Origin of the sequence: Trinickia sp., assembly GCF_036503415.1 — a bacterium.
Classification (GTDB): Bacteria; Pseudomonadota; Gammaproteobacteria; order Burkholderiales; family Burkholderiaceae; genus Trinickia.
Window position 1 is genome coordinate 1 of the sequence record NZ_DASXWY010000027.1, and the last position, 57,671, is coordinate 57,671.

Sequence of the window (57,671 nt, forward strand, 5' to 3'; positions counted from 1 at the left end):
CAACGCACCGAAGGCCCTTTGGATCGAACCATCGGTGCCGGTGGCCAAGTTGGTCGGCGCTGCGGTGCAACCGCAGATCGAGGTGCGCCAGGAGGTTGTTTGGGCGTCCGAAGTCAAAACTCCCGGTAGCGTCAATTACGACCTGGCCGTGAAGGTGATCGATTATCACGGGGTGTTGCAGGGATTCTATCACCTGAAATCCGCGATTGCCATTAGCTGACCGGTTTCTCTTGTGTAATCAATATCTCTATGCGGATGCTTTGGGTGAATTGCCGTGCCTGATGGCTGCGCAGAACACGTCGGGGTCAAGATGCCAAATATCGTCGATGTCCTTATTGCGGTTGATTGTGAATCGGTGCTTGCGCAATACGGCGAGAATAATGCGCCGACCAACCCACCGATGATGGAGTACGAACATATTTATATGGTTATTCGTAATGGGAATGATTTGGTATGGAATGGTGCGGACTACAACAAATCGCCATATCTCTATTTGAAGGTGAGCGAAGAGGATGATCTTTCCGCCACCAGTATTCGATGGCGCATGGAATCTATTTCGATGGGAATGGGATATAAAGCGTTTTTGACGAATTTCACTCTTTACGACGGGGTTGATGTCATTACTCAGCCAGAGTGCCGCGAGATCCGGACAAAATCGTTTTTGCCGGATAAATCGAACCCTGACCAGCTGATCGCGCAAGAAGTAGTCGACCCTTTTTGGGAGTCTACCGTGCTCAGGCCGGGCTATGTGGCGTATTTCTTTTATCTGGCGATCGTCGATCACATGGGCAAGATTCGTGGGTATTACCGAAACGATCCCGCTGTTGTTGCACAGTAACCATCGTAATGATCTTTCGAGAGCTCGTCATATAGCTGGAAAGTGAACTTTCGTTTTTAGCGAGACTGTTCGAAGTTAACTTTTATCATCTTTGTAGGAGGGATCATGAGCGCACTGACTCATCCTTACCCCGGGAGCCCACCGGGCGATATTATTGTACTAGTGGCCGGCGATGTCTCGATGGCGCCCGTCGTCGACGCACTTGGCGACGTTGCAGTGGGTGCGATTTCGAAAGGCGTTCAAGCTTTCCCGTTGGACGTCAGCATGTCCATCTTCAGCGTGGGTACCGACGCTTTTCCGGGGAAACTCCCGAGTCCGACACTCAAAAATTACCTGGTTAATCCGCCTCCGATGGGGGTTGGGGCACCGGCGGGGCAGGTGAAAGAACATGATCCCGTGACCCCGCCGCCTGACTACAATTACGACATGGAGAACGCAATCATAGACGCATGCGCGCTTTTCGACTGGCGCAATGGCACAAAGCAGGCGATTCTCTTGTTGGCCAACGAGTGGCCGAATGGCGGCGGGCAAGCGGCAGGAACCAGCATTCTTGCCGACGTCAAAACAGCGGCGCGGTATAAGGATAAGAATCCGGTGCTTGTTTTTACGGGGTTAACGCCGCCACCCACTAATAAGACCTTGAGTAAAGATGTGGCGACCGAATATCGGAATTTGGCGTTGAGCGGCGGCACCTACACGGATCTGACTGTGCCGTCGTCGCTCGACACTCGGATTTCGGATGTTATCCAAAGAATGATTGGTGCACTTGCTATGGCTTGGAAGTCACACTGAATTAAGTTTTGCATGTCCGAACAGGCGATTCTGGAAATCGCTCGAAAATTAGTTTTCCCACCGCTTTGATGTATATAGGAGGAGTTATGAGCAGCGTGACTCAGGCTTACCCTGGCAGCCCGCTGGCCGATATCGTCGTGCTCGTTGCCGGCGATGTCTCGATGGCGCCGGTCGCCGACGCACTTGGCGACGTTACGGCGAATGCGATTTCCAACGGCGTTCAAACTTGCCCATTGGACGTCAGGACGGCCATCTTCTGTGTAGGTACCGACGCCTTCCCCACGAAGCTCCCGACGCCGACGCTCAAGAAATATCTGACGGATCCTGCTCCGAATGGGCTCGGAATTCCGGCGGTGCAGCTGAAAGAACATGATCCCGGAACGCCGCCGCCTGACAACAACTACGACATGGAGAACGCGATCCTGGACGCCTGCGCGCTCTTCGATTGGCGCAAGGGCGCAAGCAGGGCGATTCTCCTGTTTGCCAATGAGTGGCCGAATGGCGGCGGCGCAACGGTAGGAACGAGCCTCGCCGATGCGGTGAAAACAGCGGCTGGGACCGACCCGGATCAGCCCGTGCTTATCTATACGTGCTTGACCGCGCCGCCCACTGGTATGACGCTGGCCCCGGGCGTGGCAAGCGAATATACGGCGCTTGCGACGCAAAACGGCGGCACCTTTACCGATCTCAGTTCGGCCAATTCGAATGGAGTGCAGGACGGCATCACGAAGATGTTGCAAACGATAACCTGCGCGCTCGCCCCTGCCACGAGTACCCAAACAGGCGGTACCGGCTCGTGCAGCAGCGTTTGCGACGAGTTTTCCTCGATTCTCTGCACGATCAATTTGCTGGCTTGCGCGCTCAACAAGGCGATGGATGCCTGCTGCCCTGGTGCAGGAGCTAACGCCGGCTGTGATTGCGGGTGTAGCGATAAGAAAAAACCGGGACCGGTTGTGACATCGAGTGCGCTGACTCTGCCACCTATGGCGCTTCCTCAGATGGCACGCCCTGCGCAGCCGCCGACGGCTAACCGAGTGGCCAACACTGTCCAGACGCCGCCCAAAGCCGTGCATGCATAGTCGTTAGCGCGGGCGATTGTTTGACACCGCAACGCCAGAAAATAAGAAGGGCCGGCATTTGCCGGCCCTTCCGATTCTGGTGGGTGGTACAGGGATTGAACCTGTGACCCCTGCCGTGTGAAGGCAGTGCTCTACCGCTGAGCTAACCACCCGAAGAGCCTCGGATTATGGCAGACGCCGCACGGCAGGTAAAGCGCTTTTTAAGCGGCTTGCGCAACGGCGGCATCGCCGTCGTCGCCCGCCGGCTCCCGTCGCCAGACACTTGTCCCCTTGGTCGCCTTTTCGATATCGTCGAGCACAGCCTGGTGCGCCGCGAGTTCCTCGGCCTGCGCCGCCAGGACGGGCAGCACCACCGACTCGAGCACCGCACCGGCGCGCGGTGCGGCGACATCCGCCTGCGCCGGCGCGTCGCCCAACATATCGATGACGAGGCTTTCCTGGCCACGCGTCATCGCGAGATAGACCTCGGCCAGCAGTTCCGAGTCGAGCAACGCGCCGTGCAGCGTGCGGTGCGCATTGCTGATACCGAAGCGATCGCACAGGGCATCGAGCGAATTGCGCTTGCCCGGGAACATCGACTTCGCCTGAACGAGCGTATCGATCACGCTCGCATAGTGTTCCGAGAACGGTGGCAATCCAAGCAACGCGAACTCGGCCTCGAGAAAGGCCAGATCGAATGCCGCGTTGTGGATGACGAGCTCGGCGCCGCGCAGATAGTCGCGCAGTTCATCGACGATTTCGGCGAACTTCGGCTTATCGCTCAAAAACTCGGTGGTCAGCCCGTGAACGGCCAGCGCGCCTGGATCGCTGTCGCGTTCCGGGTTGATATAAAAATGCAGGTTGTTGCCGGTCAGTCGGCGGTTGATCAGTTCGACGCCGCCGATTTCGATGATGCGGTCGCCTGTGCGTGCATTGAGGCCTGTGGTTTCGGTATCGAGGACGATCTGGCGCATAGTCGACAAGGTAGCTTAAAAACGGTTGTTTCGAGGCACGCGCGGCGCAACGGCCACGCACTCAGCCAACGGCGAGCGCGGCGACGCCGCGGTTCGCCAGCGCATCGGCCCGCTCGTTCTCGGGATGCCCGGCATGGCCTTTCACCCAGCGCCACTCGATTTCATGCATAGCCGCCAGTGCGTCGAGCCGCCTCCAGAGGTCGGCGTTTTTCACGGGCGTCCTCGCGGCCGTCATCCAATTCTTTTTCTTCCAGCCGTGAATCCACTCGCTGATGCCTTTTTGCACGTATTGCGAATCGGTATGGATGACGGCCTTGCACGGACGCTTCAAAGCTTCGAGCGCGGCGATGACTGCCATCAGTTCCATGCGGTTGTTCGTCGTGCAGGCCTCGCCGCCGAAGAGTTCCTTCTCTTGCGTGCCGTAGCGCAACAGCGCGCCCCATCCGCCGGGGCCCGGATTGCCCTTGCACGCGCCGTCCGTATAGATTTCGATGAACTCGGGCGTCACGTCATATTCTCGGGTTGTGTGTCTTGTGAGTCGCTGCGGGCGTGAGCCCCGGTGCGAGCACCGGCTTTTTCGTCCTGACGGGGCCGATGAGCCGCATGCCGCGCACGCGCTTGACCGCCGTCACCATGTAGGCAGCACCGAAAATGGGCCACCATCGGTCGCCGGCATCTTCCATGAACGAAAAGCGCGTGAGCCACTTTTCGCCGACGAGGGGCGGACGATAGCAGCCGAAGCGTCCGCGTTCAAGTTCGAAGCCGAGCAACTTGATCCAGTCCTTGATGCGCGTGAATGCGATGAGGTCTTGTGCGGCCGGCACGAAAGGGCGTCCGGTCATTTTGCCCACCGATTGCCGCACGCCCCACAAGCTGAGCGAATTGAAGCCAAGAATGATCAGTTGCCCCTCGGGCATCAGCACGCGCTCGGCCTCGCGCAGCAGGCGGTGCGGATCGCGCGTGAATTCGAGCGTATGGGGCATCACGATCAGATCGACGCTTTGCGCTTCGAACGGCAAATCCAGCAGATCGCACCAGACCGTGGTGCGACCGTCGGGCGCGAAGCGGTCGCTTGCCGCGAGCGGCACATCGGGCGGCAGCGGCGGTATGGGCGATATAGGCGGCGCAAGCGGGTCAGGCGCGGCCGGCGGAAAACGATAGGGCGAGCTTGCGCCGCTGGCAGCGTCCAGCACGAGCGCTCGGCACGGCATACGGTTTTCCCGCAGCGCATCGAGTTGCGGCAGGCCGAGTTGCAGCGCGTGATAACCGAATACGTTGGATACGACGCGGTCGAGCTGCGCCTGCTCCCACGCCAGGACGTAACGGCCGGGCGGAGAGTCGGTCCAGGCGGGCCAGTCTATAATCGGTCGATCAGACATCGTGTGGTGCGTCGCCTATGAATACGCTCGAATACGTGCCGGTGCCGGCCTTTACGGACAACTACATCTGGCTCGTGTCGAACGGGCGCGATGCGGTCGTGGTCGACCCGGGCGAAGCCGCTCCGGTGCGCGCATTTCTCGCGCAACGACGCTTGCGACTGAGCGCTATTTTACTCACGCACCACCATGCCGACCATGTCGGCGGTGTTGCCGATCTTTGCGGTCACGCATCGATCCCCGTCTATGGGCCGGCGGCGGAAGCCATCGCCGAGGTCACGTACCCGCTGTCGGGCGGAGATCGCGTGCGCCTCGAATCGCCCGCGATGGATTTGGCGGTTCTCGACGTGCCCGGCCATACACGCGGGCATATCGCGTACTTCCAGGACGGCCGCGCCGGCGCGGCGCCCCATGTGTTCTGCGGCGATACGCTCTTCGCCTGCGGTTGCGGGCGGCTCTTCGAAGGCACGCCGGCGCAAATGCTTGCCTCGCTCGACGCGCTCGCGGCATTGCCCGGTGAAACGCAAGTGCATTGCGCGCACGAATATACGCTGGCCAATATCCGCTTCGCGCTGGCCTGTGAGCCCGGCAATGCCGAACTGCGGGCGTGGCAGGAGGAGGCGGCGGCACGCCGCGCGCGCGAGGAGCCGACGCTGCCCACCACGATCGCGCACGAGCGCGCCGTGAACCCGTTTCTGCGCGCGCAGCGCGACGAGATTCGCGCCACGCTCGCCGAACAACTCCATGAGACGGTGCCCGATAAGTTGACGTCGTTCACGCTGATGCGCGAGTGGAAAAACCGCTTCCGCTAGGCGTGGCATGGCGCGACACGAGCAGGCCCCTGCGGTGAAAGCGGGTACTCGGCTCGGAAAACGAATCGAAAACGTGCGCCAAGCCTCGGATTTGTCAGCATTTTTTTGGCTTTTCAGTTGACGCGGCCGGCATGCTTTCGTACTATCGCCTGCAAATTTCCAGTTTTGGAAGCCGAGACGTTCATGCGATTCATCCTCAGTGCGCTATTGGTTCTGACGCTCGCCGCCTGCGCGAGCAGCGGACCGACGGCGAACTCCTCCAACGACGCTTCCACTCCGCAAGCCGCTCCCGACTCCCTGCGCACCGCCACCGCGAAACAAACGATCGACGTCGATACCGGCTCCGTCGATCAACTGACGACCGCGGACAGCGACCTGTGGGGCCGCATCCGCCGCGGCTTTCAGCTTCCGGACTTGCAGGGCGACCTGGTCGATATGCAGGTCAATTGGTATGCGCAGCGCCCGGACTACGTCCAGCGCATGACGGAGCGTTCGCAGAAGTACCTCTATTACATCGTCGAAGAGCTCGAGGCGCGGCACATGCCCACGGAGCTCGCGCTGCTGCCGTTCATCGAATCGGCGTACAATCCGCAGGCGCTGTCGGTCGCGAAGGCGGCGGGCATGTGGCAGTTCGTGCCCGGCACCGGGCGCACCTATAACCTCAAGCAGAACATGTGGCAAGACGAGCGCCGCGACGTGCTGGCTTCGACAGGCGCCGCGCTCGACTATCTGTCGCGCCTGCATGACATGTTCGGCGACTGGTACCTCGCGCTGGCCGCCTACAACTGGGGCGAAGGCAACGTGCAGCGTGCGATCGCGCGCAATCAGGCGGCCGGTTTGCCGACGGACTATCAAAGCCTGCGCATGCCGAACGAGACGCGCAACTACGTGCCGAAGCTTCAGGCGGTCAAGAACATCGTGGTCAACCCGCAGATGTATGGGTTGGCGTTGCCGTCGATTCCGAACCACCCCTATTTCGTGTCGGTCACGACGTCGCACGATATCGACGTCGCAACGGCCGCGAAGCTCGCCGACATGTCGCTCGACGAGTTCCGTTCGCTGAACCCGTCGTTCAAGCGGCCGGTGATCCTCGGCGCGACGCAGCCGCAAATCCTGCTGCCGTTCGACAACGCAAGCGCTTTCGAACGCAATCTCAAGTCGTACGGCGGCCAATTGTCGTCCTGGACCACCTATACGGTGACGGAGCGCGCGCGGCCTGCGGCCCTCGCTGAAAAGCTCGGGGTCGACGCCGACACGCTGATGGAGGTCAACAAGATTCCGGCCGGCATGCGCCTGAAGCCCGGTTCGACGCTACTCGTACCGCGTGACGGCGACGACGAGGACATCAGCGCCGACGTTGCCGAAAGCGCGGTGCTCGCGATGGAGCCCGACGTTCCGGACACTCGCAAGATGCTGATCCGCGTGCGTCGCAAGCAATCGCTCGCGGCGGTTGCGGCGCGCTACCAGGTCTCGATCGCGCAACTGAGGGCGTGGAACAAGAGGACCCGGCGCGAAACGCTCATGCCGGGTCAGGTGATCGTGCTGCACGTGCCGGTGGGCAAGACGATGCCGGCGGAGCCGGGGCCGCAGAAAATCGCCACGGAAGTGCCGGCCGATGCGCGCGCCGAGAAGATCGAAGCACGCGCGGCCGAAGTGAAACCGAAAGCGCATTCGAGTCGGAGCGCCGCACGCGGCGGGGCGCGGACAAAGTCCGTGAAGGTTGCGGCCCGTGCCGCCGCCGGCAAAGGCGAAAGCAAGGCTGACGCGCCGGCTCGAAAGAGCGTCGAAACGGCCTCGAAGTCGGCCAGGAAGAGCAGTGCGAAGCCGGTGCAAGGCCGGCAGCAGAGCACGACCGTTGCGTCGTCGCGCGGACAAACCAAGCAGCAGTGAGCGTTTGATACGGCTTGCTACGTCCTTGGTCCGTGCTTGATCCGCGCGTGATCCGCGCGTGATCCGATGTGATACGTTCGCCGTCCTTCGGTACGGCGGACGCCCGCCCATACCACCGCATCCCCGTACGTCCATTGTAGGGAATAGGGCTTTCACGCTATAATTCGAAAGTTTCGCTATTCAACCCGCACCCTAGCGCCTACCTTCCCCATCCCGTTCATCCGCCGCTCAATGCACCGTGGCGTAGTTTGGCAAAAGCCTTCGATTCCGGGCCATCGAGCGTCCGGACGCGCCAGCCAGGCTTCACGCGCAACGAGGAACGTCGAGCGCCGCGCTTGCCGCCGAAACATCGGCGCCGTGGCAGCCTCCGGGCGGATGACAGGTCGGCAACAGGGTGCTCCCCAAGGAGCTTCCCGTGTTGCCGTCTTTTCCTCCCGCTCTGCTTGCACTCGCTGACGGCACGGTCTTTCGCGGTTACGCGATCGGCGCGGCCGGCCATACGATCGGCGAGGTGGTCTTCAACACGGCCATCACCGGTTATCAGGAAATCCTGACCGATCCGAGCTACGCGCGCCAGATCGTGACGCTCACCTATCCCCATATCGGTAACGTCGGGGTCAACGGTGAAGACGTCGAATCGATGAAAGTTCATGCCGCGGGCCTGATCGTGCGCGATCTGCCGGTGCGGGCGTCGAACTTCCGGATGCAGCGCACGCTCGCCGACTATCTGCGCGACGAAGGCGTCGTGGCCATCGCCGGAATCGATACGCGCCGGCTCACCCGCATTTTGCGCGACAAGGGTGCGCAAAACGGCTGCATTCTCGCGGGTACCGACGACGAAGCGCGTGCCGTGGAGCTTGCGCGCTCGTTCCCAGGGCTCGCGGGCATGGACCTCGCCAAGGTCGTTTCCACTGCCAAGCCCTACGAGTGGGCGCAGACCGAATGGCGGCTCGGCAGCGGTTTCGGGGCGCAGCGCTCCCCGCGCTACCGCGTGGTCGCCTTCGATTACGGCGTCAAGCACAACATCTTGCGCATGCTTGCCGAGCGCGGCTGCCAAGTCACGGTGCTGCCCGCGCAATCGAGCGCGGCCGATGCGCTCGGGCTCAATCCGGACGGCGTGTTCCTGTCGAACGGCCCCGGCGACCCGGAGCCTTGCGATTACGCGATCGCCGCGACGAAGGAGTTTATCGACCGCGGCGTTCCGACTTTCGGCATCTGTCTCGGTCATCAGATCATGGGCCTCGCCGTCGGCGCAAAGACGATGAAGATGAAAACGGGCCACCATGGCGCGAATCATCCTGTGAAAGATCTGGGGGACGGCCGGGTCGTCATCACATCGCAGAACCATGGTTTCGCTGTCGATGCGGCGACGCTGCCGCCCAATGCGCGCGTCACGCACATCTCGCTTTTCGACGGCACCTTGCAGGGTTTCGAATTGACGGACAAGCCCGCGTTCTGCTTCCAGGGTCATCCCGAGGCATCGCCGGGTCCGCACGATATCGGCTATCTGTTCGACCGCTTCACCGCGTTGATGGACGCGAAGCGCGGTAGCGCGGCCGCGTGATTCGTGCCGCGGCGCGAGAGCTCGCGCCGCCTTTCGTCAGAGATACCAGAAATACATTAGCGAGAGCGTTATGCCCAAGCGGACAGACATCAAGAGCATTCTCATCATCGGCGCGGGTCCGATCATCATCGGCCAGGCGTGCGAGTTCGATTACTCGGGCGCACAGGCTTGCAAGGCGCTGCGCGAGGAAGGCTACAAGGTCATTCTCGTCAACAGCAACCCGGCCACGATCATGACCGACCCGAACACGGCGGACGTGACCTACATCGAGCCCATCACCTGGGAGGTGGTCGAGCGCATCATCGCGAAAGAGCGTCCCGATGCGATCCTGCCCACGATGGGCGGCCAAACGGCGCTCAACTGCGCGCTCGATCTTTTCCATCACGGTGTGCTGGCCAAGTACGGCGTCGAACTCATCGGCGCATCGCCGGAAGCGATCGACAAGGCGGAGGACCGTCAGAAGTTCAAGGATGCGATGACGAAGATCGGCCTCGGCTCGGCGAAGTCGGGCGTCGCGCATTCGATGGAAGAAGCGCTGAAGGTGCAGGTTGAAATCGCCGTGCAAACGGGCGGCCCCGGCTACCCGGTCGTGATCCGGCCGTCCTTCACGCTCGGCGGCTCGGGCGGCGGTATCGCCTACAACCGCCAGGAATTCGAAGAAATCTGCCGGCGCGGCCTCGACCTTTCGCCGACGCATGAATTGCTCATCGAAGAATCGCTGCTCGGGTGGAAAGAGTACGAGATGGAAGTGGTGCGCGACCGTGCGGACAACTGCATCATCGTCTGCTCGATCGAAAACCTCGATCCGATGGGCATCCATACCGGCGATTCGATCACCGTGGCACCGGCGCAGACGTTGACAGACAAGGAATACCAGCTACTGCGCAACGCGTCGCTGGCGGTTCTGCGTGAAATCGGCGTCGATACGGGTGGCTCGAACGTTCAGTTCGCCATCAATCCGGATGACGGCCGCGTGATCGTCATCGAAATGAATCCGCGCGTGTCGCGTTCGTCGGCGCTCGCTTCGAAGGCTACGGGCTTTCCGATTGCGAAGGTCGCCGCCAAGCTGGCCGTCGGCTATACGCTCGACGAGCTCAAGAACGAAATCACGGGCGGTCAGACGCCCGCATCGTTCGAGCCGACGATCGATTATGTCGTCACGAAGATTCCGCGCTTTGCGTTCGAGAAATTCCGCGAGGCCGATTCGCATCTGACGACGCAGATGAAATCCGTGGGCGAGGTCATGGCGATCGGCCGCACGTTCCAGGAATCGTTCCAGAAGGCGCTGCGCGGACTCGAAGTCGGCGTGGACGGGCTCGACGAGAAATCCACGCACCGCGACGAGATCGTGCGCGAGATCGGCGAGCCCGGTCCGGATCGCATCTGGTACGTGGGCGACGCGTTCCGCCTCGGCATGTCGCTCGACGAGGTGTTCGAAGAGACGTCGATCGATCCGTGGTTCCTCGCGCAAATCGAAGAAATCGTCGCCAGGGAAAAAGCGCTCGCCGGCCGTACGCTCGAGAGCCTCAGCAGGGACGAGCTTCGCTTCCTGAAGCAAAGCGGTTTCTCGGACCGCCGGCTTGCGAAGCTGCTTGCGGCCGCACCGGCCGACGTGCGCCTCCGCCGTATCGAGCTGAACGTGCGTCCGGTCTACAAGCGGGTCGATACGTGCGCCGCTGAATTCGCCACGAAGACGGCCTATATGTACTCGACCTACGAGGAAGAGTGCGAGGCCATGCCGACATCGAACAAGAAGATCATGGTGCTCGGCGGCGGCCCGAACCGCATCGGCCAGGGCATCGAATTCGACTACTGCTGCGTTCACGCCGCGCTCGCCATGCGCGAGGATGGCTATGAAACGATCATGGTCAATTGCAACCCCGAGACCGTGTCGACCGATTACGACACGTCCGATCGCCTTTATTTCGAGCCGCTCACGCTCGAAGACGTCCTCGAGGTCGTCGACAAGGAAAAGCCGCTCGGCGTGATCGTCCAGTATGGCGGTCAGACGCCGCTGAAGCTGGCGCTCGATCTGGAAGCCAACGGCGTGCCGATCATCGGTACGTCGCCTGACATGATCGATGCCGCGGAAGATCGCGAGCGCTTCCAGAAGCTGCTGCAGGACCTGCAGTTGCGTCAGCCGCCGAACCGCACGGCGCGCACCGAAGCGGACGCGCTCACGCTTGCCGACGAGATCGGTTACCCGCTCGTCGTGCGCCCGTCGTATGTGCTCGGTGGGCGCGCGATGGAAATCGTCCATGAGCCGCGCGATCTCGAGCGCTATATGCGCGAGGCCGTGAAGGTGTCCAACGATTCGCCGGTGCTGCTCGACCGTTTCCTGAACGATGCGATCGAATGCGATGTCGATTGCATCTCGGACGGCCAGGCCGTCTTCATCGGCGGCGTGATGGAGCACATCGAACAGGCCGGCGTGCATTCGGGCGATTCGGCCTGTTCGTTGCCGCCTTATTCGCTTTCGAAGGAGACGGTAGCCGAACTCAAGCGCCAGACCGGCGCCATGGCGCGCGCCCTGAACGTCGTGGGCCTGATGAACGTCCAGTTCGCGATTCAGCAGGTGAAGCAGGACGACGGAACGCTGAAGGACGTCATCTACGTGCTGGAAGTCAATCCTCGCGCTTCGCGTACCGTGCCGTACGTCTCCAAGGCGACGGGCCTCCCGCTCGCCAAGATCGCCGCGCGCGCAATGGTCGGACAAACGCTCGCTCAGCAGGGCGTCGAAAAGGAGGTCGAGCCGCCTTACTTCAGCGTGAAGGAAGCCGTCTTCCCGTTCGTCAAATTCCCGACCGTCGATCCGGTCCTGGGGCCGGAGATGCGTTCGACGGGCGAAGTGATGGGTGTCGGCCAGACGTTCGGCGAAGCGCTGTTCAAGTCGCAACTCGCCGCCGGCTCGCGACTGCCGGAGTCGGGCACCGTGCTGATCACGGTGATGGATGCGGACAAGGCGAAAGCGGTCGAAGTGGCCGGCATGCTGCATGAACTCGGCTACCCGATCGTCGCGACGAAAGGCACAGCCGCGGCGATTGCCGCAGCCGGTGTGCCCGTGAAGGTCGTCAACAAGGTGAAGGACGGGCGCCCCCACATCGTCGACATGATCAAAAACGGCGAGATCGCCCTCGTCTTCACGACGGTCGACGAAACGCGCGCCGCAATCGCCGATTCGCGCTCGATTCGCATGAGCGCCCAGGCAAATAAGGTCACGTACTACACGACGATGTCCGGCGCGCGCGCGGCCGTCGAGGGCCTGCGTTACCTGCGCGACTTGGAAGTCTATGATTTACAAGGCCTTCACGCTCGCCTAAACTAGGCTTCTGATTACTAGTCGGGGTCGGCTTCGACCCCAGATGCCGCGGTTAAGCGGCGTCCCCTCCGGTGGCCACAACGCCTGACGGGATGCACTTAACCGCGGTACTTTTTTATAGCCGTCTTTTTTGCTTACTGATCTGTCTATGAGCACTATTCCATTGACAAAACGGGGCGCCAACAAGCTGCGCGACGAACTGCAGCGATTGAAATCCATCGAGCGTCCCTCTGTCATCAACTCGATCGCCGAGGCGCGTGCGCAAGGCGATCTGTCCGAAAACGCCGAATACGATGCGGCAAAGGAAAAGCAGGGATTCATCGAGGGCCGGATTGCGGAGATCGAATCGAAGCTGGCCGCGGCCCAGGTGATCGACCCGTCCGCGCTGGATGCCGACGGCCGCGTGGTGTTCGCGGCCACCGTCGAGCTCGAGGATCTCGGTTCGGGCAACGTCGTGACGTATCAGATCGTCGGCGACGACGAGGCCGATATCGATCACGGTCTGATCTCCGTCAGCTCGCCGATCGCACGCGCGCTGATCGGTAAATCGGAAGGCGACGTCGCTGCGGTGCAGGCGCCCGGCGGCGTGCGCGAGTACGAAATCATCGCCGTGAGCTACGTCTGACAGGCGGCCACGTGTCCCTGGCTCCGCATCGCATTTTCAGATTGCTCGTCGTCGTTTGGGTCGGCTCTTTGCTGACGATCGGCTACGCTGCCGCGCCCACGCTGTTTGCGACGCTGGACCGTGTCGCGGCGGGCGCTGTCGCCGCGCGGCTTTTTCGGATCGAAGCGATGATCGGCGTGTTGTGTGGGATTCTCGCGCTCGCGCTCGGCAACGTACTCGTGCGGCGCGGTTCGCTCGCGTACCGGCCGCTCAGAGGGTTGTTGGCCGGTATGCTGATTTGCGTGCTGGTCGGATATTTCGCGCTGCAGCCGTTCATGGAAGCGATGCGCACCGCGGCACTCGACGCCGGCGTGGATCTGGCGCATTCGGCGTATGCCGCCCGATTCGGGATGCTTCATGGCGTCTCGAGCCTGATTTATCTGATCGAGAGCCTGCTGGGCGTCGTACTCGTCTGGAAGCTGCCCGTCGATACTATCGGCGGTGCGAGCAGCCGAACCTGACATGCCGCTCGAGAGTGGCCCCCGATAATCGGACGGGCCCTGAAGTCCCGGTTACTTCACTGTTTGATGCTGGCGCTTGGCGCTGGTCTGACGTTTCTTCGCACGCTTGACCGTGCCACCCGCGGTGACACGTTCGTTGCCGCGCACGACCACGGTTTGCGGTTTCGGCCTGCGCTTGGGGTTGTCGCTCGGCTTGACGACTGTTACCAGGCGGGGTGCGGCACCGCGCCCGGCTTTTTCGCCGGCGGCTTGCTGCACACTCGGCATGGCGCGGCTGCGCGCTGCGCTAGCGCCGCCGGCACGGCCTGCGGTCTTGGCGCTGGCGGGGCTTTTCGCGGTGGCGGTGCGGCCCGCGGGTTTGGTCACCGCGGCGCGGGCGTTCTCCTGCGGCTTCCAGACCACGAGCAATTTGCCGATGTGCTGGATGGGAGCGGCGCGCAGCGTATCGCAGATCTGTTCGTAGATGGCCGCGCGCGCCTCGCGTTCGTCGCCGAATACGCGAATCTTGATGAGCTCATGCGCGGCGAGGTGGACCTTTATCTCGGCCAGCACGGCATCGGTCAGCCCATCGCCTCCGATCAGCACGACCGGTTTGAGCGCATGAGCCTGGGCGCGCAATTCGGCGCGTTGAGCGGGAGAGACTTTTAGGGCGGGCATGGGGGATCGGCAACTCGACTAGAATGTGGGCGGCTTGCGAATACGCGAGGCAGCTTGCAAATACGTTACGAAGGCGTGAGGAATGTGACAAACCGCGAGCGCGCGGCGGCCGCATCGGCAAAACGCGTATTATCCGCCAAAAGTGCGGCGACGCAGCAACAGTTGTAAACCTTTCGATGGCAAAAAATCGCTTCAATCAGTCGTGGCTGCACGACCATATCAACGATCCTTACGTCAAGCTGGCGCAGCGCGAAGGTTACCGCGCCCGCGCGGCCTACAAACTCAAGGAAATCGACGAGCAGGACAAGCTGATTCGCCCGGGGCAGGTGATCGTCGATCTCGGCTCGGCGCCGGGCAGCTGGAGTCAGTACGTGCGCAACAAGCTCGCGCACGGCGCGCGCCGCGATGAAAGCCGAGAGGGCGGCATCGACGGGACGATCATTGCGCTCGATCTCCTGCCGATGGAGCCCATCGCCGACGTTCATTTCATTCAGGGTGACTTTCGCGAAGAGGCCGTGGCGGCGCAGCTCGAAGAGAAAGTGGGCGATCGGCGCGTGGACCTTGTAATTTCCGATATGGCGCCCAATCTGTCCGGTGTGGCCGTGGCGGACGCGGCGCGTATCGAGCATATTTGTGATCTCGCCCTCGAATTCGCGCAGAACCACCTGAAGCCGGAAGGTGCTTTGCTCGTCAAATGTTTCCACGGGAGCGGCTACAGTCAGATCGTCGAGAAATTCAAGCGCCAATTCAAGACGGTCGCGGCGCGCAAGCCCAAGGCGTCCCGCGACAAATCGTCCGAGACGTTCATTCTGGGCAGGAATTTGAAGCGTCCGGGATAAGGAGCGTGTCAAGGGCGCCGGTGCCAGCGCTGCGCCGCGCGGTGCCCGCACTGTGCGAAAACGACACGTTGACGGATCGGAAAACCCTATTTGCGCGGTAACGAAACGTTATGGCAGGGGTCTACGGACTGGATTAGAATGCTTTCGTGGTGCCGCAAGGTAAATGTAGGCGCCCGTCTATAAGGAAGGAGTGGTGCTTTGAACAACAATATGTTTTCGAAGGCAGCAGTGTGGCTGGTGATCGCACTGGTGCTGTTTACTGTGTTCAAGCAGTTCGACAAGCCCCGCGTCCAGGAAGGTGTCTCGTACTCCCAGTTCATGACGGATGCGAAGGACGGCAAGGTCAAGAGTGTCGTCGTTCAAGGGCGTAATCTCACGGTCACTCCTGCCGACGGTCAAAAGTACCAGATCGTATCGCCGGGCGACATCTGGATGGTCGGCGATCTGATGAAGTATGGCGTTCAGGTGAGCGGCAAGGCCGATGAAGAGCCGAGCGCGCTCGTATCGGCGCTTTACTACCTCGGACCGACGATTCTCATCATCGGATTCTGGTTTTACATGATGAGGCAGATGCAGGGCGGCGGCAAAGGCGGAGCGTTCTCGTTCGGCAAATCGCGCGCGCGTCTGATCGACGAGAACAACAACGCAATCAATTTCACGGATGTCGCCGGTTGTGACGAAGCGAAGGAGGAAGTGTCCGAACTCGTCGATTTCCTGCGCGACCCGCAAAAATTTCAGAAGCTCGGTGGACGCATTCCGCGTGGCGTGCTGCTCGTCGGGCCACCCGGTACCGGCAAGACGCTGCTTGCGCGCGCCATCGCCGGCGAAGCCAAGGTGCCGTTTTTCAGTATCTCCGGTTCGGATTTCGTTGAAATGTTCGTCGGCGTGGGTGCCGCGCGCGTTCGCGATATGTTCGAGCAAGCGAAAAAACATGCCCCGTGCATCGTCTTCATCGACGAAATCGATGCCGTCGGCCGCCACCGCGGCGCCGGCATGGGGGGCGGCAACGACGAGCGCGAGCAGACCCTGAACCAGATGCTCGTCGAGATGGATGGCTTCGAAGCCAATTCGGGCGTCATCGTCATCGCCGCGACGAACCGTTCGGACGTGCTCGACAAAGCATTGCTGCGTCCCGGCCGTTTCGACCGTCAGGTCTATGTCGGCTTGCCCGACATTCGCGGCCGCGAGCAGATTTTGAAAGTGCACCTGCGCAAGGTTCCGATCGCCAACGATGTCGACGCTGCCGTCATCGCGCGCGGCACACCGGGTTTTTCGGGTGCGGACCTCGCGAACCTCGTCAACGAAGCCGCACTTTTCGCGGCGCGCCGGGGCAAGCGCATCGTCGAGATGCAGGACTTCGAGGATGCCAAGGACAAGATCTTCATGGGCCCCGAGCGCAAGTCGGCCGTGATTCGCGAGGAAGCGAAGCGCGCCACGGCGTATCACGAAGCCGGTCACGCCGTCGTGGCGAAGTTGTTGCCGAAGGCCGATCCGGTTCACAAGGTCACGATCATTCCGCGCGGCCGCGCGCTTGGGGTGACCTGGCAATTGCCCGAGCACGATAACGAGACGTATTCCAAGGATTATCTGCTCGATCGGCTCGCGATCCTGTTTGGCGGCCGCGTTGCGGAGGAGCTGTTCCTGAATCTGATCAGCACCGGCGCCTCGGACGATTTCAACAAGGCCACGCAGACTGCTCGCGCGATGGTGACGCGCTTCGGTATGACGGATGCGCTCGGTCCGATGGTCTACGCCGATGACGAAAACGAAAGTTCGCCGTTCGGCCGGGGCTTTACACGCGCCATTTCGGAGGCGACGCAGCAGAAGGTCGATGCCGAGATTCGCCACGTGCTCGATGACCAGTACAACCTTGCACGGAGCCTGCTCGAAGCCAACCGCGACAAGGTCGAGGCTATGACTGCCGCGCTGATGGAATGGGAAACCATCGATGCGGACCAGATCAACGACATCATGGCCGGTCGCCCGCCGCGTTCGCCGAAGAGCGCTTCGCCGGCCGATGCCTCGTCCGGCAGTAGTGGGACGCCGCCGGGCGCTGAGGTCAAGCCGGGCAGCGCCACCGCGCCGGCCTGACGAAGGTTGCGATGCGTGACAGGGCCGGTGCGGTTGACGCACCGGCCTTTTTCGTTGCGTCGCGCACGCGCCCCTGGGTGTTTTTTCCTCGCACAACGATTCGTGACGCACACTGATCTTTCCCCGGCATCCCTTCCCGAGCCGCTGCAATGCGGCCGGTTCACGTTGACGTTCGAGCGGCCCCGCGTAATGGGAATTCTCAACGTCACCCCCGATTCGTTTTCCGATGGCGGGCGTTACGCGGCCCGCGACGACGCGCTGCGCCAGGCGGAACGCATGATTCACGAGGGCGTCGAGATCATCGATATCGGCGGCGAATCGACGCGCCCCGGCGCGCCGCCGGTACCGCTCGATGAAGAGCTGGCCCGCGTGATGCCGATCGTCGAGGCGTTGGCGGGAGTCGGGGTGCCGCTGTCCGTCGACACCTACAAGCCCGAAGTGATGCGGGCCGCACTGGCGGCCGGTGCGGACCTGATCAACGACGTCTGGGGTTTCCGTCTTCCGGGCGCCATCGAGGCCGTGCGCGATAGCGCCTGCGGTTTGTGCGCGATGCATATGCACGGAGAACCGCAGACAATGCAGCGCGGCAAGCCCGAGTATGCCGATGTGGTGGCGGATGTTCGTACGTTCCTGACGGAGCGTGTCGATACGCTGATGCGCGAAGGCATCGCGCGCGAACGGTTGAGCGTCGATCCGGGATTCGGCTTTGGGAAATCGACGTTCGAAGATAACTACGCGCTGTTGGCGCACCTACGGGATACCGCACCGCGGGTTGCGCCGGGAGCAAGGCCCTTCCCGATCCTGGCGGGGATGTCGCGTAAATCGATGTTCGGCGTCGTCACGGGTCGTGCTACGCCGGCCGAGCGGGTCGCGGCCAGCGTAGCGGGGGCGGTCTGCGCGGCTGAGCGCGGTGCAGCGATCGTGCGAGTGCACGACGTGGCGGAGACCGTCGATGCCATCAAGGTATGGGCCGCGGTGCGGGACGCCACGAGAAGTGCGGCCCAATCTAATTGACTGAACTGGATAAGGAAAAAAGAGAATGGCACGACGCTATTTCGGTACCGATGGAGTGCGGGGCAAAGTCGGTGAGGCGCCCATTACGCCCGATTTCGTATTGCGGCTCGGCTACGCTGCGGGAAAGGTGCTGGCGGGCGCCGACCGCCGGGTGGCCAAGCCTGGCTCGCGGCCCACGGTGCTGATCGGCAAGGACACGCGCGTATCCGGCTACATGCTGGAAGCCGCCCTCGAAGCCGGGTTCTCGGCTGCGGGAGTGGATGTGATGCTGGCCGGGCCGATGCCGACGCCGGCCGTCGCCTATCTGACGCGGGCGCTGCGGCTCTCGGCGGGCGTTGTGATCAGCGCATCGCACAACCCTTACTACGATAACGGCATCAAGTTTTTCAGCGCGGACGGCAACAAGCTTCCCGACGAGGTCGAAGCGATGATCGAAAGCGCACTCGACGAGCCATTGGAATGCGCGCCGTCCGAGCGGCTCGGCAAGGCGCGGCGGCTCGACGACGCGGCGGGGCGCTACATCGAATTCTGCAAGAGCACATTCCCGGCCGCCTTCGATCTGCACGGATTGAAGATCGTTCTCGATTGTGCGCACGGTGCGGCCTATCACATCGCGCCGCACGTATTCCACGAACTCGGAGCCGAGGTCATCTCGATCGGCGTCGCGCCGAATGGATTCAATATCAACGACGGCGTCGGCGCGACGGCGCCCGATGCGCTCGTGCGCGCCGTACTCGCGAATCGTGCCGATCTCGGTATTGCGCTCGACGGGGATGCGGATCGCCTGCAGATCGTCGACGGCGAGGGGCGGCTCTATAACGGCGACGAATTGCTTTATCTGCTCGTGAAGGATCGGATCGCGACCGAAGGCCGGGTAGCCGGCGCCGTCGGAACGCTGATGACCAACATGGCGGTGGAAGTGGCCCTGGTCCGCGAAGGGGTGCAATTCGTCCGGGCGGCGGTGGGCGACCGCTACGTGCTCGAGCAGTTGCACGAACATGGATGGCAGCTTGGCGCGGAGGGCTCGGGCCATATCCTCTCGCTCGATCGCCACAGCACCGGCGATGGCATCGTATCGGCGCTGCTCGTGCTGGCTGCGCTCAAGCGCAGCGGCCGCACATTGGCGGAGCATCTGGCCGATTTGACGCTGTTCCCGCAAAAGCTCATCAATGTACGGATGCGCGCGGGCGCCAAGTGGAAGGAGAGCGCGGCGCTGGGGCGTGCAGTTGCGGAAGCCGAACGTTTGCTGGCCGGCAATGGCCGCGTGCTGATTCGGGCCTCCGGCACGGAGCCGGTGTTGCGTGTCATGGTCGAAGCGCGCGAACGCGAACTCGCCGTGCGTTGCGCCGAAAACATTGCCCAGGTGGCGGAGCGCGAGACGGCGTAGGGCGCCGGAACGGAAAAAACGCCGCGATCCGCGGCGTTTCGTTCATGTAGTTTTTGCTGACCGACCGTCATATTCCGGGTGCGAAGTTTTGTTGACTTCGTCCCAAAAATTGGATCTATCGTCGGTCAATTTCCGACAAAGTTGCTTCATTGCTCCATTGCGACCATGACAGGGCGTCAACTTCCGGTCATATTACTGTCACAATAACTACCTAATCTCCCCGGTGTCGATCCACACGACCACACCACTGGGGGTAATCCATGAAATTGATGCAGACTGCGTTCGCCGGCGTTGCCGCGGCGCTTTTCGCGCTCTCCGCGCAGGCCGCTGACATTACCGGCGCGGGCAGCACGTTTGCCGCACCGATCTACACCAAATGGGCCGACGCCTATCAGAAGAGCGGTGGCGCCAAGGTCAACTACCAAGGCATCGGCTCGTCGGGTGGCATCAAGCAGATCATTGCCAAGACCGTCGATTTCGCGGGCTCGGACGCTCCGCTGAAGGATGACGCTCTGGCCAAGGACGGTCTCTTTCAGTTCCCGACGGTGGTCGGCGGCGTGGTGCCCGTCGTCAACGTGCCGGGCGTGAAGGCAGGCGAACTCGTTTTGTCGGGCGAAGTACTCGGCGACATCTATCTCGGCAAGATCAAGAAGTGGAACGATCCGGCGATCGTTGCGTTGAACCCGAAAGCCAAGCTGCCCGATACCGATATCGCCGTGGTCCGCCGCGCCGACGGCTCGGGCACGTCGTTCATCTGGACGCATTACCTCTCGCAGGTCAACCCCGAGTGGAAGTCGAAGATCGGCGAAGGCACGACGGTCAACTGGCCGACCGGTACGGGCGGCAAGGGCAACGATGGCGTCGCCGCATTCGTGCAACGTCTGCCGGGCGCGATCGGCTATGTCGAGTGGGCCTACGCGAAGCAGAACCACATGACCTACACGTCGCTCAAGAACAGCGCGGGTACGGTTGTCGAGCCGAAGACGGAGACGTTCAAGGCCGCGGCGGCGGGCGCGGACTGGAAGAAGTCGTTCTACCAGATCCTCACGAACGAGCCGGGCAAGGACGCATGGCCGGTCGTCGGCGCGACGTTCGTGCTGCTGCATACTGCGCAGGACAAGCCCGAGCAGGGCAAGGAAACGCTGAAGTTCTTCGACTGGGCGTTCAAGAACGGGACGCCGGCGGCGGACAGCCTCGACTACATCTCGCTGCCGCAGTCGGTCGTTTCGGAAATCCGTACGCAGTGGAAAGCGAAGGTGAAGGACGGTTCGGGCAAGGCGCTGGCTGAGTAAGCCGGTCCAGAGGACGCCCGGGGGAGGGCCACAGCGCCTTCTCCCCGGGTAACGCTACCGGCCGCATGGCGAACAGTGCGGCAAAGGATTACGCAGACATGTCCGAGATCAACGTCGCATCGCCGCCGGCCAGTCAGGCGCAAAAAGAGCCCAGCCGGTTGGGCGATATCGTCTTCGGCGGCCTCGCCCGGCTTGCCGCGATCGTCACGCTCCTTTCGCTTGGCGGGATCATCGTCTCGCTTTTCGTCGCCTCGTTGCCGACGATCCACAAGTTCGGTCTGAGCTTTCTGTGGACCGCCGATTGGGATCCGCCCAACGACACTTTCGGCGCGCTGGTCCCGATCTACGGCACGATCGCCACGTCGCTCATCGCACTCGTCATCGCGGTGCCCGTCAGCTTCGGCATCGCGCTGTTCCTGACCGAGCTCTCGCCGACGTGGTTGCGCCGGCCGCTCGGCATCGCCATCGAATTGCTGGCTGCCATTCCGTCGATCGTCTACGGTATGTGGGGCTTGCTCGTGTTCGCGCCGATCTTCGCGCGCTTTTTCCAAAAGCCCATCGGCGAGGTACTCGGTTCGATTCCGTTAGTCGGCGCGCTCTTCCAGGGGCCGCCGATCGGTATCGGCATTTTGTGCGCGGGGGTGATCCTCGCCATCATGATCATTCCGTACATCGCCTCGGTCATGCGGGACGTCTTCGAAGTGACGCCCGTACTGCTCAAGGAGTCGGCTTATGGGATCGGTTGCACGACCTGGGAGGTCATGTGGAGGATCGTGCTGCCGTTCACGAAAAACGGCGTCATCGGCGGCATCATGCTCGGGCTCGGACGCGCGCTCGGCGAAACGATGGCCGTCACGTTCGTCATCGGTAATACGAATCTCTTGAGCAGCGTGTCGCTCTTTGCGCCGGGCAACAGCATCACTTCCGCGCTCGCGAACGAGTTCGCCGAAGCGTCGCCGGGTTTGCACACGTCCGCATTGATGGAGCTGGGCCTGATCCTGTTCGTGATTACGTTCATCGTGCTCGCGTTTTCCAAATTCATGCTGCTGAGGCTCGAGCAAGGCGAGGGCACCAAATGAACCGTCCCGCTCAACATATACCCGGTTCGGCGAGCCCCGAAGTCTTCGCGGCAACGCGCGACCGCCTGCAGCGCCACCGCCGCCGCATCAATGCGTTCGCGCTGGCGTTGTCGCTCGCAGCGATGGCGTTCGGGCTGCTCTGGCTCGTGTGGATTCTCTATACGACGCTGAGTCTCGGCGTGGGCGGTCTTTCGGTTCAACTGTTCACGCAGTCCACGCCGCCGCCCAATACGGACGGCGGCGGTCTGGCGAATGCCATCGTCGGCAGTCTGGTTCTCGTCCTCGTTGCGACGGTCATCGGTACGCCGATCGGCGTGCTCGCCGGCGTCTATCTGGCCGAGTACGGGAAGAAGGGCTGGTTTGCGAATACCACGCGCTTCATCAACGACATCCTGTTGTCGGCGCCATCGATCGTCATCGGGCTGTTCGTCTATGCGGTCGTGGTCGCCAAGGTGGGCCACTTCTCCGGCTGGGCCGGCGCCCTCGCGCTCGCCTTGCTGCAGGTTCCGATCGTGATCCGTACGACCGAAAACATGCTGCTGCTCGTGCCGAACGCATTGCGCGAAGCGGCAGTCGCGCTCGGTGTGCCGAAGTGGCGCATGATTCTATCGGTGACGCTGAAGGCATCGCTCGCCGGCGTCGTGACCGGCGTGCTGCTCGCCGTGGCGCGTATCGCCGGCGAGACCGCGCCGCTGCTCTTTACCGCGTTGTCGAACCAGTTCTTCTCGACCGATATGGGGCAACCGATCGCGAACCTGCCGGTGACCATCTACAAGTTCGCAATGAGCCCGTTCCCGCAGTGGCAATCGCTTGCCTGGGCCGGGGTGTTTCTGATTACGCTCGGTGTGCTCGGACTCAATATCCTCGCGCGCGCGATGTTCCACAAGAAGTGACGGCGGAGCGACCCTATGAATATGGCAGAGTCTCATTTGAACCCCATCGAGCGCCCAGCGGCGCCGGCCGGCTTCGATCCCGCGCACGGCGATTCGGCGCTCGCGCCGGCGGCTCCGAAGATCGAAGTCAAGAACCTGAACTTCTATTACGGCAAGTACCACGCGCTCAAGAACATCAACATGCAGATTCCCGAGGGCAAGGTGACGGCGTTCATCGGACCGTCGGGTTGCGGAAAGTCGACGCTGCTGCGCACGTTCAACAAGATGTTCGCGCTTTATCCGGAGCAGCGCGCCGAGGGCGCCATCATCATGGACGGCGAGGATCTGCTGACGAGCAAGCGCGACATTTCGCTGCTGCGCGCGCGCGTCGGCATGGTGTTCCAGAAGCCGACGCCGTTTCCGATGTCGATCTATGACAACATCGCATTCGGCGTCAAAATGTTCGAGTCGTTGTCGCGCTCGGAAATGGACGATCGCGTCGAATGGGCGCTGACGAAAGCGGCGCTCTGGAACGAGGTCAAGGACAAGCTCAATCAGAGCGGCTACGGCCTGTCGGGCGGACAGCAGCAGCGGCTTTGCATCGCGCGCGGCATCGCGATTCGGCCGGAAGTGCTGTTGCTCGACGAGCCCTGCTCGGCGCTGGACCCTATTTCGACAGGGCGCGTCGAGGAGCTCATCGCCGAGCTCAAGAACGATTACACGGTCGTCATCGTCACGCACAACATGCAGCAGGCGGCGCGCTGTTCCGATTACACCGGGTACATGTATCTCGGCGAACTGATCGAGTTCGGCGACACCGAGAAGATTTTCATCAAGCCGGTCCGCAAGGAAACCGAGGACTACATCACCGGCCGATTCGGCTGATGAATCGAGAGGGAGTTCACCATGTCCGATAAGCACCTGTCCAGCCAGTTCGACGCGGATCTCAACCTTCTTTCGTCGAAAGTGCTCGAAATGGGCGGTCTGATCGAAGCGCAGATCACGCGCGCGATGCAGGCGCTCAATGCATTCGACGCGGAGATTGCCGACCAGGTGATCGCCGCTGAGGAAACCGTCAATACGATGGAAGTCGCGATCGACGAGGAGTGCAGCAACATCATCGCGCGCCGTCAGCCGGCGGCGCGGGACCTGCGCTTGCTGCTCGCGATCTCGAAGACGATCACGAACCTCGAGCGCGCGGGCGACGAGGCCGAGAAAATTGCCAAGCGTGTGAAGCGGCTCATGGAAGACGGTGCGGCGCGCACCGTCAACATCGCCGAGATCAAGGTCTCGGGCGATATGGCCGTGACGATCCTGCGCCGCGCATTGGATGCGTTCGCGCGTCTCGATACCGTTGCGGCGGCGCAGATCGTGCGGGACGACAAGGCGATCGACGAGGAGTTTCGCGCATTCGTGCGCAAGCTCGTCACGTACATGATGGAAGACCCGCGCACGATCTCGGCGGGCCTCGAGTACCTGTTCATCGCGAAGGCGATCGAGCGGATCGGCGACCACGCGAAGAACATCGCCGAATTCATCATTTACATCGTGAAGGGCACGGACGTGCGGCACAAGTCGCGCGACGCGCTCGAACGCGAAGCGCTTAGTTAACGTCTCAAGAGGTGACGATGCCGAGCAGCATTCTCATCATCGAAGATGAGCCCGCCATTTCGGAGCTGATCTCGATCAACCTGCAGCATGCGGGCCATTGTCCGATCCGCGCCTACAACGCGGAACAGGCGCAGTCGCTGATCAGCGACGTGCTGCCCGATCTCGTCTTGCTCGACTGGATGTTGCCGGGCAAGTCGGGTATCGCGTTTGCGCGCGACCTGCGCAACAACGAGCGCACGAAACATATTCCGATCATCATGCTGACCGCGCGTGGCGACGAGCAGGACAAGGTGCTGGGTCTTGAAATCGGTGCGGACGATTACGTCACGAAGCCGTTTTCGCCGAAGGAATTGATGGCCCGCATCAAGGCTGTGTTGCGTCGGCGCGCTCCGCAACTGACGGAAGACATCGTGGCCATCAACGGACTCAAGCTCGACCCGGCCACGCACCGCGTCGCGGCACATGCCGATGGCAGCGAGATCAAGCTCGATCTCGGTCCGACTGAATTCCGGCTGCTGCATTTTTTCATGACACATCCGGAGCGTGTACATAGCCGTACGCAACTGCTCGACCAGGTCTGGGGCGATCACGTATTCGTCGAAGAGCGGACGGTCGACGTGCATATCAAGCGCTTGCGCGCCGCGCTCAAGCCGGCCGGCTGCGATGCTATGATCGAAACGGTGCGCGGCAGCGGCTACCGGCTCGCCAAGAGCGCATGATCCGGGCACCGGCGTTCCATTTTTCGCTCTTCGAACACGTGCAGGCATGAATATCATCTGGGCGCGCTCGCTCGTATCGCTGGTGCTGCTGGCAATCGCGAGCGCCGCCATCGGTGCGTTCGCCGGCGTCAAATGGGCGCTCGCGTTCGCACTCCTCGTGCTCGTCGTGCAAAGCTTCTTCGGCACGTATCACACGGAAAGGCTCTGGCGCCTGCTCGATGCGCCCGTCTACGGACAGGTCCCGAGCGCACCGGGCGTCTGGGGCGAGATCTACTATCGGCTGCATAAGCTCGCGAAGCGCTGGCACGCGCAGGTCCGTCAGGTCGAGCAGCAACATTCGCGCTTCATTCAGGCCATCCAGGCGTCGCCGAACGGCGTCGCGATGCTCGACGATCACGATCAGATCGAATGGTGCAATGCCATTGCCGAAGAGCATTTCGGACTCGATGCCAGGCGCGATCTGCGCCAGCACATCACTCACCTCGTGCGGCATCCCGAGTTCGTGCGATATCTGAATTCGCACCGGTACGAGCAGATGCTCATCATGCGCGGCATGGGCGATAAGCGGCAAAACGTCTTGTCGGTGCAGGTGTTTCCCTACGGCGAGAACCGCAAGCTCGTTCTCTCGGCGGACATCACCGAGCTCGAGCGGACCGACTCGATGCGACGCGATTTCGTCGCCAATGTCTCGCACGAGTTGAAGACGCCGCTGACGGTCCTATCGGGCTTTCTGGAGACGATGCGCGAGCTCCCGCTCGACGAAGCCGACCGTGCGCGCTATCTCGAACTGATGGAGCAGCAAGCGTCGCGCATGCGTCATATCGTCGATGATCTGCTCGTGCTGGCGAAGCTCGAAGGCGATGCCAAGCCGCCGAGCGACCACGCCATCGACATGGTCGCCGTATTGCGTCACCTTCGGGAGGATGCGGTCACGCTGTCGGGTGGACGCCATCAGATCGCGTTCGATAGCGATGACACCTTGACCGTCACCGGCACGGAAACGGAAATCCTCAGTGCGCTCGGCAATCTCGTCACGAATGCGATCCGCTATACGCCCGATGGTGGGTCCATCCGCGTGGAATGGCACCTCGTTGGCGGCGCGGCGGCGTTTTCGGTGACCGACACGGGCTTCGGCATTCCCGCAGACGACATTCCGCGCCTGACCGAGCGCTTTTATCGCGTCGATCGGAGCCGTTCGCGCGACACAGGCGGCACCGGTCTCGGCCTCGCGATCGTCAAGCATGTGCTGCAGCGGCACGATTCCGTGCTCGACGTCAAAAGCGAAGAGGGGCGGGGCAGCGTCTTCACGGTGCGGTTTCCCGCGCAGCGAACCGTACGCCGCCAACCTCAGCACGCCTGAGCGGTGGGCCTGCAACCCAGGGGCTAACAACCGAACTTCGTCAGCAGGCTCGCTTGCGCGTTACGCGAGGATTTGCCCGGACGTGAACGCCGATAGTGGCCATCGCTTTGCATGACCCAGGCGGATTGATTGTCGCCGAGGAAGCCGGAAAGCCCTTCGGCGATGACGCGCCGCTTCAGGCGCCGGTCCCGGATCGGGAATGCGACTTCGACGCGGCGGAAGAAGTTGCGATCCATCCAGTCCGCGCTCGAGAGGTAGACACGTTCGTCGCCGTTGGAGAAGAAGTAAAAGATGCGATGATGCTCGAGAAACCGGCCCACGATCGATCGCACGGTGATGTTCTCGGAGAGGCCAGCCACTCCCGGCTGCAACGAGCAGACGCCGCGTATGATCAGGTCGATCTTGACGCCCGCTTGGGAGGCCTCGTACAGCTCCGCGATCACGGTCGGCTCGAGCAGCGCGTTCATCTTTGCGACGATGCGCGCCTTTTTGCCGGCTCGTGCGTTTTCCGCCTCAGCGCGAATGGCTTCCACGAGCCGCGGGTGCAGCGTGAACGGAGACTGCCAAAGCTCGTGCAGCTTCAACTCGCCGCCAATGCCCGTCAATTGCTGGAAGACATGGTGTACGTCTTCGCAGATCATCTGATCCGAAGTCATCAAACCGAAATCGCTGTAGAGCCTTGCCGTGCGCGGATGGTAATTACCCGTACCGAGGTGCGCGTAGCGCTTGAGCATGGACCGGCCGTTTTCCGTCACGCGGCGCACGATCAGCATCATTTTCGCGTGGCATTTATGGCCCACGACGCCATAGACCACGTGCGCGCCCACCGCCTCGAGCTGCGATGCCCAATTGATATTCGTTTCTTCGTCGAAGCGTGCGAGCAGCTCGACGACGACGGTCACTTCCTTGCCATTGCGCGCCGCCTGCATCAGCGCGTCCATCAGCGGCGAGTCGGTGCCGGTGCGATAGATCGTCTGCTTGATCGCCATGACGTTCGGATCCTGCGCCGCTTGCACGAGCAACTCGAGCACGGGCTGGAAGCTCTCGTACGGATGGTGCAGCAGGACATCGCCCTGATCGATCGTTTCGAAATGATTCGCCGAATTGGCAAGCCGCTCCGATGTGGCCGGCACGTGCGGCACGAACTTGAGGTCGGGGCGGTCGACCATCTCCGGCAACTGCATGAGACGGACGAGGTTCACGGGGCCCTCGACCCGGTAACAGTCCTTTTCGCTCAGGCCGCTTTCGTCGAGCAGGCGCTGCAGGAGATGAGGCGGCGTATCGGCCGAGACTTCGAGCCGTACCGCATTGCCGAGATGGCGCGCCGGCAGCTCGCCTTGCAAGGCGACGCGCAGATTGGTGATTTCGTCCTCGTCGACGAATAGCTCGCTGTTGCGCGTGATCCGGAATTGGTTGCAGCTGCGCACGACGAGATTCGGAAAAAGCTCGCCCACGAAACGCTGCATGAACGAACTCAATAACACGAACCCGTGAGTGAACCCCGAGAGCTCCTGCGGCATGCGCACGAGCCGCGGCAATGCACGCGGCGCCTGCACGATGCCCATGACCGCTTGCCGACCGAATGCGTCCTTGCCCTCGAGTTCGATGACGAAGTTCAGGCTCTTGTTGAGCACGCGGGGGAAAGGGTGAGCGGGATCGAGCCCGATCGGGGTGAGCACGGGCAGCAGCTCGTCGTTGAAATAGCGGTGCGCCCACTGCGTCTGGGCTGCCGTCCACGCTTCGCTGCCGTGAAAGTAGATGCCTTGCTCCTCGAGCGCCGGCAGTATCGTTTCGTGCAGCATGCTGTATTGGCGATGCACGAGTTTTTGCGCGCGCTCGACGACCAGATCGTAGACATGCTGCAGCGACATGCCGTCCGGCGCGAGCGCTCCCGGATTGTCGCGCATCTGTTCCTGCAATCCGGCCATGCGGATTTCGAAGAATTCGTCGAGGTTGCTGCTCGTGATACAGATGAAGCGCAGCCGTTCCAGCAGCGGTATCGCCGGGTCAGCGGCCTGGGCGAGCACGCGCTCGTTGAAGCCGAGGATGCCCAATTCCCGATTGAGCAGAGGGTAACGCACCGACATCGGTAGTAGTGAGTGAGAAGGGTCGGATGGAAAAGCGAACGGTTGCTCGGAAAGTCTCACAGTCCAATGTCTTTTAGATGAACGTCGATGTCATCAATTCTACGGGTAATTGATCTAATTTGAGACGGCTGCTCGGCGCGGGCGCGCAATGAGGAATAGGCGTGCCCTGCGAATGACCGGAGTGCCCTCCTATGTGCGTAAAATGGCGACTTTGAACCGCGTTGCGCCGTCATCCGCTCGAAATCGCGGAGCGGCGCCTCTCGCGCGACTGGAAACGTTTCCGCTCATGCCTACCACCCCGCATTTGCTTGCCTCGGTCGATCTCGGCTCGAACAGCTTCCGCCTCATTGTGGGTCGCGTCGAGGAAACGCCGGCCGGCAGTCAGATTTATCAGGTCGATGCGCTGCGCGAACCCGTGCGGCTCGCGGCTGGACTGTCCGCCGACAAGATGCTCGACAGCGCGTCGCAGGAGCGGGCGTGGAATGCGCTCAAACGTTTCGGCGAGCGCCTGCGGGACTTTCATCCCGATCATGTGCGCGCGGTCGCGACGAACACGCTGCGGGTCGCTAAAAACGCACCCGAGTTCCTCGTCGAGGCCGAGAAGGCGCTCGGCTTTCCGATCGAAGTCATCGCCGGGCGGGAGGAAGCGCGGCTCATCTATGCGGGAGCGGCGCATTCCGTGCCCGCGAGTTCGGGCAAGCGGCTCGTGGTCGATATCGGCGGTGGCTCGACCGAGTTCATCATCGGTTCGCATTACACCCCGCTCGTCATGGAAAGCCTTTACATCGGCTGCGTGAGTCATAGCCGGCAGTTCTTCCCCGCCGGCAACGTGGACGAGTACACGATGCGGCAGGCCGAGCTCGCGGCGAAACGCGAGATACAAATCATTTCGCACGAGTACAAGAAGGCGGGCTGGGATCAGGCGATCGGCTCGTCGGGCACGGCGCGCGCGCTCGCCGAACTCGTCGAGGCGAACGGCTTCAACGATGCCGGCATCTCGCACGGCATTTCGCGCGGCGGGCTCGAGCGGCTCAAGCGCGCGCTGATCAAAGCCGAGAACGTGAACCGGCTCAAGCTCATCGCGCTCAAGGCCGATCGCGTGCCGGTGCTTGCAGGCGGGCTGTCGATCATGCTCGCTGTGTTCGAGGAACTCGGCGTCGATTACGTCGATACGACCGACGGCGCCTTGCGTCTCGGCGTGCTCTACGATCTGCTGGGGCGGACGCAACACGAGGACATGCGTGCGGTGACGGTCGAAGGCTTCACGCGCCGCTATGGCGTCGACCGCGCGCAGGCGCAGCGTATTCGCGATCTGGCGGTCGGTTTTTACGATCAGCTCGGCGGGGCGGATAGGAACAACGCCGACGATGCGGACGAAGACCGCATGTTCCTCGCATGGGCGGCGGCGCTGCACGAGATCGGATTGTCGATTTCGCACAGCGCTTATCACAAGCATTCGGCCTATATCGCGAGCAATGCCGATATGCCCGGGTTCTCGCGTACGGACCAGGCGCGGCTTGCGGCGCTGGTGCTCGGCCATGCCGGCAAGCTCGGAAAACTGGCGCAGACGCGCGACGTCGAATGGCCGCTGCTGTTTTGCCTGCGGCTTGCCGCGTTGTTGTGCCGGCGCCGAGCCGATGTCGGGCTGCCGGGCATTCGTGTCGGAAAGAAGGGCAACGGCTATGAAGTCAGGTTGCCCAACGAGTGGGTGGCCAATAATCCATTGACCGACTACAGCCTCGTTCAAGAGGCTGCGGAATGGGAGAAGGTCGGCATTCGCTACCGCGTCGTTTATACGGACGACTGAGCCGCGGGGCGGTGCGCTCAGCGGGCGGACGTTTCGCCGAGGAAATGGCGCGCGTAACGCGCGTTGATGTCGGCGAGCCTGAACAACGTCAGGAAATCCGCGCAATTGAAGTCGGGATCCCAGGCGGGCGCGCCGCAAATTTTCGCGCCGAGCCGCAGATAACCTTTCACGAGCGGAGGCGGCGCCACCTTTGCGCCCGTACGCAGCTCTTCGACGGGTAGCGGTGTATGCGCGAACGCCCGATATTCCGGGGCCGTCAACGCGCTTTCGCGCAGCGATTCGTAGAGGTTCACCGCGAAATGCCCGCCGTCGGCCATCGGCACGCTCGCGCAGCCGAGCATCGTTTCATAGCCGTTTTGCATCATATAGGCGCCCAAGCCGCCCCATAGCGACATGATGACCGAGCCGCTGCGGTAGTCCGGATGGACGCATGAGCGACCGACTTCGACCATCTTCGAGCGCAGGTGGGTGAGCCGCGAAAGATCGAACTCGCCTTCGGCATAAAGACGCCCGACGCGGGCGGCCTGATGCGGTGGCAGCACACGGTATGTGCCCACGACCTTCAGCGTATCGAGATCGCGCACGAGCAGGTGATCGCAGTAGGGATCGAACGGGTCCACGTCCAGACCGGCTGGACCGACGACGCGTGCACCCATTTCTTCGGCGAATACGCGATAGCGCAGCCGTTGTGCTTCGCGCAATTCTTCGTCCGTGCGTGCCCAGGCGACCTGGAGCCGATGCTGCGCGGTGATCGTTTCCTCCGCGCGGGGAAGTCGGCGGCGCGAATCGAGCGGAAGAATGAAAGCGAGGGGCAGGGTGGGCGTCGGCAGGTCTCGCATAAAGGTTCCTGATCAGATGTAGGAATGCGGTGTGTTTGCCAATGTAGTAACCGCCGATGACGCTCGCATGGCAAACCCGTGTAAATGCGATGACATGTCGCATCAGCGACACGCATGTTTCACGATTCGACTGTCAGACGATTCTAGGCGAGATCGGGCGAAATCACGGCGCGGATCAGCACCGGCGCCTGACCGTCGCGCGCTCGGCTTTCCAGCCACCAGACGCCGGACTTCTTGACGGACCACTCAGTGGCTTTTCCCGCTACGAGTTGCGAGACCACGAGGCCGAGCGTCGGCTGATGACCGACGATCACGACCGTTTCGGCCGCGCCTTCCGGCCAGCCGGCGGCCGTGAGGACTGCTTCGGCGCGCGCGCCGGGCGCAATCTCTTTGACGATCCGGTATTGATCGGTCAAGGCTTCGACGGTCTGGACGGTCCGCGCGGCGGGGCTCGCGAGAATCAGAGCCTCGGGCGGCAGACGGTATTTGAGCCATTTGGCCGTCGTCTGCGCTTGCTTGCGGCCACGGGAGGTCAGTTGACGGGCGAGATCTGTCGACGCGATGTCTTCGGCTTCGGCGTGACGCCAGAGGATGAGATTCATGAGCGTCTCCTTTTTCGTTGAACCCGATCGATTCGATTCTGCTGACCTTGTTGACCCGCAAACCGGGTGCCGGGTTCGACATGGTTGCGATGCGATGCTGTGGAAATTCTCGGAACGCAATCTGATTGACCGCTGGCAGGAGGGCAGGCTAGAATCACGGATTCGTCGGAGCGTAGCGCAGCCTGGTAGCGCATCTGATTTGGGATCAGAGGGTCGAAGGTTCGAATCCTTTCGCTCCGACCACCAGTATCAAGCAACGAAGCCCAGCCATTTCGGCTGGGCTTCGTGCTTTTTGAGGCAAGCTTATACAGCCAGCCGTTTTGCTGGCTTTATCTTTGCGGTGCTTTTCTGCTCGGCTTGCCACAAGTCGTATTGCAACTGGGCACGCAGCCAGATTTCCGGACTTCCTTGCAGCCATTGCGCCAGCCGGATCGCCATTTCGGCACTGATGGCAGCCCGGCCGTTCAGGACGCGGGACAGCGCAACGCGGGACACACCCAGTTGTTCGGCGGCCTCGGTCACGCTCAAGCCCAACTCGGGCAAGACATCCTCCTTGAGCGTTTCGCCGGGATGCGGCGGGTTATGCATGCGCATGATGCTTCCTAGCGGTAATCCTGACAATTGACAGTTTCGACGTTTTCTTCTCGTCGATTGAACGCGACGAGCCAGAGCATCAGAGCCTTCGACTGTCTCACAGGCCACGCCCGGAGCACCGCAGCACGTCGATTTTTACGCCTCGCTACCTGTTTTCTTTGCGACTCGCCGATCGCGTCCCATGATACGAATGCGCGCGTCGAACTGGCGCGGCGCCATCGAACGCGGGAGACGAGAGTGAGCGAATCGCGGGACGAAGCACAGGTGTGCTAGCGCATTGCCACGAGCGTCACGGATTCCGGGTTGCCGATCCACACCGCAAGCGCTGAGCAATTGTCCACACTACCCGACAGCTCCGAACGTTGCCTGATTGCATCGGCGAGCAGCGTCAACCAATCGCTCACCGTATGCACGGCGCGCAGGCAGTACTCGATCAGTTCGTCAGGCAGCAATTGCCAGAAACCGTCCGTACACAATAGAAAAGCATCCCCATCTTCGACGGATATCGCGGAACTCAAGTCCGGCAGCACCTCGCCGGTCATGCCGAGAGCATGGAGCAGGAGACCGGGACTGAGGCCGTCGCACGGCAGCCCGGCGTCGGCCAGCTGCTGGACGAGGCTATGGTCGCGCGTGCGCTCGACGAGCTGGCCGCGGCGAAACCGATAAAGGCGGCTGTCGCCAACGTGCGCCCACTGTGCCGTGCGCAATTCGCTATCGACCAGCAACGCGACGATCGTTGCCGCCATCTCCCGAAGTGCGGGATCGTGCCGCTGCCTGGCAACGATTGCGCCGTTCGCCTCGGCGATGCATGCGCGCAAGAGTTCATCGGTGCCGTATGGCGTGGCCGCGCTCTTCGCAAGCGCCGCGGACACGGCCAACTGCGATGCCGTGTCACCGCCGGGACGTCCGGCAATGCCATCGCTTACTACGAAACATCCGCGATTGCCCCGCACGTCACAGCCGATCGCATCCTGATTGACCGTTCTGCTGCCGACATGGGAGTACTGAGCATGCGATATTTTCATTCGCCAGCATGCTCAGCCGCGACGGCGGCCGCGGTAGCGTTCCACCTCCGCATCGTAGGCGCCGAGAAAGGACTTGCCGAAGACGGACGAGAAATCGTCCTCGACGGCAACGACCACGTCCCGGTGCAGCGCGACATAGCGCTCCCATATCCTAGCCTTGCGCAGCATCGGCCACATCCGCTCGTACCATCGCGGTTCGGCATCGCGATCGAGCAGGCGCTGAGGCGAAAATCGCGCGAGCAAATCGGTCAGCGCCGCGCGCATGCCCGCCACCATGCCGATCTGATGCGCATGGAGATCCTGGAACGCATCGCTCACAGCGCTTGGCGGCGACATGAAGCCCGGGAACGGTAGACCGAACATCTGCCGCAGCGCCGCACCGCCATCGGGCAGCAACTTGAGCGGGTTGTTTTCCCGATCGAGGAGCATCGTCATGTCCGCGCGCACTTCGCGCTTCAAGATGCTTCGTGCCGATAGCAACTCCACCGTGCCGTTGGCGAAGAGCGCCAGCAACTGGCCCGCGACGAACAATTGCTCCGCCGACCAGCGGTCTACCGGTGCCGTCGCATCGAGGCCGGCGCCCTCGAAAAATGCGCGCAGCAGTACGTCGGGCGCAACCCGCTGCCGGTCTGTCATCAACTCATGGCGCTCCTCGCCGCCGGTCGCACTATTGTCTGCGCTGGCCGTTTCGCTCGCGGGCATTTCGTTTTTTGGCGCAGCCGGCGCCGGCTGCAAACGAAACGGCGCCGCCCATTCGGGCACCCGATCCGAAGCCATAACCGGTGCGTCGGCGGCCGCAGTCGGACCGGCGAACTTGCCGGCGTCGCCATCGGACGGCGATGCAAAGAGTCGCAGCGGGTCGGTGGGGAGCGCGTGCAATGCTTGAAGTCCACCGGACGCCGGCGATGGCGATTTCGCCTCGCGGGGCGGGGCATCCACCCGCGCTACAGGCACGTCGATCGCCGTATGCGGCTGCGCCGAAGCAGCGGGTGCCGACGCTGTCGCTGTTGCGCTTCCGTCGAAATCGGCGCGCAGCAGATAAGCGCCGATACGAATGGTGTCGCCCGCTTGCAGCAGCTGCACTTGGGCATAGCCGATCGACGTACGGTTGACCTCGATCGTCGAGACGCTGCTGAGATTCTTCAGCGAGCACGATGTCTCGCCCACCTGCAGCAGTGCTTGCAAACGCGAGATCTGCCGCGTTTCGTCCCTGAGCACGAGGTGGTTGTCGTGGTCTCGCCCGATCGTGCCGCCCGGCGGACGAAACACGACCGAGGTTCGACGGTCGCGGTCGAGCGGTCGACCGGCGTGTTCGATAACGATCAATTGCATGGTCGCTGCAGTTGTTCCGTGAAAAATGCTTCAGATATCGGCTGCGACGCGATCGCTAGGATGGCGTGCGCTTGCGTTTTGCCGCCTCGAACGCTGGCCCCCACACAGGATGTCCTTTTTCCGCGGGCGATAGCTCGAAGTGCGGATCGATATCCAGGATCTTCGAGAACTCGGCGCGACATGAAGCGATCCGATTGGTCACGCAGTAACTGAATGCCATCAGCTTGTGTGCGCTGACCTGGGTATCGCGATCGGCGTCGCCGATTTCATGCGCATGCGAAAGCAGCGCGATCGTTCGTTGGTAATCGCCCGCATCGTAGGCGGCACGAGCTCGGTCCACGGTCGCCTGAGCCGTGCGCTGTTCGGGCGAAACGGTGCTGCACGCAACCAGGGCTGCAGCGATGGCGATCGGGAAAAATCTGGCACGAAAATAATGCTTCATTCAGGGTAATCCGCTTCGCCTCGAAAGATAAATCGAGATTTCGGTCGTGGATTTTAGGCTGGGCGATTATGGGCGCTCGCTTTTGTTACTGTTTGTTTCAATTTGTCCATTTAAGAGTGGTGGGCGCGGTCGGTAATTGAATGCTCGCTCGCTTGTATGCCGATATTTTTTCCACTATAGTTCGCCCCACTTTACGGCTTGCCATAGTTTTCACCTTTCGTTTTTCTTTCGCGGAGATGGTGGGGTATATAGTTTATTTAGGTGTCGTATAAACTTTTTTTATCCGGAGGCCTTGCGTATCGGGGCTTTCGCGAACTCGTGCGTTCCGCTGTGGGGCCGAGCGCGCCGTCTATCGGCGCGCGCCCGAAAATCCAAGGCGGTATGGGCGACACCCCGAAAAACGGTAGGGGTGTCAGCCGTTTTGCGCGCGCTATTCGAGGGGCGATCCGTCCGGCAGTGAATGAATTCGAATTTTCATTAGTGTGCGGCTATGCCGCGCGAAACGATTGATTCGTTATGCGAACGTTGAATCGATAATGGAAGGTAGTGGGAGATGAAAGCGCTATATGGGGCGAGGGTGGGTATTTTATTCGGGTGCTTATTTATTTTGAGCGCATGTGGCTCGGTCGACCGCCACGTGCCGTTACCTTACGCGGTGACATTCGATGTGGCGGCCGACGTTAATCCGGACATCCGGGGACGTCCGTCTCCGATCGTTCTCAAGGTATTCCAGCTGAAATCAGCGTCCGCCTTCGAGAGCGCGGAGTTTTTCGCGCTCCAGGACAAGCCCGACAACGCGCTGGGCGCTCAATTGCTGAGCGTCGACAGGATGATCCTGCGGCCCGGCGAGGTTCGGACTGTCCGTTATACGGGCAATGCCGAAGCACGCGCCATTGGCATCGTCGCCGAATACCGATCGCTCGAAACGAATCGGTGGAGGCTCACTCTGGCCCTGCCGGAAGGCAAGCAGCCCAGTGCGTTGCGATTCTGGCAGGGGTCGCCGCGCGAGGCGAAATTCGCGATCGCGGTCAGAAATGGCGGCATCGATCGGAGTTCTGATGCCCGGGGGGCGCAATGAACGATGCGGTGATGTCGCCGATGTCCGTTGCGGGGCTGCGCGAGCGCGTGATCTGGTCCGAAGGCATGTTCTTGCGCCCTCAGCATTTTCAACAGCTCGAGCGTCATTTCGAACGCCTTGTGCAGACGCGCTGTTTGCCGCTGCAACGGCTCTTCTGGGGCTTTGACGAGCTGGAGATCGATCGCGAAGCACTCATGCTCGGCAAGGTACGCTTGCTCGCGGCTTCGGGCGTCATGCCGGACGGCACCCCGTTCGCTTTTTCGCAGCTGCACGATGGGCCGGAGCCGCTCGATATCGGTACGCACGTCGAGGACGAGCGAATCGTGCTGGCCTTGCCCTTATGGCGCGGGTCGGCGGAAGACGTCTCGTTCGGTGGCGATGCCTGTACGCTGGCCCGCTACCTCGTGGAGGAACGCGAGATCGCGGATGTCAATCCGATTGCGCTCGAGCCCGCGCTGTTGCAGATCGGCCGTTTGAATCTGCGCCTCGCCCTCGAGTCCGAATTGACCGGCGACTGGCAAGCGCTCGGCGTGATGCACATCGTCGAGCGCCGCGCGAACGGTCAATTGGCGATCGAAGCCGACTTCATACCGCCGCGGCTCGCCGTGCAGCGCGACCCGATACTGCGCACTTACCTGTGCGAGCTGCACGGCATGCTCGCGCAACGCGCAGAGGCGCTCGCGGAACGCTTGACGCAGCCGGGCAAGGGCGGCATCTCCGAGGTGGCGGATTTTCTTCTGCTGCAGCTCATCAACCGGTATCTCGGGCTCACGTGGCACGCGCAGCAGGATGTCGAGATTCACCCCGAAACGCTCTTTCGCGACTGGCTCAAGCTCGCTTGCGATTTGAGCACGTTCACGACCGCCAACCGCTTGCCGCAAGTCTTGCCGGCGTACGAGCACGGCGATCTGCGTGCGACGTTCGCCGCGCTGATGACGGAGCTGCGGCGTTCGCTCTCGACAGTGCTCGAGCAGAACGCCATCCGTATCGATCTGCGCGACGCGGGTGGCGGAGTGCGCGTGGCAACGGTGGCGGATCCGACGTTGCGCCGCGATGCGGGCTTCGTGCTGGCCGTTCGCAGCGACATGCCTTCGGACAGCCTGCGCTTGCGATTTCCGGCGCAAGCGAAGCTCGGCCCTGTCGAGCGCATCAGCGACCTCGTGCATCTTCAGTTGCCGGGCATCGGCGTGCGTCTGCTGCCCGTCGCGCCGCGACAGATTCCGTATCACGCGGATCACGCCTATTTCGAGCTGGAGAAGGGCAACGAGCTGTGGAAGCAATTTGACCGCTCGGGAGCGCTCGCTCTGCATCTCGCAGGAGAGTTTCCCGGGCTCTCGCTCGAGCTTTGGGCTATTCGGGGTTAGCAAGAGGCCTGCATCATGAACCTTTCGGTCGATTCTTTCGGGGCCGGGGCCGGCGGCTTCGTGCCGCCGAATCCCGGCGGCGCCCAGGCTGGCGGCGCCGCTGCGGCGGAATCCGCGGTAGCAGGGCAGTGCACGCCAACCGGCAGCAACCCGCTCGTTGCCGCGGCCAATCCGTTACTCAATCTGGTGCCGCAAATTCGCTCGACCGTGCATCATCCGAATCCGGCCTGGTTGCGCGAACATCTCGTCGTCGAAATCCGCGCGTTCGAATCGCGTGCGCAGCAAGCGGGCGTGCCGCCGGAAACGATCATGGCCGCGCGCTATTGTCTGTGCACCGCGCTCGACGAAGCGGCGGCGCTGACTCCATGGGGAAGCGGCGTTTGGTCCTCCCACAGTTTGCTCGTGTCGTTTCATAACGAGACCTGGGGTGGCGAAAAGTTCTTCGAGGTACTCGCGAGACTCTCGCAGCAGCCGGGGCAGCACATCGATCTGCTCGAACTGCTGCAGTTTTGCCTGGCGCTCGGCTTCGAGGGTCGATATCGCGTCGTCGATAACGGTCGCGCACAGCTCGATGCGTTGAGGCGTCAGTTGGCTCGGACGATCCGCACCGCGCGCGGCGACTACGACCCCAGTCTGTCGCCGCACTGGCGCGATGCGGTGGCGCGCGACGAAGCGCGCGGCTTCGCGGTACCGCTATGGGTGTGTGCGGTGCTCGCCGTGCTGCTTGCGCTCGGCCTGTTCGCCGGCTTGCGGTTTGCGCTGGCGATGCACGCGGATCGCCTTTTCACGGCCATCGACGAATTGCACCTGCCGCGGCTGCAGGCAAGCGCCGCGCCGCGACCCGTGGCGCCCGCACCGCCTCGGCTAGCGCACTTTCTGCAGCCGGAGATCGACGCCGGTCTCGTCTCCGTACGGGACGAGGCCGATCGCAGCGTCGTCGTGCTGCGCGGCGACGGGCTGTTCGCGTCGGGTTCGACCGCGGTCATCGATCGCTACCTCCCTGTCCTCATGCGCATCGCGGACGCACTGAACGGCACCGCGGGCAGCGTGACGGTGGCCGGCTATACCGACAACGTACCCGTGCACACGCTGCGTTTCGCGTCGAACTGGGACTTGTCTCAAGAGCGCGCGGAAGCGGTCAAGCGATTGCTCGCCACGCGCCTCGCCGATCGGGGCCGGCTGAGCGCACAGGGCCGAGGCGAGATGGATCCCGTCGCGCCGAACGATTCGGCATCGGGGCGCGCGCGCAACCGGCGCGTCGAAATTACGTTGATGCTGGCGCCGACGGCCGGCTCGGCACAACCGGCAGCGGGAACACCATGACGACAAGCCATTCGTTGCCGAGGGTCGGTCGCGTGCTGAACCGCCGCGAGACCTGGACGTTCGCGGGTGTGCTCGCACTCGCTGCCTTGATCTGGTTTGCTGGGCCGCTCGTCGCGTTCGACGGCCACCGTCCGCTCGAAACCGCGGCGGCCAGAATGCTTGCGATCGTCGTGTTGCTGGCGATATGGGGCGCCCGTGTGGCGTGGCGAAGCTGGCACGCCGCTCGACTCAATGCCGAGTTGCTCGCGCAGTTGCGTAGCGACTCCGCTCGTGCGCAGCCCGCCGGCGAGCCTCCTCAGCCGGACCTCGACGAGTTGCGCACACGATTCGGCGAGGCCGTCGCGCTGTTGAAAAAAGTCCGCTTCAGTGCCGCGAATCGGCCGCGCCGCGGCCTTGCGCGCTGGGTCGAACGCTTCTCGCAGCAGTATCTGTATCAGTTGCCCTGGTATGTGTTCATCGGTGCACCGGGCTCGGGCAAGACAACGGCGCTCGTGAACTCGGGGCTCACGTTTCCGCTGGCGGAGCAGTTCGGTCGCGCGGCCATTCGTGGCGTAGGCGGTACGCGGCATTGCGATTGGTGGTTCACGAACGACGCGGTGTTGATCGATACCGCGGGACGCTACACGACGCACGAAAGCAACCGCGCGCTCGATGAAGGCGAGTGGAAGGGCTTCGTCGAACTGCTGAAGAAGTACCGTACGCGCCAGCCGCTGAACGGCGCGATGCTGACGATCAGCGTGGCCGATCTGGTGAGTGCATCCGAGAACGAGCGTACTCAGCACGCCATGGTATTGCGCAAGCGGCTTCAGGAGCTGCGAGCGCAGTTGGGAATCCAGTTTCCCGTCTACCTGATCGTGACCAAGGCGGACCTGCTCGCCGGTTTTACCGAGTACTTCAGCGCGTTCGGGCGCGCGGAGCGTGAGCAGGTGTGGGGTTTTACCTTCACGCTGCGCGAGCAGGCGGCCGCCGATTTCCAGCTGCGCGCGGCATTCGACCGCGAATTCGATCTGCTTCATCGAAGGCTCAACGATGCGCTGCCGGAATTGCTCGCGGAGCAGCTCGACGCGCGTCAGCGCGAGCTGACGTATCTGCTCCCTCAGCAATTCGCGAATCTGCGAGACATGCTCGGGCAGTTCGTCGCGGAGGTATTTTCCGCATCGAAATTCGAACCGATGCCGATGTTGCGCGGCATCTATTTGACGAGCGGCACGCAGGAGGGCACGGCGTTCGACCGCGTGATGGGAGGCATCAAGCGCTTCTTGAAGATCGAGGGCACGCCGCCCATGGCGCAGCCCGCGCTCGGCGGCCGCAGCTTCTTCCTGAAGACGCTGTTGCAAGAGCATATCTTCAACGAGGCGTCGCTCGCGGGCAGCGATCTCTCCTGGCATCGACGGCGAAAGGTTCGCGCGACCGCGGCCTACGTCGCGCTCGCGATCGTCTTCTGCATAGTCGGTATCGGCTGGACGCGCAGTTATCTGCACAACAGCGCGTATCTGGACGCACTCGCGGCGCGCGTGCCGGCCGTAAACGATCAGATGCGTCGCGCGAAGATCGGCGATGGCAGCGATATCGCGCAGCTGCTGCCCGTGTTGGACGCACTGCGCGAATGGCCGGCGTCCGGCGGCATCGAGCCCGGACATCCGCCGCTGTCGTATCGATGGGGCCTCTTCCAGGGCGACCGGATGATGGCGGCAGCGGATGCCGCCTATCGTCGCGAGCTCGAGGCAGCGCTGCTCCCGCTCGCTGCCCGGCGGTTGGAAACGGCCCTGAGAGACGCGCGTGCCGATGACGGTGCGTATGCGTATGCCGTGTTGAAGGCGTATCTGATGCTGTACGACAGCGGGCACTACGACCCGGTGTTCGTTCAGGCGGTGCTGGATCTCGTGATCGAGAGGTCGCTGCCTGCGGATGTGCCGTCGTCGGAACGCCGCGCCCTGCGTGCCCATCTCGCGTCGCTGTTCGACGATCGCGTGGTCACGTCGCCGATACCGATGGACGAACGTCTCGTTGCCGACAAGCGCGATCAGTTGCGGCGCGTGCCATTCGCACAGCGGCTCTATGGGCAACTTATCCATACGCTGCGCGCGAGTACGGCGCCGTACGATTTCGACTTCTCGGACGCGGCGGGGCCCGATGCCTCGCTCGTGTTCGAGCGGCGAAGCGGCAAGGGACTCGGCGAAAGCCTGCCGGGTCTCTACACGCCACGCGGTTACTGGAATGTGTTCGATAAGCGCGTCGACGACGCGGTGAGCGCGTTCGGACGCGAGGAAGTCTGGGTGCTGAACCTCGACCGCATGGAGGTGGCGTCGGCGGATGAAGCGGCGGCGCGCTCGCGCGGTGTCCGGCAGCTCTACCTGAACGACTACATCAAGACGTGGGACGATTATCTGGCCGACCTACGTCTGCGCGGCGGTGCATCGCTCGCGCAAAGCATTCAGGAGGCGCGAATATTGTCGTCGCCGGATTCTCCGTTGACGCGGCTCTTCGCCGCCGTGGCACGCGAAACCACCCTTGGGAAGGAGGCGGCAGAAGGCCCGCTCGCCGCGGGTGCGAAGACGCGGGACAAGGTGGACGAAGCGCGCAGTTCGCTCGCGCAGATGTTCGAGAGCGGCTCGAGCGGGAATACGGGAACGGGCGCGGCGGCAAGGCCCGAATTCATCGTCGACAGCCACTTCGCGGGTTTCCGTGCGATCGGTCCGAACGGCCAGGGGGCATCGTCGGCCGAGCCGCTCGATGGGGTTCGCAAGACGATCGACGAGCTTTATAGCTACCTCACGGCGACCGACCACGCGCTGCGCAGCGGCGGCATGCCGCCGCCCTCCGACGTCCCCGACAGAATACGCGCCCAGGCGGGCCGGCTGCCCACGCCATTTCGCGAAATGCTCGACCAACTGTCCAATGCCGCGAACGGTAGCGTGGCGAGTGCACAGGAACGCAACGTCACGCACGATGCGGCCGTCAATGTCGGCGAGTTTTGCAGGCAGGCGATCGGCGGACGCTATCCGTTTGCGCGCGGATCGTCGCGCGACGTGACGCCTGCGGATTTCGCGCAGCTTTTCGCACCGGGTGGTTTGATGGACAGCTTCTTCCAGAAGAATCTTCAGCCGCTCGTCGATACAGCGGCACGGCCCTGGCGCTTCAACAATGCCGGACAAGGCGCACAGCCGCTTGCCGCGCCGGTTCTCTCTTCGTTCGAGAAGGCGGCCGTCATCCGGGATGCGTACTTCCCGGGAGGCTCGCATGTGCCTGAGACGACGGTCGAGATCAAGCCGCTCGACATGGATGCGTCGATCTCGGAGATGGTGCTCGACGTCGATGGCCAGATCGTGCGGTATGCGCACGGTCCGCAAGTGCCGGCGACCGTTCGCTGGCCCGGCACGCGCGGCAGCGCTCAGGTGCGCTTGCAGATCGTCGAGAGCTCCGGTGCGACGGGCGGGATCGTCACCGAAGGCTCGTGGGCGCTGCATCGGTTGTTCGACCGCGCAGCCGTGTCGGCGGGGCGAGCGCCGGAGCAGATGGTTGCGCGGTTCACGATCGATGGGAAGCCGCTCACGCTGCAGGTCACGGCAAGCAGCGTTCGCAATCCGTTCCGGCTGCCGCAGCTCGAATCGTTTTCCTGTCCGGCCTCCACATCATGATCGCTGTGCCGATTCCACGTGGCTTCGATACGCCGCCTGCCTGGTACGGAAAGCTGCCTGGCGCGGGCGACTTCGTCAGCCGGCATCTGCCGCACGCACTGGCCGGGTGGTGGGAGCGCTGGCTCCAGCACGGTATGGCGGCGATGCGGCAGCGCGGGCCCGGAGCGCTCGAACGGCACTACGCCGTCGCACCGCTTTGGAACTTCGCCATGCCGGCAGGCACCGGTGCGCGATACGTGCAGCTCGGCTGCATTGCGCCGAGCTGCGACCGGGTAGGGCGCTACTACCCCATCGTGGCGATGCTCGCGATCGAGGCGGGCGACTACTCGAGCGCACTGACCGCGCGAGCCGGAGGCTTTTATCGGCAGCTTGGCACCGTGCTGCTCGACGCGGTCCGTCATGGCCGGGCGCCCGAGCAATTCGAGTCGGCGCTGTCGGCGGTTCGCCTGACGTATGTCGACGTGCCGGATACGGCGTCGCCAGCCGACGCGCCCGCCGGCTGGCCCGGACTTGCGCATTACTTCGACCCACACGGCGCGACGAGCTTTTGGTGGACACACGCGCTGAACGGCGCGCCGCTTTCGACGTGTTCGCACACCGGCACGCCCGATGACGAACTGTTCATCAGGCTTTTCGGCGCGCAGCAAAACCGCGAGCCGTGACGCGATCAATGAGGGCGAACCCGGGGCCGCGCCGAATCCGGCGCGGCCCGCATCGGAGAGGTTGCAGATGATGGATCAGCTATCCCGAGACACCATGGACCATCCACGCGGTATCGATACCGCCTCTCGCACGGGCGAAGACGACGCACGGGTCAGGCCGCTTCCCGTCGGGCATCGTTTCGGCGAGCTTCAACTGGATGCCGTGCTGGGCGTAGGCGGCTTCGGCATCGTATATCGTGCGTTCGATCGTGCTCTGCAGCGCGTCGTGGCGGTCAAGGAATACATGCCTTCCATGCTCGCCACGCGCGGGGGCGATCACACGGTCATGCTTCGCTCCGAACGCTTCGGCCAAGCGTTCGACGCCGGGCGCGCTGCGTTCGTCAACGAAGCAAGGCTGCTCGCGCAATTCGACGATCCGGGCCTCGTCAAGGTGCTGCATTTCTGGGAAGCGCACGGAACGGCGTATATGACGATGCCGTTTTACGAGGGCGAGACGCTCAAGCAGCGCGTGGCGCGCGGTGAACGCTTCGGCGAAGCGCAGTTGCGCGAGATGCTTGCCGGCGTGCTGGGCGCGCTCGATACGCTGCATCGCGCGCAGTGCTTTCACCGCGATATCTCGCTCGACAACATCCTCGTCAAGCCCGACGGCAAGCCGGTGCTGCTGGACTTCGGCGCGGCACGCAAGCTGATCGGCGATCTTGTCGACGATCGAGCCGTCATGTTGAAACCGGGCTACGCGCCGATCGAGCAATACACCGACGATCCGGCCTTCACGCAGGGTCCCTGGACCGACATCTACGGACTCGGTGCGGTCGTGCACGCCGTCGTGACCGGCGAGTTGCCGCCGCCGGCTGTCGTGCGCAGCATCGAAGACAAGTATCGGCCGCTCGTCGCGCGCCCATTGCCCGATCGCGAAAGGTACAGCGATCGGTTTCTCGCGGCGATCGACCACGCACTCGCCGTGCGCATTCCGGACCGGCCCGAATCGGTGGCTACATTCGCGGTCGAGCTCGGCATAGCGGGATTCGAGCGCGCGCCGCAGGTGCCGTTGCAGCGTGATCTAAACGCGCCTTCGACAGAGGCATCGACCACTCCTCCGTCTGCGCTCGCAGCGGCGGCGGCACCGGCACCGGCACCGGCACCGGCACCGGCCCATACGGAAGCGGATGCGAAAGCCTCCGATGCGAAGTCGCAGCCGCTGGATGCGAGCGTCGAAGCGCCGGCAACGCCGGACCCGGCAGTCGGCCCGCAACAGAAGAGTGCCGCGATGGGCACCGCCTCGCAACCGGAGCATGAATCGTCGAGCCCTCGCTCGGCCGACGGAGCGACGACCCAAGAACGTGCGGCTGCCGGCGTTCACCGCTTCGGCGGCAGCCGGTTCGCACTCTAAGGAGCGAGCGCGTTGGCCGTGCTGCTCGTCGCCGGCATCGTCGCGGCGTGGACGTCGCGGATTTCCCAGCGGGTATCGCCGCAAGCTGTTTCGACGATCGCCGGAAAAGCGGGCGCAACGCCGGCAATAAAAGGGGCGCCGGTTCCGCAGGCGCAGACGAAATCGGCAACGGCCTTTGCCGCGTCCGCGCCGACGTCTGCTGCAACGATGCTTCCGCCAGCCGCGAGCGCCGCGGCCGGTATGCCCGAGTACGCCGGCCGTTCGGCTTCCGACAGCATGGCCGCATCGGCTGCCACCGTGCCGGCGGCGAGCCTCGGCCCTTCAGAGACGGTCGTCGCCATTGCAACGGCGAGCGGCGCGACGGCCGCTCCCGTCGAAGAGCCGCCGGCTGCACCGAAGCCGCCGGACACGGTACCCGTGCGTTTCAAGATCCGCCCTTGGGGCGAGGTGTACGTCGGCGGCGCGAAACGCGGAGTCAGCCCGCCGCTCAGAACGCTGTCGCTTGCGCCGGGCGTGTATCAGATCGAGATCCGCAACGGAAATCTGAAGCCGCTGCGGCGCACGCTGAAGATCGAAGCGGGCGATCGGCCGGTCAGCATCGACTATGCCTTCGAATGAAAACCCATCCATCTCGCTCGACGTTGCAAAAAAAGCGTTCATGACCGCTCGACAAGGATTCGCCATGCAGTCCCCCGAACTGATTGAATCGATGCTTGCCGAAATCTCCGCCGATGCTCCCTGCGGACCGAATCTCGAGTACGACGACGACTACTTGAGACTGCGGCAAGTGGCGACCGGCAAACCCGAGCAGCAGTACGGCGAAACGGTGATCGCGGCCGAGCCGCCGGACTGGCTGGCGGTGGAGCGGCACGCGAGCGCGCTTTTTGAGCGGACCAAGGATCTGCGGGTTGCCGCGCTGCTCACGCGAAGCTGGACGGAGTTGAGCGGTATTCCCGGTTACGCCGATGGCCTGCAAGTCGTGAGCGAGCTCATCGAAAAGTATTGGGACAACGTTTATCCACCGCTCACCGAAGACGGCGAATACGACCCGACGCAGCGGATGAACGCACTTGCCGAGGTGGCCGGGCCGCTCGGCTGCGCGGGGGTTGCGCGCCAGCAGGCGATCGTCGTGGGCAGCTTCGGGAGCCTCACGGTGCGCGACGCCGAGCGCCTGCTCGACGGCGCGGAAAAGGATGTCGCGCACTACCCGGGCGGCCCCGAACGCCTGCGCGGCGACTTGCTGCGCGCACAGGCTGAATCGCGTTCCGAATTGCGCGCGGCGCTTGCGGCGCTCGACAGGCTCGAAGCGATTCGTGCGCGAGTGGCCGACAAGCTCGGCACCGAATGGACATTCGATACGAGCGACTTCGAAAGGGCCCTGCACCGAATCAGACGCGACGTGCTCGCTCCGTCGGCGAGCGAGCCGAGCGGACCTGTGTCCGCCGACGACGCAGATGCCGGCGCTATCGCAGCGACGGCAGCCGGCGGGGCGACGTGGCGAGAAGCCGAGCTCGCAAGCCGCGACGACGTACGGCTCGGCCTGGAGAAGATGTGCCGATATTTCGAAGTCCATGAGCCGAGTCATCCAGCGCCGATTTTGCTGCGCCGCGCGCAGCGCCTGCTGGGTCTCGACTTCTACGAAATCATCCGCGATCTCGTGCCGGAGAGCCTGGCGCACCTCGACGCGCTGGGCGGACAGCAGCGCACCGAGTAACGCCACCCTGGCGGCGATCGACGGTCATCAATGTCACTTCAGGACCTTACGAGGAGCATCGGAATGGCAAAACACAAAACCATGGCCAGCGGCCAGAAGTTCATCGCGCGCAATCGCGCGCCGCGAGTGCAGATCGAATACGACGTCGAGGTATACGGCGCGCAGCGCAAGGTGCAATTGCCATTCGTCATGGGCGTCATGGCGGATCTTGCAGGCAAGCGTCGCGAACCGTTGCCCGATCTCGCGGAACGCAAGTTCCTCGAAGTCGATATCGACAATTTCGACGAACGCATGAAGTCCATCGCGCCTCGCGTCGCGCTGCAGGTGCCCAACACGCTGACAGGCGAGGGCATGCTGAACGTCGACGTCACGTTCGAGAGCATGGACGATTTTTCTCCGGGCGCGATCGCACGCAACGTCGAAGCGCTGCGCCGGCTGCTCGATGCGCGCACCGAGCTGGCCAACCTGCTTTCCTACATGGACGGCAAGCAGGGCGCGGAGCAACTGATCGAGCGGGCAATGCGGGATCCGGCGCTGCTCGAGTCGCTCGTACGCGGAAAAGAGGCGAACACCGACGCGAGCGTACCCCTCGACGCCTCGCAACAGGAGGTCGGCCATGAATAAAGCCGCCGTCAGCCTCGATGCCGGAGCGGTATCCGATGCACCCGCCGTGGCGCACGACGAATTCGCTGCGTTGTTGCAAAAGGAATTCAAGCCGAAGACCCAACAGGCACGCGAATCGGTCGAGCGGGCAGTGCGTACGCTCGCGCAGCAGGCCCTCGAGCATGCCGTCGTCACGAGCGGAGATGCCTATGGAACACTGAAGCAGATCATTGCGGAGATCGACCGTAAGCTGAGCGAGCAGATCAACCTGATCTTGCATCATCGCGAATTTCAGGCGCTGGAAGGCGCGTGGCGCGGCTTGCATCATCTCGTCAACAACACGGAAACGGACGAGTTGCTGAAGATCAAGGTCTTGCCGGCCGCGAAGACCGAGGTGGCACGCACGCTCAAGCGCCACAAGGGCATCGGCTGGGACCAGAGTCCCCTCTTCAAGAAGGTCTACGAGGAGGAATACGGCCAGTTCGGCGGCGAGCCGTTCGGATGCCTCGTGGGCGACTATTACTTCGACCATAGTCCGCCCGACGTCGAGATGCTCGGCGAACTCGCGAAGATCGCGGCCGCCGCGCATGCGCCTTTCATCGGCGGCGCAGCGCCGGAACTGATGCAGATGGATTCGTGGCAGGAGCTCGCCAATCCGCGCGACCTCACCAAGATCTTCCAGAACACGGAATACGCCGCCTGGCGAGGATTGCGCGAATCGGATGACTCGCGCTATCTGGGGCTTGCGATGCCGCGCTTTCTCGCGCGTTTGCCCTACGGCGCGCGTACGAATCCCGTCGACGAGTTCGATTTCGAAGAGGAGACGGAAGCGGCGAATCACGACCGATACACGTGGGCCAATTCCGCCTATGCGATGGCGGTCAACGTCAACCGCTCGTTCAAGCACTACGGTTGGTGTTCGTCGATTCGCGGCATCGAGTCGGGCGGGGCCGTCGACGGCCTGCCGTGTCACACCTTTCCGACCGACGACGGCGGAGTCGACCTGAAATGTCCGACCGAGATCGCAATCAGCGACCGGCGCGAAGCGGAGCTTGCGAAGAACGGATTCATGCCGCTCGTGCACCGGAAGAACTCGGATTTCGCCGCATTCATCGGTGCGCAGTCGCTATTGCAGCCGGCCGAGTATCACGACCCTGACGCCACGGCCAATGCGCGTCTGTCAGGGCGCTTGCCCTACCTGTTCGCGTGCTGCCGGTTCGCGCACTACCTCAAGTGCATCGTGCGCGACAAGATCGGCTCGTTTCACGAGCGCGACGACATGGAGCGCTGGCTCAACGATTGGATCATGAATTACGTGGACGGCGATCCCGCGAACTCGTCGCAGGAAACCAAGGCACGCAAGCCGCTGGCGGCCGCCGAAGTCGTCGTCGAGGAAATCGAGGACAACCCCGGCTACTACACCTCCAAGTTTTTCCTGCGCCCGCACTACCAACTGGAGGGGCTCACGGTGTCGCTTCGACTCGTGTCCAAGCTGCCCTCCGCGAAGACGGGCCAACACTGAACATCAACTGACTTTCCTGACGGAGTAAAGAAATGGGCGTGGCAATGTTTATGAAGGTCGATGGCGTCACCGGCGAATCCGAGGATTCCCAGCACAAGCAATGGACGGACATCCAGTCGTTCTCCTGGGGGGCGAACCAGAGGGGGGCAATGGCAACCGGCGGTGGCGGCAACGCCGGCCGCGCGAGCTTCAACGACCTTTCCGTCGTGGCCTATATGGACAAGAGCTCGGCTGCGATCATCAAGAATTGCGCGAACGGCAAGCATCTGACCAAACTTGAAATCTCGGCCTGCAAAACGGGCGGCACCCAAATCGAGTTCATGCGAGTCACGTTGGAGGAGGTGCTCGTCACTTCGGCGCATGTGACGGGTGTCGATCCGGGCGATGCGGCCGATCGGCTGCTCATGAACTACGGCTTTCAGGCCGCGCGCGTGAAGAAGCAGTACTGGGAGCAGACCGATACCGGCGGCAAGGGCGCCGAGGTATCGGTTGGCTGGAACGTCAAGGAAAACAAGGAAATGTGACGGGTGAGGGGCGCGACCATGAACGACGCTGAGCACGACTTCTCCTCGATGCGCGGCACGCGCACCGCTCGCCGGGCGCGGGACCGTTTGCAGCCTGCGCTGCTCGATCGCTTGACCGATACGGCGCAGCGTCGAGGCACGGAGCCTTCCTACGCCGAATCGATCGGCGACGAGCGTCTGCGCTCGGCCGTTCTGCGCGACCTTGCGTGGCTGCTCAATACGAGCAACGCCGCGGATGGGATCGACGGCGTGTCGTTTCCCTATGTGCTTTCGTCGGTGCTCAACTACGGGATGCGGCCGTTGGCAGGCGTGCAGATGTCGGGGCTGGAGCCGTCCGATGTCGAAGCGTCGATCCGCGAAGCGATTCTTCGCTTCGAGCCTCGGATCGCGGCCGATAGCCTCGACGTGCGCTGCATCGGCAAGGGCGTGCCCGGCGAAACGGGTGAGAGCGGCGAGGCGAGCCCGCAGAACCTGCTGGCGTTCGAAATCCGCGGTCGACTCTGGTCGGTGCCCCGACCCGTCGATTTGCTGTTGCGCTCCGAACTCGATCTCGAGACGGGCGCGATGTCGCTGCAACCCATCCAGCGGATCTGATGCGATGGACACGCGCCTGCTCGAATACTACAACCAGGAACTCGCCTATCTGCGTGAGATGGGCGCGGAGTTCGCACAGCAGTTTCCCAAGGTGGCGGCGCATCTGCGCTTGCCGGAAGGCGAGCCGCCCGATCCGTACGTCGAACGGCTGCTCGAAGGCTTCAGCTTTTTGACCGCCAGGGTGCGGCTCAAGATGGATGCGGAGTTTCCGCGTTTCACCGAGGGCTTGCTCGAAAGTGTATGTCCCGGCTATCTGGCACCGCTGCCTTCGATGGCGGTCGTACGCTTCGCGCCGATGATCAATGAAGGCAGTCTCGCACGCGGCGTCCTTTTGCCGGCCGGTACGGCCCTCAAGGCGCGGCCGACAGACGGGGAGCAGACCGCATGCGAGTTCCGTACCGCGCACGATGTGACGCTGTGGCCGCTCGAACTCGCGCGGGTTGCGCTCACCGGTGCGCCGACGGACCTGTCGCTCGCGCATCCGGGCATCGCGCGCGAGGTGCGCGGTGCCTTGCGCATCCGCTTGAAGTTGCGCGGCGGGGCCACATTCTCCCAGTTGCCGCTGGATCGATTGATGTTTTATTTGGCGGGCCCGGAACGCATCGCGCTGCAATTGCTCGAGTTGGTCGGGGCGCATGCGCTGGGCGTCGTTTGCCACGAAGCGGGAAGTTCGCCGCGTTGGCAGTACCCGCTCGGCTCCGACGCGATCGTTCATGAAGGCTTCGGCGCGGAGCAGGCGCTGTTGCCTGACGACGGTCGTACGTTTCAGGGCTATCGGCTGATGCGGGAATACTTTGCCTTCCCGGCACGATTTCTGTTTTTCAGCATCAATGGGTTGCAGCCGGCACTTCGACGTGCGGCCGGCGACGAACTCGAACTGACGATTCTGCTCGACAAGCAGGAAGCCGCGCTCGAAAGCGCGGTCGGCACGGAGCATCTCGCGCTCAACTGCACGCCCGCCGTCAATCTGTTCGCGCGGCGGGCGGATCGCATACCCGTCGCGCCGCGCACACGCGAGCACCATGTCGTGGTGGACCGCGGCTGCCCGCTCGACTACGAAGTGCATACCGTGGAGCGTGTCGTCGGCCATCTGGATGCGGGCGAGCAAGCGCAAGCGTTTCGTCCGTTCCATGCGTCATATGCCGCCGACGGCGGAAACTTCGGCGCATATTGGTCGGCGCATCGCGAGCCGCGCCTCGTTTCGGCGCAGGCACGTGCAAACGGAAGCCGCACAGGCTATATCGGCAGCGAGACTTTCATCACACTCGTCGATGGGCAATGCGCACCGTTCGACGAGCGGATTCGCTATCTGTCCGTCGATACGCTGTGCACCAACCGCGATCTCGCGTTGCTGCTGCCGTCGGGCAGCGAGGCCGGGTTCACGCTCAAGGTTTCGGCGCCCGTGGAACGCATCGAAGTGCTGGCCGGCCCCTCGCGCCCCCGAGCACCGATCGCGCAAGGCGCCGCTGCCTGGCGTCTCATCAGCCATCTAGGGTTGGCCTACCAGGCGCTCACCGATCTCGACGAAGAGGAGGGGGCGCATCGCTTGCGTGAACTGCTGACGCTTCACACGGACGCGGCGGATGCGTCGGCGCGCATGCAGATCGACGGTATCCGCGGTGTCGCATACACGCCCGTGTTTCATCGCCTGCCGGGCGCCGGCCCGCTCATGTTCGGGCGCGGGGTGGAAGTTGCAGTGACGGTGGACGACCACGCGTTCTCGGGCGAGAGCCCGTATCTCCTCGGCGCGGTGATCGAGCAGTTCTTCGCGCGGCACGTCTCCATCAATACCTATAGCGCAGCGGTGCTTCGAAGCGTTCAGCGCGGCACGCTCGCGCGCTGGCCCGCACGCGTGGGCAGGCGGCCCACGATATGAACAGTGCACCGCTTCCTGCCATGCCCGCGTCCGACGATGGGCGACATGCCGCATGGTGGCAGCGTATGCGCGTCGCGCCGCACGCATACGATCTCTATCATCTGATGCGCTGGCTCGATGCGGCATCGGGCAGCGAGTTGCCTCTCGGTCGCGCGGTGCGCCTGCGGGACGAACCGGTGCGATTCGGCCAGCAACCTTCGCTTGCCTTTGCACCGGCGATGGTGGCCTCCGTGCATGAGTGCGATGAAACCGTGCCGCGCGTTGCCATTCACGGATTCGGGCTCTTCGGCCCGAACGGGCCCCTGCCGTTGCACCTGACCGAGTACGCGCGCGAGCGCGCCACGGCGTTCGACGATCCGGCTTTCGCTGCCTTTGCTGATCTCTTTCATCATCGGCTCATCGTCCTCTTCTACCGCGCGTGGGCCGATGCGCAGCCTGCCGTCAGTCTCGACCGGCCGGCACAAGCGCGGTTCGATGGGCATGTCGGCAGTCTGATCGGTCGAGGTGCGAGCCCGCATACGAACCCGTATCGCCCCGCGCTTCACGCGCAGTATTTCCAGGCCGGACATCTGGTGCGGCATACCCGCAACCCCGAAGGCCTGATACAGATCCTGCGGCGATATTTCGGCGTGCCCGTGCGCATCGTCGAGCATGTGCCGCGCTGGGTGCGGCTGGCGCCGGAGCAATGCTGCGCGATTCGCGCGACGGCCCGCACTCAGCCGCTCGGCGCAGCGGTGCTCGGCCGGGCGGTGCGCGACGGCCAGTCGCACTTTCGGTTGGTGCTCGGCCCGCTTTCGCTTGCCCAGTACCGGCTGTTCCTGCCCGGCGGCGAGTGGGCGCATCGGCTCGCCGAGTGGGTGCGCGAGTACGTCGGGATCGAATTCGCCTGGGATGTGCAGCTCGAGCTCGCTCACGACGAAGTCCCGGCGCTGGCTCTGGGCGATGCGCATGGACTCGGCCGAAGCGCCTGGGTCGGCCGCAGGATGACGACGAGTCCGGCGCGCGACCTCGTGCTCGATCCGGCTGCGCGGCGCGGCCGGCCCGGTGGCGCCAGCTCCGGGGCCCGTCAGGCGCCGCGGCCTGCGCCCGGCGGCGCCCGCCCCGCCGCAGAGGCCTTTTCCTCCCACCACAGTCTTGATGGAGACGCCATTGTCTGAAATCGGTCGTGTCGCCCTGTTCGGCAAACTGAACCCATTCCTCTATCGAGCGCTGGAGCAGGCCACCGCATTCTGCCGGCTACGGGGCAATCCGTATGTCGAGCTCGTCCATTGGCTGCATCAGATCGTGCAGCAGCCAAACAGCGATCTGCACCGCGTGCTGCAGCGTTTCGACATCGAGCCGGTCCGCATCGAGCAAGGGCTCATGGCTGCGCTCGATCGCTTGCCGCGCGGCGCCGGCTCCGTTTCGGACTTCTCAGGGCATGTCGACGAAGCGGTTGAGCGCGCGTGGGTGTATGCGACGCTTCGCTACGACGCGACGCGCATTCGCGGCGCGGTCCTGCTGCTCGGCATGCTGAAGACGCCAGGTCTCGCCAACGTGCTTTTTGCGGTCGCCCGCGAGTTCGGGCGGATCGCACCCGACGTCCTGGCCGACAAGCTGGAGCAGATCGTCGCGGGCTCGCCCGAGACGGCCGGCGAGGACTATGCCGCGGCGCCCGACGTCGAGGCACAAAAGCGAAGCGAAGGCACCGCATTGAGCCGCTTTGCGATCGATCTGACTGCTCGGGCGAAAGCGGGCGAGATCGACCCTGTCGTCGGGCGCGACAGCGAGATCCGGCAGGTCGTCGACATTCTGTTGCGCAGGCGTCAGAACAACCCCTTGCTCGCAGGCGAGGCCGGAGTCGGCAAGACCGCGGTCGCGGAGGGGTTCGCATTGCGCATCGTCGCCGGTGAAGTGCCCCCGCCGCTGCGCGACGTGACGCTGTATATGCTCGACATCGGCCTGTTGCAGGCTGGCGCCAGCGTCAAAGGCGAATTCGAACGCCGGCTGCGCGAGGTGATCGACGAAGTCATGTCGAGCGCGCGACCCATCATTCTCTTCATCGACGAAGTGCATACGCTGATCGGTGCGGGCGGTACGGCCGGCACCGGCGATGCGGCGAATTTGCTGAAGCCCGCACTCGCGCGCGGACATCTGCGCACGATCGGCGCGACGACCTGGTCGGAGTACAAGAAATACATCGAAGCCGACCCCGCGCTGTCGCGTCGTTTCCAGGTCGTGCAGGTGCACGAGCCGAACGAGGCGGCCGCATTGCGGATGCTGCGCGGGCTCGCGCAGCGGATGGAGGCGCACCATCGCGTGCTCGTGCTCGACGAAGCGCTCGATGCCGCCGTGACGTTGTCGCACCGCTACATTCCCGCGCGACAGTTGCCCGACAAAGCGATCAGCCTGCTCGACACCGCATGTGCACGTGTGTCGGTCAGTCAGCACGGTGTGCCGGCGCCGCTGGAAGACGCACGGTCGCGCATCGACGGTCTGCGCGCCGAGCGGGGGCTGCTCGAGCGCGAGCGCACGCTGGGCATGGCGGACGCGGTCCGCCTCGACGAGATCGAGGCGTCGCTCGCTCGCGAGGCCGAAACGCTCGCGCAGTTGGAGGAGCGCTGGTCGGCCGAGCGAGCGGCGATCGAGCGAGTCGTCGGTTTGCGGGCCGAGCTGCTGAGCCAGGATGCCGAAGGTGCGGCGGCTGCGGCGGGTGGGTCCGACGCGTCCGATCTGGCCGACCAACAGCGACGACTCTCGTCCGCGCTGCGCGACCTGGCTCAGTTGCAAGGCGAGAGTCCCCTCGTGCTTGCGTCGGTCGACACGCATGCGGTCGCTTCCGTGGTGGCGGACTGGACCGGGATTCCGGTTGGCCGCATGGTCAAGAATGAAACGGAAGCGGTACTGAAGCTGGGCGATACGCTCAACGAGCGCGTCATCGGGCAGGCTCACGCATTGGAAACCATCGCGCGGCGCATCCAGACCGCGCGCGCGCGCCTCGACGATCCAGTCAAGCCGCATGGCGTCTTTCTGCTGTGCGGACCGTCGGGAGTCGGCAAGACCGAGACGGCGCTCGCGCTCGCGGACACGCTCTATGGCGGCGAGCACAACCTCGTCACGATCAACATGAGCGAGTTCCAGGAGGCGCACACCGTCTCGACGCTCAAGGGCGCGCCGCCCGGTTATGTCGGCTATGGCGAGGGCGGCGTGCTGACCGAGGCCGTTCGGCGCCGGCCGCACAGCGTGGTGTTGCTCGACGAAGTGGAAAAGGCGCATCGCGATGTCCACGAAATTTTCTTTCAGGTCTTCGACAAGGGCCGGATGGAAGACGGCGAGGGTCGTTTCATCGACTTCCGCAACACAGTGCTGATCCTTACCTCGAATGTCGGCTCGGAACGGGTCATGCAGCTGTGCCGCGACCCCGAGCGGTTGCCGGATCCGCAAGCACTGACCGACGCACTGCGTGCGCCGCTGCTCGACGTTTTCCCCGCGGCGCTGCTGGGCCGCCTGACCGTCGTGCCGTACTACCCGCTCGCCGACGCGATGCTCTCGCGGATCGTCGAGCTGCAGCTTCGACGCATCGAGCGCCGCGTCGAGACTCAGCATCGCATTCTCCTGACGTGCGCGCCGTCGGTTACGGCGCTGATCGCCGAACGCTGCCGCGAGATCGAATCGGGCGGCCGAATGGTCGATGCGATCTTGACTCACACGCTCTTGCCCCGCATCAGCCAGGCACTGCTGCGGGCGACGATCGACGGCCGCGTGCTCGCGGCGATCGAGGTCGATGCGGAAGACGGCCAGTTCGTCTATCGCTTCGACGACGCTTCTTTTTAAATTGGGAGGTAGCAATGAACGGAACATGGAGCTTCGGCAATCAGCGCGGCCTGGGCAAGCTGCCGGGCGGCAACGCCGATTGCGGTCAGCATGCCGCCGGCGGCGTGGCAGGCGGCTACATGGTCGGATCGATCGATCCTTTCGGCGGCGCCGATCAGCCGTTGGCATATCGTACGCCCAGCACTTTCGATCGCGACGCGCACGGCCTCCCGGACGGCTTGTTCAGGATTGTTCCGATACCGCCACATGCACAGGCCGTCGCCTATCTGAACAAGGCGACCGGTGCATTTCATTACGCAAGGATCACAGGTCAGACGTTGACGCAAACGGACGCCAATCAGGCGCACCGGCCCGGCATGGGCGGCACCTTTCTGCGTTTCGGACGAGGGCCGAACGGAACTGTGTCCCTGGACAACCTGGTCGCCCAGCGCGGTGTACAGCCGATTCAGGAAATGCCCGATTTGAACGCCTTCGTCAATTATTGCGGCCAGCACTACGATCTGCAAAACGGGCTTTTCTTCTTTTGCAGATTCAATTGAACGCCATGACGCTACGAAATGGTGCTCGATGATTGGCACGGACTTCATTGCGCAACGAGAGAGTCTGCATGTCTCGGATTTTCACGCTCGATAGCCCGTTCGGCGATCAGTTGATCTTTCGCCGTCTGACGGGCAACGAAGGCCTGAGCGAGCCGTTCGAATTGACGCTCGATGCGTTGGCGGAAAGCCATAGCCTGCCGTTGCAGTCGCTGCTCGGCAAGCCTGTCACGATCGAGATCGAGGAGCAAGGCGGACAGCGGCGCTATCTGAACGGATTGGTTGCTCGTGCACTGATGGGCGGCCGCGAGGCCGACCGTCACTACCGGTACGAGCTTACGCTGCGTCCGTGGCTGTGGCTCGCCACGCGCCGTGCCGACTGTCGGATATTCCAGCTCAAGAGCACGCCGCAAATCGTGCAGGAGGTGCTCGCACCGTACGGGTTTCCGCTCGAAAACCGGCTGGCGTGCAGCTATCCGCCGCGCGAGTACTGCGTGCAGTACAACGAAACCGATGCGGCGTTCGTCTCACGGCTGATGGAGTTCGAGGGCATCTACTATTACTTCGAACATGCATCCGGCCGCCATACATTGGTGCTGAGCGATGCGCCGAGCGCGCATCGCCCGCTGCCAGGGTACGAGTCGATTCCATTCATCGGGCCCGACCGGATCGCGATCGCCGATGAGGAGCATATCGCCGGATGGTGGCCCGCGCAGGAAATCCATTCGGGCCGGCACGAACTGAACGACTATGACTTCAAGAAGCCGCGCGCGGATCTGCTTGCGCGCCGGGCCGATCCGCTCGGCTACCGCCATGACGATCTTCCCGTGTTCGAGTGGCCGGGCGGCTATGTCGACGGCGCACAAGGTGAGCGCTACAGCCGTGTTCGTCTGGAAGAACTGCAAGCGGAGCATGACCGCGCGAGCGGCTACACGAATGCGCGCGCGATGGCGCCGGGCTATTTATTCAATTTAACGCGGTGTCCGCGGGCCGATCAGAATCGCGAGTACCTCGTCGTGCGGTGCCGCTACCTGTTTCAGGAAAACGCCTACGCGACAAAAAGCGGCGATAGCGAGGTGACGCACGAGACCCAGTTCATCGCGCAGCCGTCGAGTTTGCCGTATCGCGCACCGCGCCTCACGCCGAGACCGCGCACGAACGGCCCTCAAACGGCTGTGGTGACCGGGCCCGCCGGCGAGGAGATTTGGACCGACCAATACGGACGAGTGAAGCTGCAGTTCCACTGGGACCGCTATGGCCGGCGCGACGAAAACTCGTCCTGTTGGGTGCGCGTATCGAACCCCTGGGCGGGCGGCGGCTTTGGGGGAATACAAATTCCGCGGGTCGGCGACGAAGTCGTCGTCGATTTCCTCAACGGCGATCCCGATCATCCGATGGTGACGGGGCGCGTCTACAACGCCGAGCGAATGCCGCCGTGGGGCTTGCCGGCCAGCGCGACGCAAAGCGGGTTGCTGTCGCGTTCGACGCCCGGCGGAACGGTCGCACATGCGAATGCACTGCGTTTCGAGGACCGCAAGGGTGCCGAGCAGTTGTGGATGCATGCCGAACGCAACTTCGATGCGGAGACCGAGCAGGACCACACGTTATCGATCGGACACAACCATACGCATTCGGTC

The 57,671-nt window shown here is 63.2% G+C and carries 50 protein-coding genes, 2 tRNA genes and 1 pseudogene (1 of these 53 running past the window's edge); 40 read left to right on the forward strand and 13 right to left on the reverse strand.

The features are described from left to right. From VGL01_RS03865 to VGL01_RS03880, 4 genes are all read left to right on the forward strand, one after another. Positions 1 to 220, forward strand: a 220-nt coding sequence (locus tag VGL01_RS03865) for an AidA/PixA family protein (protein WP_331567263.1), incomplete at its 5' end; no start/stop codon positions are given. Between the two features lie 90 nt (positions 221 to 310). Then, on the forward strand, positions 311 to 838 hold the full coding sequence (locus VGL01_RS03870; protein ID WP_331567265.1) for an AidA/PixA family protein: 528 nt from the start codon (positions 311 to 313) through the stop codon (positions 836 to 838). 105 nt (positions 839 to 943) lie between these two features. Continuing rightward, on the forward strand, positions 944 to 1,630 hold the full coding sequence (locus tag VGL01_RS03875) for a hypothetical protein (RefSeq protein ID WP_331567267.1): 687 nt from the start codon (positions 944 to 946) through the stop codon (positions 1,628 to 1,630). An 8-nt stretch (positions 1,631 to 1,638) separates the two neighbouring features. Beyond that, on the forward strand, positions 1,639 to 2,709 hold the full coding sequence (locus VGL01_RS03880) for a hypothetical protein (protein ID WP_331567269.1): 1,071 nt from the start codon (positions 1,639 to 1,641) through the stop codon (positions 2,707 to 2,709). Between the two features lie 77 nt (positions 2,710 to 2,786). On the opposite strand, the gene VGL01_RS03885 is transcribed toward VGL01_RS03880, so the two are convergent. The 4 genes from VGL01_RS03885 to VGL01_RS03900 form a co-directional block, all read right to left on the reverse strand. Next, positions 2,787 to 2,861: transfer RNA gene (locus VGL01_RS03885), tRNA-Val, on the reverse strand. Positions 2,862 to 2,909: 48 nt separating this feature from the next. Then, complete coding sequence (gene dnaQ, locus VGL01_RS03890) at positions 2,910 to 3,662, reverse strand: DNA polymerase III subunit epsilon (RefSeq protein WP_331567390.1); 753 nt, start codon at positions 3,660 to 3,662, stop codon at positions 2,910 to 2,912. Positions 3,663 to 3,723: 61 nt separating this feature from the next. Next, on the reverse strand, positions 3,724 to 4,170 hold the full coding sequence (gene rnhA, locus VGL01_RS03895) for a ribonuclease HI (RefSeq protein ID WP_331567271.1): 447 nt from the start codon (positions 4,168 to 4,170) through the stop codon (positions 3,724 to 3,726). Position 4,171: 1 nt separating this feature from the next. After that, positions 4,172 to 5,041 carry a class I SAM-dependent methyltransferase gene (locus VGL01_RS03900; RefSeq protein WP_331567273.1) on the reverse strand — a complete coding sequence of 290 codons (870 nt, stop codon included), beginning with the start codon at positions 5,039 to 5,041 and terminating at the stop codon, positions 4,172 to 4,174. A gap of 17 nt (positions 5,042 to 5,058) precedes the next feature. On the opposite strand from VGL01_RS03900, the gene gloB reads away from it, so the two are divergent. From gloB to VGL01_RS03930, 6 genes are all read left to right on the forward strand, one after another. Further along, the gene (gene gloB, locus VGL01_RS03905; RefSeq protein ID WP_331567275.1) at positions 5,059 to 5,850 is read left to right on the forward strand and encodes a hydroxyacylglutathione hydrolase; all 792 of its coding nucleotides are present in this window, start codon (positions 5,059 to 5,061) and stop codon (positions 5,848 to 5,850) included. A gap of 183 nt (positions 5,851 to 6,033) precedes the next feature. Continuing rightward, complete coding sequence (locus VGL01_RS03910) at positions 6,034 to 7,740, forward strand: transglycosylase SLT domain-containing protein (RefSeq protein WP_331567277.1); 1,707 nt, start codon at positions 6,034 to 6,036, stop codon at positions 7,738 to 7,740. Between the two features lie 415 nt (positions 7,741 to 8,155). Beyond that, positions 8,156 to 9,304 carry a glutamine-hydrolyzing carbamoyl-phosphate synthase small subunit gene (gene carA, locus VGL01_RS03915; protein WP_331567279.1) on the forward strand — a complete coding sequence of 383 codons (1,149 nt, stop codon included), beginning with the start codon at positions 8,156 to 8,158 and terminating at the stop codon, positions 9,302 to 9,304. Positions 9,305 to 9,374: 70 nt separating this feature from the next. Beyond that, complete coding sequence (gene carB / locus VGL01_RS03920; RefSeq protein WP_331567281.1) at positions 9,375 to 12,629, forward strand: carbamoyl-phosphate synthase large subunit; 3,255 nt, start codon at positions 9,375 to 9,377, stop codon at positions 12,627 to 12,629. A gap of 142 nt (positions 12,630 to 12,771) precedes the next feature. After that, positions 12,772 to 13,248 (forward strand): transcription elongation factor GreA, encoded by a 477-nt coding sequence (gene greA, locus VGL01_RS03925; protein WP_331567283.1) that lies wholly within the window; start codon positions 12,772 to 12,774, stop codon positions 13,246 to 13,248. 11 nt (positions 13,249 to 13,259) lie between these two features. Further along, the gene (locus VGL01_RS03930) at positions 13,260 to 13,748 is read left to right on the forward strand and encodes a DUF4149 domain-containing protein (RefSeq protein ID WP_331567285.1); all 489 of its coding nucleotides are present in this window, start codon (positions 13,260 to 13,262) and stop codon (positions 13,746 to 13,748) included. Positions 13,749 to 13,799: 51 nt separating this feature from the next. Here VGL01_RS03930 and VGL01_RS03935 read toward each other — a convergent pair whose 3' ends face one another. Further along, a complete protein-coding gene (locus VGL01_RS03935; protein ID WP_331567287.1) occupies positions 13,800 to 14,405 on the reverse strand; it encodes a YhbY family RNA-binding protein in 606 nt (201 codons plus the stop codon). 176 nt (positions 14,406 to 14,581) lie between these two features. On the opposite strand from VGL01_RS03935, the gene VGL01_RS03940 reads away from it, so the two are divergent. The 11 genes from VGL01_RS03940 (at position 14,582) to phoR (ending at position 26,669) form a co-directional block, all read left to right on the forward strand. After that, positions 14,582 to 15,244 (forward strand): RlmE family RNA methyltransferase, encoded by a 663-nt coding sequence (locus tag VGL01_RS03940; RefSeq protein ID WP_331567289.1) that lies wholly within the window; start codon positions 14,582 to 14,584, stop codon positions 15,242 to 15,244. 198 nt (positions 15,245 to 15,442) lie between these two features. After that, the gene (gene ftsH / locus VGL01_RS03945) at positions 15,443 to 17,335 is read left to right on the forward strand and encodes an ATP-dependent zinc metalloprotease FtsH (RefSeq protein ID WP_331567291.1); all 1,893 of its coding nucleotides are present in this window, start codon (positions 15,443 to 15,445) and stop codon (positions 17,333 to 17,335) included. Positions 17,336 to 17,437: 102 nt separating this feature from the next. After that, complete coding sequence (gene folP, locus VGL01_RS03950) at positions 17,438 to 18,349, forward strand: dihydropteroate synthase (RefSeq protein WP_331567293.1); 912 nt, start codon at positions 17,438 to 17,440, stop codon at positions 18,347 to 18,349. A 25-nt stretch (positions 18,350 to 18,374) separates the two neighbouring features. Beyond that, on the forward strand, positions 18,375 to 19,736 hold the full coding sequence (gene glmM, locus VGL01_RS03955) for a phosphoglucosamine mutase (RefSeq protein ID WP_331567295.1): 1,362 nt from the start codon (positions 18,375 to 18,377) through the stop codon (positions 19,734 to 19,736). Between the two features lie 260 nt (positions 19,737 to 19,996). Continuing rightward, positions 19,997 to 21,028: a phosphate ABC transporter substrate-binding protein PstS gene (pstS, locus tag VGL01_RS03960; protein ID WP_331567297.1), complete on the forward strand. Its 1,032-nt coding sequence runs from the start codon at positions 19,997 to 19,999 to the stop codon at positions 21,026 to 21,028. 98 nt (positions 21,029 to 21,126) lie between these two features. Beyond that, positions 21,127 to 22,107 carry a phosphate ABC transporter permease PstC gene (gene pstC / locus VGL01_RS03965; RefSeq protein ID WP_331567299.1) on the forward strand — a complete coding sequence of 327 codons (981 nt, stop codon included), beginning with the start codon at positions 21,127 to 21,129 and terminating at the stop codon, positions 22,105 to 22,107. After that, the gene (gene pstA, locus VGL01_RS03970; RefSeq protein ID WP_331567301.1) at positions 22,104 to 23,000 is read left to right on the forward strand and encodes a phosphate ABC transporter permease PstA; all 897 of its coding nucleotides are present in this window, start codon (positions 22,104 to 22,106) and stop codon (positions 22,998 to 23,000) included. The genes pstC and pstA overlap by 4 nt, the downstream gene beginning before the upstream one ends. 15 nt (positions 23,001 to 23,015) lie before the next feature. Beyond that, a complete protein-coding gene (pstB, locus tag VGL01_RS03975; RefSeq protein ID WP_331567303.1) occupies positions 23,016 to 23,864 on the forward strand; it encodes a phosphate ABC transporter ATP-binding protein PstB in 849 nt (282 codons plus the stop codon). Between the two features lie 21 nt (positions 23,865 to 23,885). Continuing rightward, entirely contained in the window at positions 23,886 to 24,590 is a 705-nt protein-coding gene (gene phoU, locus VGL01_RS03980; protein ID WP_331567305.1) for a phosphate signaling complex protein PhoU, read from the forward strand. A gap of 17 nt (positions 24,591 to 24,607) precedes the next feature. Next, positions 24,608 to 25,309: a phosphate regulon transcriptional regulator PhoB gene (gene phoB / locus VGL01_RS03985; protein WP_173260138.1), complete on the forward strand. Its 702-nt coding sequence runs from the start codon at positions 24,608 to 24,610 to the stop codon at positions 25,307 to 25,309. Positions 25,310 to 25,355: 46 nt separating this feature from the next. Further along, positions 25,356 to 26,669, forward strand: a complete 1,314-nt coding sequence (gene phoR, locus VGL01_RS03990; protein WP_331567307.1) for a phosphate regulon sensor histidine kinase PhoR — start codon at positions 25,356 to 25,358, stop codon at positions 26,667 to 26,669. Positions 26,670 to 26,692: 23 nt separating this feature from the next. Here phoR and ppk1 read toward each other — a convergent pair whose 3' ends face one another. Beyond that, positions 26,693 to 28,756: a polyphosphate kinase 1 gene (gene ppk1 / locus VGL01_RS03995; RefSeq protein WP_331567309.1), complete on the reverse strand. Its 2,064-nt coding sequence runs from the start codon at positions 28,754 to 28,756 to the stop codon at positions 26,693 to 26,695. A gap of 202 nt (positions 28,757 to 28,958) precedes the next feature. Here ppk1 and ppx point away from each other — a divergent pair, with 202 nt between their 5' ends. Further along, a complete protein-coding gene (ppx, locus tag VGL01_RS04000) occupies positions 28,959 to 30,563 on the forward strand; it encodes an exopolyphosphatase (RefSeq protein ID WP_414720167.1) in 1,605 nt (534 codons plus the stop codon). Positions 30,564 to 30,580: 17 nt separating this feature from the next. Here the strand turns inward: ppx and VGL01_RS04005 are convergent, their stop codons facing one another. Continuing rightward, positions 30,581 to 31,402 carry a GNAT family N-acetyltransferase gene (locus tag VGL01_RS04005; protein ID WP_331567312.1) on the reverse strand — a complete coding sequence of 274 codons (822 nt, stop codon included), beginning with the start codon at positions 31,400 to 31,402 and terminating at the stop codon, positions 30,581 to 30,583. Between the two features lie 143 nt (positions 31,403 to 31,545). Beyond that, the gene (locus tag VGL01_RS04010) at positions 31,546 to 32,004 is read right to left on the reverse strand and encodes a SixA phosphatase family protein (protein ID WP_331567314.1); all 459 of its coding nucleotides are present in this window, start codon (positions 32,002 to 32,004) and stop codon (positions 31,546 to 31,548) included. A gap of 166 nt (positions 32,005 to 32,170) precedes the next feature. On the opposite strand from VGL01_RS04010, the gene VGL01_RS04015 reads away from it, so the two are divergent. Next, positions 32,171 to 32,247: transfer RNA gene (locus VGL01_RS04015), tRNA-Pro, on the forward strand. A gap of 60 nt (positions 32,248 to 32,307) precedes the next feature. Here VGL01_RS04015 and VGL01_RS04020 read toward each other — a convergent pair. The 4 genes from VGL01_RS04020 to VGL01_RS04035 all read right to left on the reverse strand — a co-directional run bounded on the left by VGL01_RS04020 (position 32,308) and on the right by VGL01_RS04035 (position 35,397). Continuing rightward, positions 32,308 to 32,706 (reverse strand): HigA family addiction module antitoxin, encoded by a 399-nt coding sequence (locus VGL01_RS04020; protein ID WP_331567316.1) that lies wholly within the window; start codon positions 32,704 to 32,706, stop codon positions 32,308 to 32,310. 161 nt (positions 32,707 to 32,867) lie between these two features. Next, positions 32,868 to 33,623 (reverse strand): PP2C family protein-serine/threonine phosphatase, encoded by a 756-nt coding sequence (locus VGL01_RS04025; RefSeq protein ID WP_331567318.1) that lies wholly within the window; start codon positions 33,621 to 33,623, stop codon positions 32,868 to 32,870. Between the two features lie 12 nt (positions 33,624 to 33,635). Next, on the reverse strand, positions 33,636 to 34,955 hold the full coding sequence (gene tagH, locus VGL01_RS04030) for a type VI secretion system-associated FHA domain protein TagH (protein ID WP_331567320.1): 1,320 nt from the start codon (positions 34,953 to 34,955) through the stop codon (positions 33,636 to 33,638). Between the two features lie 55 nt (positions 34,956 to 35,010). Beyond that, complete coding sequence (locus VGL01_RS04035; RefSeq protein ID WP_331567322.1) at positions 35,011 to 35,397, reverse strand: TssQ family T6SS-associated lipoprotein; 387 nt, start codon at positions 35,395 to 35,397, stop codon at positions 35,011 to 35,013. 553 nt (positions 35,398 to 35,950) lie between these two features. On the opposite strand from VGL01_RS04035, the gene tssJ reads away from it, so the two are divergent. The 6 genes and pseudogenes from tssJ to VGL01_RS04065 form a co-directional block, all read left to right on the forward strand. Continuing rightward, entirely contained in the window at positions 35,951 to 36,475 is a 525-nt protein-coding gene (gene tssJ, locus VGL01_RS04040) for a type VI secretion system lipoprotein TssJ (RefSeq protein WP_331567324.1), read from the forward strand. Then, entirely contained in the window at positions 36,472 to 37,839 is a 1,368-nt protein-coding gene (gene tssK, locus VGL01_RS04045) for a type VI secretion system baseplate subunit TssK (protein ID WP_331567326.1), read from the forward strand. The genes tssJ and tssK overlap by 4 nt, the downstream gene beginning before the upstream one ends. 15 nt (positions 37,840 to 37,854) lie before the next feature. Continuing rightward, positions 37,855 to 39,162: a DotU family type VI secretion system protein gene (locus tag VGL01_RS04050; protein ID WP_331567328.1), complete on the forward strand. Its 1,308-nt coding sequence runs from the start codon at positions 37,855 to 37,857 to the stop codon at positions 39,160 to 39,162. Beyond that, positions 39,159 to 42,800, forward strand: a complete 3,642-nt coding sequence (tssM, locus tag VGL01_RS04055; RefSeq protein ID WP_331567330.1) for a type VI secretion system membrane subunit TssM — start codon at positions 39,159 to 39,161, stop codon at positions 42,798 to 42,800. The genes VGL01_RS04050 and tssM overlap by 4 nt, the downstream gene beginning before the upstream one ends. Beyond that, complete coding sequence (gene tagF / locus VGL01_RS04060; RefSeq protein WP_331567332.1) at positions 42,797 to 43,462, forward strand: type VI secretion system-associated protein TagF; 666 nt, start codon at positions 42,797 to 42,799, stop codon at positions 43,460 to 43,462. The genes tssM and tagF overlap by 4 nt, the downstream gene beginning before the upstream one ends. A gap of 67 nt (positions 43,463 to 43,529) precedes the next feature. Then, positions 43,530 to 44,834 (forward strand): annotated as a pseudogene (locus tag VGL01_RS04065) (serine/threonine-protein kinase); the annotation flags it as partial. Positions 44,835 to 44,848: 14 nt separating this feature from the next. Here VGL01_RS04065 and VGL01_RS26090 read toward each other — a convergent pair. Further along, a complete protein-coding gene (locus VGL01_RS26090; protein WP_414720168.1) occupies positions 44,849 to 45,130 on the reverse strand; it encodes a hypothetical protein in 282 nt (93 codons plus the stop codon). Between VGL01_RS26090 and VGL01_RS26095 the strand changes: the two genes are divergently transcribed. From VGL01_RS26095 to VGL01_RS04115, 11 genes are all read left to right on the forward strand, one after another. Further along, on the forward strand, positions 45,129 to 45,470 hold the full coding sequence (locus VGL01_RS26095) for a hypothetical protein (protein WP_414720169.1): 342 nt from the start codon (positions 45,129 to 45,131) through the stop codon (positions 45,468 to 45,470). The two genes, VGL01_RS26090 and VGL01_RS26095, sit on opposite strands and share 2 nt — an antisense overlap. 64 nt (positions 45,471 to 45,534) lie before the next feature. After that, complete coding sequence (tssA, locus tag VGL01_RS04070) at positions 45,535 to 46,566, forward strand: type VI secretion system protein TssA (protein WP_331567334.1); 1,032 nt, start codon at positions 45,535 to 45,537, stop codon at positions 46,564 to 46,566. 63 nt (positions 46,567 to 46,629) lie between these two features. Then, a complete protein-coding gene (tssB, locus tag VGL01_RS04075; protein ID WP_331567336.1) occupies positions 46,630 to 47,190 on the forward strand; it encodes a type VI secretion system contractile sheath small subunit in 561 nt (186 codons plus the stop codon). Beyond that, entirely contained in the window at positions 47,183 to 48,691 is a 1,509-nt protein-coding gene (gene tssC, locus VGL01_RS04080) for a type VI secretion system contractile sheath large subunit (protein WP_331567338.1), read from the forward strand. The genes tssB and tssC overlap by 8 nt, the downstream gene beginning before the upstream one ends. A gap of 32 nt (positions 48,692 to 48,723) precedes the next feature. Continuing rightward, on the forward strand, positions 48,724 to 49,215 hold the full coding sequence (locus tag VGL01_RS04085) for a type VI secretion system tube protein Hcp (protein ID WP_331567340.1): 492 nt from the start codon (positions 48,724 to 48,726) through the stop codon (positions 49,213 to 49,215). A gap of 48 nt (positions 49,216 to 49,263) precedes the next feature. After that, positions 49,264 to 49,809: a type VI secretion system baseplate subunit TssE gene (tssE, locus tag VGL01_RS04090; protein WP_414720171.1), complete on the forward strand. Its 546-nt coding sequence runs from the start codon at positions 49,264 to 49,266 to the stop codon at positions 49,807 to 49,809. Positions 49,810 to 49,813: 4 nt separating this feature from the next. Then, positions 49,814 to 51,685: a type VI secretion system baseplate subunit TssF gene (gene tssF, locus VGL01_RS04095; protein WP_331567344.1), complete on the forward strand. Its 1,872-nt coding sequence runs from the start codon at positions 49,814 to 49,816 to the stop codon at positions 51,683 to 51,685. Then, a complete protein-coding gene (gene tssG / locus VGL01_RS04100; protein ID WP_331567346.1) occupies positions 51,682 to 52,842 on the forward strand; it encodes a type VI secretion system baseplate subunit TssG in 1,161 nt (386 codons plus the stop codon). The genes tssF and tssG overlap by 4 nt, the downstream gene beginning before the upstream one ends. Then, a complete protein-coding gene (tssH, locus tag VGL01_RS04105) occupies positions 52,835 to 55,498 on the forward strand; it encodes a type VI secretion system ATPase TssH (protein ID WP_331567348.1) in 2,664 nt (887 codons plus the stop codon). Before tssG ends, tssH begins: the two co-directional genes overlap by 8 nt. A gap of 14 nt (positions 55,499 to 55,512) precedes the next feature. Further along, positions 55,513 to 56,037, forward strand: a complete 525-nt coding sequence (locus tag VGL01_RS04110) for a hypothetical protein (protein ID WP_331567350.1) — start codon at positions 55,513 to 55,515, stop codon at positions 56,035 to 56,037. A gap of 68 nt (positions 56,038 to 56,105) precedes the next feature. Continuing rightward, positions 56,106 to 57,671: the 5' portion of a type VI secretion system Vgr family protein gene (locus VGL01_RS04115; protein ID WP_331567352.1), read on the forward strand. 615 nt of this gene lie beyond the right edge of the window; the window shows 1,566 of its 2,181 coding nt (coding positions 1-1,566); its start codon is at positions 56,106 to 56,108; the stop codon falls past the right edge of the window.

Excerpts from the sequence above, each read along its gene's own strand:
- VGL01_RS03870 (WP_331567265.1), top strand. The coding sequence starts at position 311 with ATGCCAAATATCGTCGATGTCCTTATTGCGGTTGATTGTGAATCGGTG.
- VGL01_RS03875 (WP_331567267.1), top strand. The coding sequence starts at position 944 with ATGAGCGCACTGACTCATCCTTACCCCGGGAGCCCACCGGGCGATATT.
- dnaQ (WP_331567390.1), bottom strand. The coding sequence starts at position 3,662 with ATGCGCCAGATCGTCCTCGATACCGAAACCACAGGCCTCAATGCACGC.
- VGL01_RS03900 (WP_331567273.1), bottom strand. The coding sequence starts at position 5,041 with ATGTCTGATCGACCGATTATAGACTGGCCCGCCTGGACCGACTCTCCG.
- gloB (WP_331567275.1), top strand. The coding sequence starts at position 5,059 with ATGAATACGCTCGAATACGTGCCGGTGCCGGCCTTTACGGACAACTAC.
- VGL01_RS03910 (WP_331567277.1), top strand. The coding sequence starts at position 6,034 with ATGCGATTCATCCTCAGTGCGCTATTGGTTCTGACGCTCGCCGCCTGC.
- carB (WP_331567281.1), top strand. The coding sequence starts at position 9,375 with ATGCCCAAGCGGACAGACATCAAGAGCATTCTCATCATCGGCGCGGGT.
- greA (WP_331567283.1), top strand. The coding sequence starts at position 12,772 with ATGAGCACTATTCCATTGACAAAACGGGGCGCCAACAAGCTGCGCGAC.
- VGL01_RS03935 (WP_331567287.1), bottom strand. The coding sequence starts at position 14,405 with ATGCCCGCCCTAAAAGTCTCTCCCGCTCAACGCGCCGAATTGCGCGCC.
- VGL01_RS03940 (WP_331567289.1), top strand. The coding sequence starts at position 14,582 with ATGGCAAAAAATCGCTTCAATCAGTCGTGGCTGCACGACCATATCAAC.
- glmM (WP_331567295.1), top strand. The coding sequence starts at position 18,375 with ATGGCACGACGCTATTTCGGTACCGATGGAGTGCGGGGCAAAGTCGGT.
- pstS (WP_331567297.1), top strand. The coding sequence starts at position 19,997 with ATGAAATTGATGCAGACTGCGTTCGCCGGCGTTGCCGCGGCGCTTTTC.
- pstC (WP_331567299.1), top strand. The coding sequence starts at position 21,127 with ATGTCCGAGATCAACGTCGCATCGCCGCCGGCCAGTCAGGCGCAAAAA.
- pstA (WP_331567301.1), top strand. The coding sequence starts at position 22,104 with ATGAACCGTCCCGCTCAACATATACCCGGTTCGGCGAGCCCCGAAGTC.
- pstB (WP_331567303.1), top strand. The coding sequence starts at position 23,016 with ATGAATATGGCAGAGTCTCATTTGAACCCCATCGAGCGCCCAGCGGCG.
- phoU (WP_331567305.1), top strand. The coding sequence starts at position 23,886 with ATGTCCGATAAGCACCTGTCCAGCCAGTTCGACGCGGATCTCAACCTT.
- phoB (WP_173260138.1), top strand. The coding sequence starts at position 24,608 with ATGCCGAGCAGCATTCTCATCATCGAAGATGAGCCCGCCATTTCGGAG.
- phoR (WP_331567307.1), top strand. The coding sequence starts at position 25,356 with ATGAATATCATCTGGGCGCGCTCGCTCGTATCGCTGGTGCTGCTGGCA.
- ppk1 (WP_331567309.1), bottom strand. The coding sequence starts at position 28,756 with ATGTCGGTGCGTTACCCTCTGCTCAATCGGGAATTGGGCATCCTCGGC.
- ppx (WP_414720167.1), top strand. The coding sequence starts at position 28,959 with ATGGCGACTTTGAACCGCGTTGCGCCGTCATCCGCTCGAAATCGCGGA.
- VGL01_RS04005 (WP_331567312.1), bottom strand. The coding sequence starts at position 31,402 with ATGCGAGACCTGCCGACGCCCACCCTGCCCCTCGCTTTCATTCTTCCG.
- VGL01_RS04010 (WP_331567314.1), bottom strand. The coding sequence starts at position 32,004 with ATGAATCTCATCCTCTGGCGTCACGCCGAAGCCGAAGACATCGCGTCG.
- VGL01_RS04025 (WP_331567318.1), bottom strand. The coding sequence starts at position 33,623 with ATGAAAATATCGCATGCTCAGTACTCCCATGTCGGCAGCAGAACGGTC.
- tagH (WP_331567320.1), bottom strand. The coding sequence starts at position 34,955 with ATGCAATTGATCGTTATCGAACACGCCGGTCGACCGCTCGACCGCGAC.
- VGL01_RS04035 (WP_331567322.1), bottom strand. The coding sequence starts at position 35,397 with ATGAAGCATTATTTTCGTGCCAGATTTTTCCCGATCGCCATCGCTGCA.
- tssJ (WP_331567324.1), top strand. The coding sequence starts at position 35,951 with ATGAAAGCGCTATATGGGGCGAGGGTGGGTATTTTATTCGGGTGCTTA.
- tssK (WP_331567326.1), top strand. The coding sequence starts at position 36,472 with ATGAACGATGCGGTGATGTCGCCGATGTCCGTTGCGGGGCTGCGCGAG.
- VGL01_RS04050 (WP_331567328.1), top strand. The coding sequence starts at position 37,855 with ATGAACCTTTCGGTCGATTCTTTCGGGGCCGGGGCCGGCGGCTTCGTG.
- tssM (WP_331567330.1), top strand. The coding sequence starts at position 39,159 with ATGACGACAAGCCATTCGTTGCCGAGGGTCGGTCGCGTGCTGAACCGC.
- tagF (WP_331567332.1), top strand. The coding sequence starts at position 42,797 with ATGATCGCTGTGCCGATTCCACGTGGCTTCGATACGCCGCCTGCCTGG.
- VGL01_RS26095 (WP_414720169.1), top strand. The coding sequence starts at position 45,129 with ATGGCCGCATCGGCTGCCACCGTGCCGGCGGCGAGCCTCGGCCCTTCA.
- VGL01_RS26090 (WP_414720168.1), bottom strand. The coding sequence starts at position 45,130 with ATGCTGTCGGAAGCCGAACGGCCGGCGTACTCGGGCATACCGGCCGCG.
- tssA (WP_331567334.1), top strand. The coding sequence starts at position 45,535 with ATGCAGTCCCCCGAACTGATTGAATCGATGCTTGCCGAAATCTCCGCC.
- tssB (WP_331567336.1), top strand. The coding sequence starts at position 46,630 with ATGGCAAAACACAAAACCATGGCCAGCGGCCAGAAGTTCATCGCGCGC.
- tssC (WP_331567338.1), top strand. The coding sequence starts at position 47,183 with ATGAATAAAGCCGCCGTCAGCCTCGATGCCGGAGCGGTATCCGATGCA.
- VGL01_RS04085 (WP_331567340.1), top strand. The coding sequence starts at position 48,724 with ATGGGCGTGGCAATGTTTATGAAGGTCGATGGCGTCACCGGCGAATCC.
- tssE (WP_414720171.1), top strand. The coding sequence starts at position 49,264 with ATGCGCGGCACGCGCACCGCTCGCCGGGCGCGGGACCGTTTGCAGCCT.
- tssF (WP_331567344.1), top strand. The coding sequence starts at position 49,814 with ATGGACACGCGCCTGCTCGAATACTACAACCAGGAACTCGCCTATCTG.
- tssG (WP_331567346.1), top strand. The coding sequence starts at position 51,682 with ATGAACAGTGCACCGCTTCCTGCCATGCCCGCGTCCGACGATGGGCGA.
- VGL01_RS04110 (WP_331567350.1), top strand. The coding sequence starts at position 55,513 with ATGAACGGAACATGGAGCTTCGGCAATCAGCGCGGCCTGGGCAAGCTG.